The organism is Belnapia sp., assembly GCF_059504005.1.
This window is the reverse complement of the sequence record NZ_JCACHU010000001.1, coordinates 1-51,162: the sequence shown is the minus strand read 5'-3', so window position 1 is coordinate 51,162 and position 51,162 is coordinate 1. Positions and strand designations below refer to the sequence as shown.

Genomic DNA, 51,162 nt, shown 5'->3' with positions numbered 1-51,162 from the left:
GCTCATAACCTGAAGGTCACAGGTTCAAATCCTGTCCCCGCATCCCACAACACAACCCCCCTAAGGCCAAGCCAAGGGGGGTTCCGGCGTTTAGCTGGACAGTGCAGGCACCACCTCCGCGATATCGGCCGCCGGCTGCTCCTCGAGGACGCGCCAGACGCCGCCGATCAGCACCTCGCTCGGCCGGAAGCGGCTCTTATAGGACATCTTCTGGCTCTCCGGCACCCAATAGCCGAGGTAGACAAAGGGCAGGCCGAGCGCCTGGGCTCGCGCAACCAACCAAAGGATCGCCCAGCTGCCGAGCGAGCGGCGGTTCAGCGCCGGGTCGTAGAAAGAATAGACGGCCGACAGGCCATCGGAGAGCCAGTCGGTCAGGCAGGCGCCGACCAGGCGGTCCTTCGAATCGCGGAACTCCACCATTCCCGTCGTGATCGGCGTATCCTCGACCATGGCGCGGTAGTCGTAGAAGCCCATGGCCGCCATGTCGCCTTCGCCGTGACGCGCCTGCTGGTAGCGCTGGAAAAGGGCGAACTGCTCCGCCGTGGCGCGTGCCGGCATCTCGAAGCCGGCGATGTCGGCGTTGATCTTCTGCAGCTTCCGCTGTGCCCGGTTGGGCTCGAACTGTCCGGCAAGGATGCGGATCGGGATGCAGGCCGAGCAGCCGGGACAGACCGGCGAATACGCAATGTTGTGGCTGCGGCGAAAGCCAGCGCGGGAGAGCCGGTCATGCAAGGCTTCCGCGTCCGGCCCGGTCAGCTCGGTCACGATCTTCCGCTCCGTCCGGCCCGCCAAGTAAGGACAGGGCAGGGGGGCGGTCGTGTAAAAGAATTGCGGACGTCGGTTGGGGCGGTGCAGCATCGATGGTGCCAGTGTCGGCGCGTGCAGCGCGGGAATCAACTGCAAGCCTTCGGGAAATCCCGGACGATATGTCAGGGTAACAGTCGCAACCGCGAGGCTGGGTCCGGAGGCGAGCGGCTGAGCCGAATCATCTCGCCGTCACGCCAGGCTGGCAGCAAGTCGCTCCAATGCGCGGCGAGCGGATGCCCGGACTGGCCGGTGGCGATGATGGCCAGGGTCGAGTCGGGATCGGCGAGGTCGGCGACCAGCCGCAATCCGGCGCCATGGACATGCTGCCAAGCCTCCAACCCCCGGCCGCCGCGCAACCCGCCGCGCGAGACAGTCCATTCATCGCCACCCGTGGCCGTTGCCAGCCGAGCCAGGCTTCCCAGGCCTGGGATGGCGCGCAGCAGCGGATGCTCGAACAAGGCGTAGTGCACGGCACCCCAGCGCCAGCGGGCCGGATCCTCACCCTGGCCCGGTTGGAGCGCCGCGACCGACTCAACGAGCGCCTGGGCGGCAAGCGCCCGGCAGTCGCCATGACACCAGGCTGCGCCGCGATTGTCGGGAGAAAGGACGAAGCTCAGGAAGGCCGCATGCGTCCCCGCGGCGCCCTCCGGAACGCCGCCCGCCGCCAGGGCCAGCCGCCCGAGCTGCTTCAGCCAGGCATTGAAGATCAGTGGCTCCGGTCGGCCTGCGGCGACGTCACCATCCCAGCCCAGTAGCAGTGCCTGCGCCTGTCCTGCGGCGCCATCGGCCATAGGCAGGCTGGGCAGCAACGAGTCCGGCCCGATCAGCGAGAGGGCGAAGGGCGAGACCGTGTCCCGCTGCATGGCGGCGAAGCTGGCGACCTCATGCTGCGGCCGCGCCGCCAGCAGCGCACCGATCCGCCGGAAGCGCCAGTCGGCGATCCACTCCGAACCGAGAAACACCGGGTAGTCGGCCGGCGCCACCCGGTTATTGGCATTGGCCAGCATGCCGCTCGGCGGGTCGAGGACATGCGGCAAGGCATCGAAGGGCGTCCAGCCGCTCCAGTCATGCGTCCCGTCCCAACCGGGGGCGGGAAGGGTGCCGTCTCCCGCCTTGCGGACCGGCGTCCGCCCGGTGAGCAGCAAGCCGATGCCGCCCCCCGCATCTGCCGTCATCAGGTTCTGGGACGGGCTGGTGATGAGCGCTGCCGCCCCGCGCGCCTCGGCAACCGAGCCGGCGTGGTTCAGCCTGTACAGGCCCGTCGCCGCCGTATCGTCAGGCCCCAGGTTGGCGGCGGCGAGGGCCAGGACCGTCCCGTCCCCGCGCGGCGTCCCGTCGAGGTCGGAGATCACCGGCCCATGCCGCGTCTCCCGCACCCGCAGGATCTCGGGCTCGGCGCCGCGGATGCCGATCCACTCCTCGATGATCGTGAAGGGGCGCGGCCCCTCCGGCGTCTCATAGGCATCCTCGCCGGCGAGGCGCTCGACGAAGAGATCCTGGGTATCCGAGTGGGTAGTGGTGAAGCCCCAGGCGAGCCGTGCATTCCGTCCGATTACCAGGAAGGGCACGCCGGGCGAGGTGGCGCCGGCCAGCATCCGCCCATCCTGCAGGTCGATCCGCGCCAGGTACCAGAGGATCGGCGCCTGGAAGCCAAGATGCGGGTCGGAAGCCAGCAACGGCGCGCCGGAGGCGGAGCGGCGGCCGGCGACCGCCCAGGCATTGCTGGCCGAGCCGGGGAGGGTGCCCGGTTCGGGGAAACCTGGCAGGGCGGCGGCGAGCCGGCCGAGCCGGTCAGGGTCGAGCGCGGCCTGCGGTTCATCAGGCCGCCCGGCGCTGTCTTCGGCGGGGAAGAGTTCGCGCAGCCGCTCCGGCGGCAGGAGGGCGGCAAGGCGCGCCCGCTCCAGCTCGCCCCGCCAGTTGCCGGAGAGCCAGAGTCCCATGACCTTGCCCCAGAGCAGGCTATGCTCCGGCCGCCAGGGCTCCGGGGCGCCGAGGGCGAGGAATTCGGGTGCCGCGAAGCGGCCGCGGTCGGCGATCCAGGCATTCACCCCGGCGGCATAGGCCTCCAGCAGCGCCCGGGTCTCGGGCGACTGGACGGCGAGGTCGGCCTCGGCGCGACGGGCGAGGCCGAGGGTGCGGGTGAAGCGGTCGAGCCGCAGCGCGGGAGGGCCGAGCAGCTCGGCCAAGCGGCCGGCAGCGCCGCGGCGCATCAGCTCCATCTGGAACATCCGGTCGCGGGCATGCAGCCAGCCGAGGGCCATGGCCGCATCCCGCTCATCCGCCGCAGCGATGCGAGGGATGCCCTGGGCGTCGAGCATGACCTCCACCGGCCCACCGAGCCCGGCCAGGTGCAGCTCGCCCTCCTCACCGGGCAGGCTCCACCAAAGGACGCCGGCAAGGCTCGCGGCGCCGGTCAGCGCCAGGGCGAGCAGCAGGAGGCCCAGGCGGCGGAGCCAGCGGAGGCGGGACGGGGGGCGGCGCGGCATGACCCGGGTATCGCCCGAACCGCCATCGCTCGTCCATGCGGCGGGAATCGGAGCGTCGAGCCTTGGAAAGCGGGATGGCCTGCGCTAAACGCCCCAATCCGGCGTCGTCCTGGCTTCTCTCCGGCCTTGGGCGGGCGTGGTGGAATTGGCAGACACGCCGGATTTAGGTTCCGGTGGCGCAAGCCTTGGGGGTTCAAGTCCCTCCGCCCGCACCATCGGCGCCGCTTACAGGGTTTGGGAAGAAAGTGACGACGATGCAGGTGACCGAGGTCGCGAATGACGGGCTGAAGCGGGCCTATACGGTATCGGTCCCGGCGGCCGATATCGCGGCCGAGCGCACGCGGCGGCTCGACGAGCTGGGCCGCGAGCTGCGCCTGCCCGGCTTCCGCCCCGGCAAGATCCCGGCGAGCGTGGTGAAGGCCCGCTACGGCCAGGCGGTGATGAGCGAGGTGCTCGAGCAGTCGGTCAGCAAGGCGACGCAGCAGGTGGTGACCGACCGCGGCCTCCGCCCGGCGCTGCAGCCGAAGATTGAGCTGGTCAACTTCGCCGATGGCGCCGACCTCGAATTCAAGGTCGAGCTGGAGCTGCTGCCGGAGATCCCGATGCCCGACTTCGCCGGGATCGAGGTGGAGCGGCTGAAGGCCGAGCCCTCCGAGGAGCAGGTGAACACGACAATCGAGACGATCGCCGCCCGCAACCGCAAGCTCGAGGACATCACCGAGGACCGCGGCGCGCAGCGGGGCGAGATCGCGGTCTGCGACTTCATCGGTACGCTGGAAGGCGAGAGCGAGCCCTTCCCGGGCGGCACCGCGACCGACATGCAGATCGAGGTGGCCGGCGCCGGCTTCATCCCCGGCTTCACCGAGCAGCTCGAGGGCATCAAGGCCGGCGAGACCCGCACCATCAACGTCAGCTTCCCCGAGGAGTACGGGGCGAAGGAGCTGGCCGGCAAGGCGGCGGCCTTCAGCGTGACCTGCAAGGGGCTGAAGGCGCCGGTGAACTCCCCGGTCGATGACGAGCTCGCCAAGACCATGGGCTTCGAGGACCTGGCGAAGCTGCAGGAGGCCGTGCGCGGCTCGCTCCAGCAGGAATACGACAACCTATCCCGCCTCAAGGTGAAACGCTCCCTGCTCGACGGCCTCGCCGAGCGGGCCAGCTTCCCCGTGCCGGAGGGCATGGTGGAGGCCGAGTTCGCCCAGATCTGGCAGCGGGTCGAGGCCGACATGAAGGCCGGGCGGCTGGACGAGGACGACAAGGGCAAGGACGAGGAGGCGCTGAAGGCCGACTACCGGGCCATCGCCGAGCGCCGCATCCGCCTCGGCCTGCTGCTCTCGGAGATCGGCCGGACCAACAACATCTCGGTCACCGCCGACGAGCTGTCCCGGGCGATGCGGCAGGAAGCCTCCCGCTACCCGGGCCAGGAGCAGCAGGTGATGGAGTTCTTCCGCAAGAACCCGCAGGCGGCCGAGAACCTTCGCTCCCCGATCTTCGAGGAGAAGGTGGTCGACTTCATGCTGGAGCTGGCCAAGGTCAGCGAGCGGAACGTCGCCCCGGATGAGCTTTCCGCTGCCGCAGCCGCGTGAATCTGATATACCATGTTCGCGGAACCGGATCGTGACCGGGCCGGACCCCCGCCATTCGGCGGGGCCTTCCGGCGCGGCTCCGGTTGCACCACATTAAGGGTTGCGGGCTAGGCTGGGCTCGCCTGCCACCTGTCTGAAAGGCATCACCATGCGGGACCGTGATCCTGTCGAGGTCTACAACAATACCCTGGTCCCGATGGTCGTGGAGCAGTCGGCCCGCGGCGAGCGCGCCTGGGACATCTATTCGCGCCTGCTGAAGGAGCGGATCATCTTCCTGACCGGCCCGGTCTTCGACCAGGTCTCCTCCTCCATCTGCGCCCAGTTGCTCTTCCTTGAGAGCGAGAACCCGAACAAGGACATCGCCTTCTACATCAACAGCCCGGGCGGCGTCGTCTCCGCCGGCCTCGCGATGTACGACACGATGCAGTACATCCGCGCTCCCGTGAGCACGGTCTGCATCGGCCAGGCGGCCTCCATGGGCTCGCTGCTGCTGACGGCTGGTGCCAAGGACAAGCGCTTCGCCCTGCCGAACAGCCGCATCATGGTCCATCAGCCCTCCGGCGGCGCCCAGGGCCAGGCGACGGACATCGAGATTCAGGCGCGGGAGATCCTGAAGCTGCGCCAGCGGCTGAACGAGATTTATGTGAAGCACACTGGCCAGCCGCTCGAGGCGATCGAGCGGAAGCTGGAGCGCGACACCTACATGTCCGCCGAGGAGGCCCGGGATTTCGGTCTGGTCGACCAAGTGGTCGAGACCCGGCCGGCCGCGCCCGGCGCCTCCGAGGCGCCGAAGAGCTGAGGCAGGGGCGCATCTTCCCTGGTCGGCAGCCGGTCGCGAGGCCGGTTCGCCTGTCGCGTTTGGTCATGCCGCCGCCCAGTGTGACGCCACAAAGCTTTTCCCCCGGTGACAGGGGGGCTACAGTCCCATGGAAAGCCCCCTCTTCGGCCCGGGAGGGGGGGCGTGGCCTGCCGGTGGCCCGCGCACTGCGCGCGATCCACAGCCGGCCCTTTCAGGCGGAGTGCCCATGAGCAAGTCCGGCGACTCGAAGAATACACTCTACTGTTCGTTCTGCGGCAAGTCGCAGCACGAGGTCCGCAAGCTTATCGCCGGGCCCACCGTCTTCATCTGCGATGAATGCGTCGAACTCTGCATGGATATCATCCGTGAGGAGCACAAGACGCATCTGGTGAAGTCGCGGGACGGGGTTCCGACGCCGAAGGAGATCTGCAAGGTCCTCGATGATTACGTCATCGGCCAGGATCATGCGAAGAAGGTGCTCTCCGTCGCGGTGCACAACCACTACAAGCGGTTGGCGCATGGCGCGAAGAACAACGATGTCGAGATCGCCAAGTCGAACATCCTGCTGCTCGGCCCGACCGGCTCGGGCAAGACGCTGCTGGCCCAAACCCTGGCGCGGATCCTAGACGTCCCCTTCACCATGGCGGATGCGACGACCCTGACCGAGGCCGGCTATGTCGGCGAGGATGTCGAGAACATCATCCTCAAGCTGCTCCAGGCTGCCGACTACAACGTGGAGCGGGCGCAGCGCGGCATCGTCTATATCGACGAGGTCGACAAGATCAGCCGCAAGTCGGACAACCCCTCCATCACCCGGGACGTCTCGGGCGAGGGCGTCCAGCAGGCGCTGCTGAAGATCATGGAGGGCACGGTCGCCTCCGTGCCGCCCCAGGGCGGGCGGAAGCATCCGCAGCAGGAATTCCTCCAGGTCGACACCGCGAACATCCTCTTCATCTGCGGCGGCGCCTTCGCGGGGCTGGAGCGGATCATCGGGGCGCGGGGCAAGGGCTCGGGCATCGGCTTCGGTGCCGAGGTCCGCTCGCCGGATGACCGCCGCACCGGCGCCGTCCTCCGCGAGGTGGAGCCAGAGGACCTGCTGAAGTTCGGGTTGATTCCGGAGTTCATCGGCCGCCTCCCGGTCATCGCCACGCTCGAGGATCTCGACGAGAAGGCGCTGATCGAGATCCTGACCAAGCCGAAGAACGCCATCGTCAAGCAGTACCAGCGCCTCTTCGAGATGGAGGGGACCAAGCTCACCTTCACCGAGGATGCGCTGCGCTCGGTCGCCACGCGGGCGATCCAGCGGAAGACCGGTGCGCGCGGGCTGCGTTCCATCATGGAGCAGATCCTGCTCACCACCATGTTCGACCTGCCGGGCCTCGACGATGTCGACGAGGTGGTGGTGAACCGGGAGGTGGCGGAGAGCCGGGCGAGCCCGCTCTTCATCTACGGCGAGCGGGCGGCCGAGCAGAGCTCGGCCTAAGGCCCGGCGCCGGCTGGAGGCGGGGGAGAGCCCCCGCCATCCGGCCCTTCGGGCTTGCGGTGGGGTGTCCGGCTGACCATTTGCATGACATCCCCGTGGCGCCGCGGGTCACGCCGCCAACCGGCCGTTGCCGGGGGTGACCCGTGGGCCGACTGTCCTTCAGTGAGGTCCATAATGGCGGATAAGACCCCAGAGTTGTTGCGCGGCGAATTGCTGCCTGTCCTGCCCCTGCGGGACATCGTGGTGTTCCCGCATATGATCGTGCCGCTCTTCGTCGGCCGCGAGAAATCCGTCCGCGCGCTGGAAGCGGTGATGCGGGAGGACAAGCAAATCCTTCTCGTCGCGCAGAAGAATGCCGCGCAGGACGACCCGGAGGCCGAGGACCTCTACGATGTCGGCACCGTCTCCACGGTGCTGCAGCTCCTGAAGCTGCCAGACGGCACCGTGAAGGTGCTGGTCGAGGGCGGCAAGCGCGCCCAGATCACCGGCTTCAAGGAGACCAAGACCCATTTCGAGGCCTATGCGGCGCCGCTCGCCGAGGCCGCGGCCGAGCCGCCGGAGACCGAGGCGCTGGCCCGCACCGTGGTCGGGCAGTTCGAGCAGTATATCAAGCTCAACAAGAAGATCGCGCCCGAGGTCCTGGTCTCGATCAACCAGATCGACGATCCGGCGAAGCTTGCCGACACCGTCGCCAGCCATCTCTCGCTCAAGATTCCGGAGAAGCAGGAACTGCTCGAGACCGCCGGCACCGCCGCGCGGCTGGAGCGGGTCTTCGCCCATATGGAGAGCGAGATCGGCGTCCTTCAGGTTGAGAAGCGCATCCGCAACCGCGTCAAGCGGCAAATGGAGAAGACGCAGCGTGAGTACTACCTGAACGAGCAGCTCAAGGCGATCCAGAAGGAGCTGGGCGAGGGCGAGGACGGCAAGGACGAGGTCGCTGAGCTCGAGGCTCGCATCAAGGCCACCGCCTTCAGCAAGGAAGCGCGTGAGAAGGCGATGGCAGAGCTGAAGAAGCTCCGCACTATGTCGGCGATGAGCGCCGAAGCGACGGTGGTGCGCAACTACCTCGACTGGATGCTCTCGATTCCCTGGAAAAAGAAGTCCCGGGTGCGGCGAGACATCGTAGCCGCCGAGAAGGTGCTCGATGCCGACCACTACGGGCTCGAGAAGGTGAAGGAGCGGATCATCGAGTATCTGGCGGTGCAGTCGCGCTCGCCGAAAATCCGTGGCCCGATCCTCTGCCTCGTCGGCCCGCCCGGCGTCGGCAAGACCTCGCTCGGCAAGTCGATCGCCAAGGCCACCGGCCGCAACTTCGTGCGCATGTCGCTCGGCGGCGTGCGGGACGAGGCGGAGGTGCGCGGCCACCGGCGGACCTATATCGGCTCCATGCCGGGCAAGGTCATCCAGGGCATGAAGAAGGCGAAGACCTCCAACCCGCTCTTCCTGCTTGACGAGATCGACAAGCTCGGCGCCGACTGGCGCGGCGACCCGTCCTCGGCGCTGCTCGAGGTGCTGGACCCGGAGCAGAACTCGACCTTCGCCGACCACTATCTCGAGGTCGACTACGACCTGTCGGACGTGATGTTCGTGACGACCGCCAACAGCCTGCGCATGCCGCAGCCGCTGATGGACCGCATGGAGATCATCCGCATCCCCGGCTACACCGAGGATGAGAAGGTCGAGATCGCCCGCCGCCACCTGATCCCGAAGCAGTCCGAGGCGAACGGGCTGAAGCCGGGCGAGTGGTCCGTCTCCGAGGAGGCGCTGCGCGACCTGGTGCGCTACTACACGCGCGAGGCCGGCGTGCGCAGCCTGGAGCGCGAGGTGGGCGGGCTTGCCCGCAAGGCGGTGAAGGAGATCGTCTCGAAGAAGGCGAAGAAGATCGCCATCACCGCGAAGAACCTGGAGAAATTCGCGGGCGTGCGGAAGTTCCGCTACGGCGAGGCCGAGGCGGAGGACATGGTGGGCGTTGTCACCGGCCTCGCCTGGACCGAGGTGGGCGGCGAGATCCTGACGATCGAATCCGTCACCGTGCCCGGCAAGGGCAAGGTGCAGACCACCGGCAAGCTCGGCGACGTCATGCAGGAGAGCGTCTCGGCTGCCATGTCCTATGTCCGCTCCCGGGCGACGAGCTTCGGCCTCAAGCCGACGCTGTTCGAGCGGCGCGACATCCATGTACACGTGCCGGAGGGTGCGACGCCGAAGGATGGGCCGAGCGCGGGCATCGCCATGGCGACCAGCATCGTCTCCGTCCTCACCGGCATCCCGGTGCGGCGCGACGTGGCGATGACGGGCGAGATTACGCTGCGGGGGCGGGTGCTGCCGATCGGCGGGCTGAAGGAGAAGCTGCTGGCGGCGCTGCGGGCCGGCATCACGCATGTCTTCATCCCGAAGGACAACGAGAAGGACCTCGCGGACATCCCGGACAATGTGAAGAAGGGCCTGACCATCAAGGCCGTCTCGCATGTCGACGAGGTGATCTCGACCGCGCTCGTGCGGAAGCCCGAGGCGATCTCCTGGGAGGAGCCGGCCGAGCCGCCGCCGCGCGGCACCGAGGCCGATGGCAGCGTGCCCGCGCTGCCGCACTGAGGCATGGCGGCGCGGAGGGCGGGGCGACTCGCCCTCCGCGCGTTCTTCGCGCCACGATCGCGCGGAAAATGGCCGGTATCGGCCCTCCGCCTTGTACCCTTTGATTGACGCTTCAGAATCGACCCTCCTACAGTCCGGCCGAGTTTCAGCCTGGAATCGTCCGGGCCGTCAAAGGCGTGCCGCCTTGTAGGGGGGTTGGTGTATGAATAAGCAGGATCTCATCTCGATCGTAGCCGAGGTCGGTGATCTGCCAAAGGCCAAGGCCGGCGATGTCCTGGATGCGGTCTTCGAAGCCATCGCCCAGTCCCTGACCAAGCAGACGGATGTGCGCCTGGTCGGCTTCGGGACCTTCTCCGTCTCCAAGCGGAAGGCCGGCAAGGGCCGCAACCCGCGTACCGGCGAGGAGATCGAGATCCCGGCCAGCACGGCCGTGCGCTTCAAGGCCGGCAAGGGTTTGAAGGACGCGCTGAACTAAGCTTCGGCTCCCGCGTCATTCGTGCAGGCCACTCCGGCCCCCGAGGTTGGGGTGCGCATCCTGGGCGCTTAGCTCAGCGGTAGAGCGCCTGTCTTACACACAGGTGGTCGGCGGTTCGATCCCGTCAGCGCCCATTTTTCCAACCGGGCGTGAGTTTTATTACTCTGATCCATCGTGTAGAATTCCGCTGTAATAACGTCCAATCCCGGTTGGCGTCATCTCGGCGGAGGCTCGCTTGCGGCAGAGTGTTCTTCAATTCGGTTTCCTGGCCTGTGCGGCGATGGCGCTCGGCGGATGTGTGCAGCAGGGCACGGCCGGAGGCGCGGTCACCGGTGCAGCCGGTGGCGGGGCCAGCGTCGGCGCGGCGTCCAATCTCCAGCGTTGCGCCGAGCCCCTTGGCACCGTCGCCATCGATGACGGGCGCGAGCAGAGCTGGTGGGGTCCCTTCACCGCACGCACGCAGATCACCACGATCGAGCCGATGGTGCGGCTGGTCGTCCAGCAGTCCAACTGCTTCGTCATCACCGCCATGGGCAACAACCGACTCGAGAGCCGGATGCGCGGCATGATTGGCGACATGCGCAACAGCGGCGAGTTCCGCGCCGGCTCCAACATGCAGCGCGGCCAGCGCGTCGCGGCTGATCTCTTCATCGAGCCGGCGATCCTCTTCGCCAACCAGGATATGGGCGGACTCGGCGGCGGCGTCGGCGGATGGGGCGGCGTGGCGCTCGGCCTGGCGGGTGCGGCGATGTCCACCTCGGCGACCAACGTCACCCTCTCGGTCTTCGACATGCGGAGCGGCGTGCAGGTCGCAGCGTCGGAAGGCTCCTCCACAGCGACCAATTTCGGCGCGCTGGTCGGCGGGTTCGGGGCGACGGCGGGCGGCGTGCTCGGTGGCTACCAGCGCACGCCGGCGGGGCAGGCGACGGTCGCCGCCTTCGTCGATGCCTACAACAAGCTGGTTGTTGCGGTGCGCAACTACCGGGCGCAGGACGTGCGCGGCGGGCTGGGGACCGGCGGCGGTGCGCTGCGCTCACGCTAGCGCGGCAGGGCTCGCCGCCCTCGCGCTGCTGCTCCTCGGCTGCCAGCCCCGCATGGGCAGCCGCAGCGGCTTCGGCGCCAATGTCCAGGTCTGCGACGAGGCCGGCTGCCGCGTCCAGCCGCGCGAGGCGCAGACCCTGGTCGTCGGCGAGGATGAGCGGCTTCGGCGGCAGGCCGACCCCGATCTTTACCGTGGCGAGCCTGTCGCCGAGCTGCGCGCGGCCGCCGCCGGGGGTGATCCCGGCGCGGCCTATCGGCTCGGGCAGGCCTATGAGTTCGGCGCCGGCGGCCTGCCGCGCAGCGCCGGGCAGGCAGCGCGGCAATACGAGGTCGCGGCCAATGCCGGCATGCCCTTCGCCATGTTCCGCCTCGGGCGGCTGGCGGAGCAGGGGGCGGCGCCGGGTGGCCGGGCGCGGGCCATCCAGCTCTATACCGGGGCGGCGCAGGGCGGCGTGGCGCAGGCGGCGCACAATCTCGGCTTCCTCCACCTCGAAGGGAGGGGGGTGCCGCGTGACCTGGACGAGGCGGCGCGCTGGTTCACCCAGGCTGCCGAGAAGGGCGTCGCGGAGAGCCAGTACAATCTCGCCCTGATGTATTTCCGCGGCGAGGGCGTGTCCCGCCGGCCCTACGAGGCGCTGCAATGGATGCGGCGTTCGGCGCAGAACGGCTTCCTGCCGGCGCAGAAGGCGGTCGGCCGGCTCTACATGACCGGGCTCGAGGAGATGGGCCAGGACCTCGGTGAGGCGCGCAGCTGGCTTTCCCTCGCGGCCAGCCGCGGCGACGCCGATTCGAGGCGGTGGCTGCAACAGGTCGAGCAGGCGGAGCGCGCCGAGCGCGACTACCAGCGGAGCCTGTCGATGCAGGCGCAGCAGACCCAGGCCATGTGGGCCTCGGTGGCGCTGGCGGCCGCGCTCGCCCCGCCGCCGGTCACGGTGGTGATGTACTGAGAAGCGCTTGACACCTGGGGCGCAGGGCCATACACCCCGCCTCCTGTCGCGGGCGGGTGTAGCTCAGTTGGTTAGAGCGCCGGCCTGTCACGCCGGAGGTCGCGGGTTCGAGCCCCGTCACTCGCGCCACGCGACGGACTGCAACGACGGCGCCGCTCCTCAGGGGGCGGCGCCGTTGCCGCATTTGGGCCCTTTTCGTTCCGGGCCGACGTCGCCAAATCTGGTCCAGAAGACGGCGTTCCCCCTATAGCGGAGCAGGCGGGCCAGGGCTAATGTCCGGCCGCGCTGCGCTGCGGCAAGGCGGGACCGATGCTCGATCCTGACCTCGAAAGGCTGCCCCGGCGCGTCTGTGGGCGGAGCAAACATGACCCAGCCGCTGCTGGCCGATTATTTCCCGATCCTGGTCTTCCTGGCCATCGCCGGCGCCATCGCCGCCGCCATGGTGGGCGGCAGCCTCCTTGTGGCGCGGCAGAAGCCGAACCCGGAGAAGCTCTCGGCCTATGAGTGCGGCTTCGAGCCCTTCGACGACACGCGCCGGCGCTTCGATGTCCGCTTCTACCTCGTGGCCATCCTTTTCATCATCTTCGACCTGGAAGTGGCCTTCCTCTTCCCCTGGGCGATCGCGCTGGGCGACATCGGCTGGTTCGGCTTCCTTTCGATGTTGGCTTTCCTCGGCGTCCTGACGGTCGGCTTCGTCTACGAGTGGCGCAAGGGCGCCCTGGACTGGGAGTGATGGCTCGGCCGTCCCCACCGGAGACCCATATGAACGAGAACACGGACACCATCGCCTGGAACCGCGATCACCTGGCGCCCGGTGCGGCACAGGATGCGGTGGTCAAGGGCATCACCGGCGAGATCGAGGACAAGGGCTTCGTCGTCGCCAACCTCGACAAGGTGGTGAACTGGGCCCGCACCGGCAGCCTCTGGCCGATGACCTTCGGCCTGGCCTGCTGCGCGGTGCCGATGATCCACGCCTATATGGCGCGCTACGACCTTGACCGGCTCGGCGTCATCCCGCGCGGCTCGCCACGGCAGTCGGACGTGATGATCGTCGCCGGCACGCTGACCAACAAGATGGCCCCGGCGCTGCGCAAGGTCTACGACCAGATGAGCGAGCCGCGCTGGGTCATCAGCATGGGCAGCTGCGCCAATGGCGGCGGCTACTACCACTACAGCTACAGCGTGGTGCGTGGCTGCGACCGCATCGTGCCGGTCGATGTCTATGTGCCCGGCTGCCCGCCGACGGCCGAGGGGCTGATCTACGGCATCCTGCAGCTGCAGAAGAAGATCCGGCGCTCGGGGACGATCCTTCGTGGCTGAGAACGCAATCCCGACTGAGCTGGGCGAGGCCGTGCAGGCCGCGCTGCCCGGCAGCCGCATCGCCGTCGAGCGCGGCGCCGAGCTGGTCGTGGCCCTGCCGCGCGAGGGGCTGGTCGCGGCGATGCTGCGGCTGCGCGACGAGTTCCATTTCGAGCAGCTCATGGACCTCTGCGGGACGGACTGGCCGAACCGGCCGCTCCGCTTCGAGGTGGTCTACAACCTGCTCAGCCTCTCGCAGAACCGGCGCATCCGCGTGGTCGTCTCGACCGATGCGGCGACGCCGGTGCCGAGCATCGCCTCCGTCTGGCCCTGCGCCACTTGGTACGAGCGCGAGGCCTGGGACATGTACGGCGTCGTCTTCGAGGGCCAGACCGACCTGCGCCGGCTGCTGACGGATTATGGCTTCGAGGGCCATCCGCTGCGCAAGGACTTCCCGCTCACCGGCCATGTCGAGGTGCGCTGGGACGAGGAGCGCAAGCAGGTGGTCTACGAGCCGGTGAAGCTTCAGCAGGACTGGCGCGTCTTCGATTTCCTCTCGCCCTGGGAAGGCATGACGACGCTGCCCGGCGACGAGAAGGTCCATCTCAACCGCATCGAAGGGGACAAGGCATGAGCGGCAGTTCCGCCATGGCCTCGGAGGCGGGGCCGCTGACCTCCGCCGCCGATCCGGCCAGCATGCCGTCCGCGACCGGCACCTCGAACGAGGTGAAGACGGTCGAGGTCGACAGCCACACGATCAATTTCGGCCCGCAGCACCCGGCGGCGCATGGCGTGCTCCGCCTCATCCTCGAGATGAAGGGCGAGATGGTGGAGCGTGCCGACCCGCATATCGGCCTGCTGCATCGCGGCACCGAGAAGCTGATCGAGTCGAAGACCTATCTCCAGGCGATGCCCTATATGGACCGCCTGGATTATGTCAGCCCGATGTGCATGGAGCACAGCTGGGTGCTGGCGGTGGAGCGGCTGCTGCGCATCGAGAACGACGTGCCGGAGCGCGCCCGCGTCATCCGCACCATGTTCGCCGAGCTGACGCGCATCCTGAACCACCTGCTGAACGTGACGACCTATGCGCTCGATTGCGGCGCTATCACGCCGGCGCTCTGGGGCTTCGAGCAGCGCGAGCATCTGCTGGAATTCTACGAGGCGGCGGGCGGCAGCCACTACCACGTCAACTACTTCCGGCCCGGCGGCGTCTCGCGCGACCTGCCGGCGGGGCTGACGGATCGCATCGCAGGCTGGGCGGCGCAATTCCCGAAATTCCTCGACGATCTCGAGGGGCTGCTGACCAACAATCGCATCTTCAAGCAACGCACAGTGGATATCGGCATCATGAGCGCCGAGATGGCGATGGAGTGGGGCTTCTCCGGCCCGTGCCTCCGCGCCTCGGGCGTGCCCTGGGACCTGCGCAAGTCGCAGCCCTACGAGATCTACGGCGAGCTCGACTTCGACATCCCCGTGGGCCGGCAGGGCGACTGCTATGATCGCTATCTCGTCCGCATGATGGAGATGCGGCAGAGCCTTCGCATCGTGCATCAATGCCTCAGGCGGCTGAAGCCAGGGCCGATCAAGATCCTCGACAACAAGATCGTCCCGCCGAAGCGCGGCGAGATGAAGCGGTCGATGGAGTCGCTGATTCACCACTTCAAGCTCTACACCGAGGGCTTCCATGTGCCGGAGGGCACGACCTACACCGTGACCGAGGCGCCGAAGGGCGAGTTCGGCATGTACCTGGTCGCCGACGGGACCAACCGGCCCTACCGCTGCAAGGTCCGGGCGCCGGGCTTCGCCCATCTGCAGGCCATGGAGGTGCTCTCCAAGGGGCATATGCTGGCCGATGCAGTGGCGATCATCGGCTCGCTCGACATTGTCTTCGGGGAGATCGATCGCTGATGGACGCCGAGCTCTCGACCGCGACCGAAATCTCGCAGCCGGAAAGCTTCTCCTTCGACGAGGAGAGCCTGAAGGCGATCGATGCCATCCTGAAGCGCTACCCGCCGGGCAAGCAGGCGAGCGCCGTCATCCCGCTGCTCTATGTCGTGCAGCGGCAGGTGAAGCGGCAGACCGGCAGCGCCTGGGTGCCGAACAAGGGCATGGATGCGGTGGCGGAGCGGCTCGGCATGGCGCCGATCCGCGTCTACGAGGTCGCCACCTTCTACTTCATGTTCAACATGAAGCCGATCGGGAGGCACCACCTCCAGGTCTGCGCCACGACGCCCTGCTGGCTGCGTGGCTCGGACGAGGTGTCGCGCGCCTGCCGCGAGGCCGGCAAGCTCGGCGGCTGGGGCCAGACCAGCGAGGACGGGATGTTCACCCTGTCCGAGGTAGAGTGCCTCGGCGGCTGCGTGAACGCGCCCATCCTTCAGGTCGACGACGATTACTACGAAGACATGGATTACGAGAGCACGGTCAAGCTGATCGAGGCGCTGCGGCGCGGCGAGAAGCCGGCGCCCGGCTCCGTCATCGGGCGCCAGGCGAGCGCACCGGTCGGCGGGCCGCAGACGCTGCTGGACGTGCCAGGAGAGTAAGATGGCGCTGACCGACAAGGACCGCATCTTCACCAACCTCTACGGGCTGCAGGACTGGCGCCTGGAAGCTGCGCGCAAACGCGGCCAATGGGACGGCACCAAGGCGCTCATCGAGAAGGGGCGAGACTGGATCATCGAGGAGGTCAAGAATTCGGGGCTGCGCGGCCGCGGCGGCGCCGGCTTCCCGACCGGCCTCAAATGGTCCTTCATGCCGAAGCAGGCGAGCGAGCGGCCCCACTACCTCATCGTCAACGCCGATGAGTCGGAGCCTGGCACCTGCAAGGACCGCGACATCCTGCGGCACGATCCGCACACGCTGGTCGAGGGGTGCCTGATCGCCGGCGTCGCCATGGGCGCGCATGTCGGCTACATCTATGTGCGCGGCGAGTATTATAACGAGCATCTCGTCCTGCAGGCGGCGATCGACGAGGCCTATGCGGCGGGGCTGCTCGGCCCGAATGCCTGTGGCGCGGGCTGGGATTTCGACCTCTACGTCCATCGTGGCGCGGGCGCCTATATCTGCGGCGAGGAGACGGCGCTCATCGAGAGCCTCGAGGGCAAGAAGGGCATGCCGCGGCTGAAGCCGCCCTTCCCGGCGGCGGTCGGCCTCTATGGCTGCCCCTCGACGGTGAACAATGTCGAGACCATCGCGGTGGTGCCGACCATCCTGCGGCGCGGCGCGCCCTGGTTCGCCGGCTTCGGCCGGCCGAAGAACAGCGGCACCAAGATTTTCTGCATCCAGGGCCACGTGAACAAGCCCTGCAATGTGGAGGAGGAGATGTCGATCCCGCTGCGCGAGCTGATCGAGCGGCATGCGGGCGGCGTGCGCGGCGGCTGGGACAACCTGCTCGCCGTCATCCCGGGCGGCAGCTCCACGCCGATGATCCCGAAAGCCGTCTGTGACGACGTGCTGATGGATTTCGATGCGTTGCGCGAGCACAAGACCGGCCTCGGCACGGCGGGCGTGATCGTAATGGACAAGTCCACCGACCTCATCAAGGCGATTGCTCGGCTCTCGACCTTCTACAAGCATGAGAGCTGCGGCCAGTGCACCCCGTGCCGCGAGGGCATGGGCTGGGTGAAGCGCATGATGGACCGCATGGTCGAGGGTCGCGCCGAGGTGGCCGAGATCGACGTGCTGGAGCAGGTGACGCGGCAGATCGAGGGGCACACGATCTGTGCGCTTGCCGATGGCGGCGTCTGGCCGGTGCAGGGGCTGATCCGGCACTTCCGGCCGATGATGGAAGAGCGTATTGCCGCCTACAAGGCGGGCAAGGCCGCGCCCACGATGGCGCTGGCGGCGGAGTAGGACTATGGCAAAGGTCACCGTCGACGGGATCGAGGTGGAGGTGCCGAACGGCGTCTCCGTCCTCCAAGCCTGCGAGGCAGCGGGGAAGGAGATTCCCCGCTTCTGTTATCATGAGCGGCTGAGCGTCGCCGGTAATTGCCGGATGTGCCTGGTCGAGGTCGAGAAGGCGCCGAAGCCCATCGCCTCCTGCGCCTATCCGGTCGCGGACGGGATGAAGGTCTTCACCGACAGCCCGATGGTCCGCAACGGCCGCCGCGGCGTCATGGAATTCTTGCTGATCAACCACCCGCTGGACTGCCCGATCTGCGACCAGGGCGGCGAGTGCGACCTGCAGGACCTGGCCATCGCCTTCGGTGGCGATGCCAGCCGCTACCGCGAAGAGAAGCGGGCGGTGAAGGACAAGTATCTCGGCCCGCTGGTCAAGACGGTCATGAACCGCTGCATCCAGTGCACCCGTTGCGTGCGCTTCGCCACCGAGGTTGCCGGCGTGCCGGAACTCGGCGCGACGAACCGCGGCGAGAACATGGAAATCGGCACCTATGTCGAGAAGGCGCTGACCACCGAACTCTCCGGCAACCTGATCGACATCTGCCCGGTTGGCGCGCTGACCTCGCGCCCCTATGCCTATGTCAGCCGTCCCTGGGAGCTGCGGAAGACCGACAGCGTGGACGTGCTCGACGCGACCGGCACCAACATCCGCGTCGATGCCCGGGCGGGCGAGGTGCTGCGCATCCTGCCGCGCACGAATGACGACGTGAACGAGGAATGGATGGCCGATCGCGGCCGCTTCGCCTTCGACGGGCTGAAGCGCCGCCGGCTGGACCGGCCCTGGGTGCGCCAGGGCGGCAAGCTGAAGCCGGCGAGCTGGGCGGAGGCCTTCACCGCCATCGCCGCCGGGATCAAGGGGCGGAAGATCGGCGCCATTGCCGGCGAGCTGGCCGATGCCGAGGCAACGGTGGCGTTGCGCGACCTGATGGCGGCGCTCGGCAGCAACCACTTGGAATGCCGCACGGATGGCGCGGCGATCGATGGCTCGCGGCGCGACTTCTACACCTTCAATACCGGCATCGTCGGCATCGAGGAGGCGGATGCGCTGCTGATCATCGGCAGCAACCCGCGGGTCGAGGCGCCGGTGATCAATGCGCGCATCCGCAAGCGCGTGGCGACGGGCGGGATCCCGGTCGGCTTCATCGGGCCGCGCGGGCTGAACCTGACCTATGCGCATGACTGGCTGGGGGATGGGGGGGCAACCCTCAGCGCCCTGGTCGGCGGCCAGCATCGTTTCAACGAGGTGCTGCGCGCGGCGAAGCGGCCGATGCTGATCCTCGGCCGCGGCGCGCTGGCGCGGCCGGATGGCGCGGCGGTGCTGGCGGCCGCGTGGCAGGTCGCGGTGAAGGGCGAGATGCTTCAGGCCGACTGGCACGGCTTCAACCTGCTGCATCAGTTCGGCGGGCAGGTGGCGCCGCTCGACCTCGGCTTCACCACCGGCATCCCGGCGGATGTCGAAGCCGTCTGGCTGCTGGGCGCGGAGCCGGTTGGCGTGCCCGAGGGCGCCTTCGTCATCTACCAGGGCCATCACGGCGAGGCCGGCGCGGCGCGGGCGGATGTCATCCTCCCCGGCGCGGCCTATACCGAGAAGGACGCAACCTGGGTCAACACGGAGGGCCGGGTGCAGCGCGGACGGCTTGCCGTCTACCCGCCGGGCGAGGCGCGGGAGGACTGGAAGATCCTGCGTGCCGCCAGCGAGGTCCTCGGCCTGCGGCTGCCCTATGACTCGCTCGACGGCGTCCGGGCGCGGCTGGCCGAGGTCAATCCGGTGTTCGGCAAGCCCGGCTTCGCGGCGCATGGCTGCACCGACATGGCGGGGCCGGCGGGCGATGCCGGTGCCGTCGCGGAGGCCGCCTTCGACACGACGATCCACAATTACTGGCAGGCGGATCCGATCAGCCGCGCATCCGCCACCATGGCGGAATGCGCGCGCACCTACCTGCCCCAGGCAGCGGAGTAGGCGGGGATGGACGGCTTCCTCGCCTCACCGGTTGGCATCCTGGCCATCACTGTCGCGCAGACGCTGGCGCTGCTGGTGCCGGTGTTGATCGCCGTCGCCTACCTCACGCTCGCCGAGCGCAAGGTGCTGGCGGCGATGCAGTTGCGCCGCGGGCCGAATGTGGTGGGCCCCTTCGGCCTGCTGCAGCCCTTCGCCGATGCGCTGAAGATGCTGATGAAGGAGACGATCGTCCCCTCCGGGGCCAATCGCTTCCTCTTCATCCTGGCGCCGATCCTGCTCTTCATGCTGGCGATGATCGCCTGGGCGGTGATCCCGGTGCAGGATGGCTGGGCGATCGCCGACATCAATGTCGGCATCCTCTACCTCTTCGCCGTCAGCTCGCTCGGCGTCTACGGCATCATCATCGCCGGTTGGGCAAGCAACTCGAAATACGCCTTCCTCGGCGCGCTGCGTTCGGCGGCGCAGATGGTGAGCTACGAGGTCTCGATCGGCTTCGTCATCGTCACCGTGCTGCTCTGCGTCGGCTCGCTGAACTTGTCGGACATCGTGCGGGCGCAGGAGCGGGTGTGGTTCTTCATCCCGCTTTTCCCGATGTTCATCATCTTCTTCATCAGCGCGCTGGCCGAGACCAACCGCGCGCCCTTCGACCTGCCGGAGGGCGAGAGCGAGCTGGTGGCCGGCTTCTTCGTCGAATACAGCAGCATGACCTTCGCGCTGTTCTTTCTCGGCGAATACGCGAACATGATCCTGATGTCGGCGCTGACCACCATCCTGTTCCTGGGTGGCTGGCATCCGCCGATGCATGTGGTGCCCTTCACCTGGATTCCGGGCTTCGTCTGGTTTGCGCTGAAGATCGCGCTGCTGCTCTTCGTCTTCATCTGGGTCCGGGCGACCTTCCCGCGCTACCGCTACGACCAGCTCATGCGCCTCGGCTGGAAGGTGTTCCTGCCTTTCAGCTTGGTCTGGCTGGTGCTGACGGCGGCGGTGCTGAAGCTCGCCGGCTGGCTCCCGGCCTAAGGATATCCCGCCATGGCAAGCCTCGACCGCGCCGCCCGCAGCCTACTGCTCTCCGAGCTGGTTTCGGGCATGGCCCTGACCTTGAAGTACTTCTTCAAGCCCAAGGTCACCATCAACTACCCCTATGAGAAGGGCCCGCTCAGCCCCCGCTTCAAGGGCGAGCACGCGTTGCGCCGCTACCCGAACGGCGAGGAGCGTTGCATCGCCTGCAAGCTCTGCGAAGCGGTCTGTCCCGCCCAGGCCATCACCATCGAGGCCGAGCCGCGCGAGGATGGCAGCCGCCGCACGACGCGCTACGACATCGACATGACCAAGTGCATCTATTGCGGCATGTGCGAGGAAGCCTGCCCGGTGGACGCCATCGTCGAAGGACCGAATTTCGAGTTCAGCGTCGAGACACGCGAGGAGCTGATGTACGACAAGACCCGGCTGCTCGCGAATGGCGACCGCTGGGAGCCGGAGCTGGCCAAGCGGCTTGAACTCGACGCCCCCTATCGCTGAAGCGGAAGCCCCGATGATCGCCGCGCTCGCCTTTTACCTCTTCGCGGCCATCCTGATCGCCTCCGCGGTCATGGTGGTCACGGCACGCAACCCGGTCCACAGCGTGCTCTTTCTGATCCTCGCCTTCTTCAATGCGGCGGCGCTGTTCCTGATTGCAGGGGCCGAGTTCCTGGCGATGATCCTAGTCATCGTCTATGTGGGCGCGGTCGCGGTGCTCTTCCTCTTCGTGGTCATGATGCTGGACATCGACTTCGCCCGCTTGCGCGAAGGCTTCCAGCGCTACGCCCCGATCGGCGCCATCATCGGCGGCATCCTCTTCCTCGAGCTGATCTTCGTCGTCGGCAGCTGGGGCTTCTCCAACCAGGCGAGCGAGCTGCGGCTGGCGCCCAACCCGGGCGGCGGCGTGACCAATGCCGAGGCGATCGGGCGCATCCTTTATACGGACTATGTCTACCTCTTCCAGGCCTCCGGCCTGGTGCTGCTGGTGGCGATGATCGGCGCCATCGTGCTGACCCACAGGCAGCGCGAGGGCACGAAGCGGCAGAACATCGCCTCCCAGGTCTACCGCACCGGCTCCGTTGCGCTGGAAAAGGTGCCGAGCGGCACCGGCATCGCCGCCCTCGGCATCCGCCGCCCGCCGCAGCCGGAGCCCGAGGCGCCCAAGGTCACGCATGAGTCCGGGCACGGAGGGCATCAGTGACATGGTCATCGGCCTCGCCCACTACCTGACCGTCAGCGCCATCCTGCTGGTGCTCGGCGTCTTCGGCATCTTCATGAACCGGAAGAACGTCATCGTCATCCTGATGAGCGTGGAGCTGATCCTGCTCGCGGTGAACCTGAACTTCGTTGCTTTCTCCGCCAGGCTGGACGACCTGAACGGGCAGATCTTCGCCATGTTCGTCCTCACCGTGGCGGCGGCGGAGGCGGCTATCGGGCTTGCCATCGTGGTCATCTACTTCCGCAACCGCGGCAGCATCGAGGTCGAGGATATCTCGACGCTGAAGGGCTGAACCCATGTTCGTCGGCGCGATCTTCTTTCCCCTGCTGGGGGCCTGCCTCAGCGGCTTCCTCGGCCGCTGGCTCGGCGACAGGCTGGCCCAGTGGTCGACCGTCATCTGCATGGCGCTGGCCGCCGTCTGCGGCATCCTCGCCTTCGGGCAGGTGGCCTTCGACAGCCAGCCGACGACGGTGCCGCTGCTGACCTGGATGGATGTCGGCGGGCTCGAGGTCTCCTGGGCGCTCCGCTACGACACGCTGAGCGTCGTGATGGTGGCGATGGTCACCTTCATCTCGACGCTGATCCACCTCTACTCGGTCGGCTACATGTCGCATGACGCGACGCCGGCACGCTTCTTCGCCTATCTCAGCCTCTTCACCTTCATGATGCTGATGCTGGTGACGGCGGACAACCTGGCGCAGCTCTTCTTCGGCTGGGAGGGCGTCGGCCTCGCCTCCTACCTGCTGATCGGCTACTGGTACGACCGCGAGAGCGCCAACCGCGCGGCGATGAAGGCCTTCATCGTCAACCGCGTCGGCGACGTCTTCTTCATGCTGGGGCTGGCGCTGACCTTCTACACCTTCGGCAGCATCGAGTTCGACACGATCTTCTCCTCGGTCGCCGAGCACGCGAATGACCGCTTCGGCGGGCTGCCTTCGGTCGAGCTGATCGGCGTGCTGCTCTTCCTCGGCGCCTGCGGCAAGTCGGCGCAGCTTGGCCTGCACACCTGGCTGCCGGATGCGATGGAGGGGCCGACGCCCGTCTCCGCCCTCATCCATGCGGCGACGATGGTGACGGCCGGCGTCTTCCTCATGGCCCGCATGTCGCCGCTGATGGAGTTCGCGCCCGTGGCGCTCGCCATCGTCACCGTGGTCGGCGCCTCGACCGCGCTTTTCGCGGCGACGATCGGCTGCGTGCAGAACGACATCAAGCGCATCATCGCCTATTCGACCTGCTCGCAGCTCGGCTACATGTTCTTCGCCGCCGGCGTGGGCGCCTATCAGGTCTCGATCTTCCACCTCTTCACCCATGCCTTCTTCAAGGCCCTGCTCTTCCTCGGCGCCGGCAGCGTGATCCACGCCATGTCGGATGAGCAGGACATCCGGAAGATGGGCGGCATTTGGACCAAAACTCCGGTTACCTATGCGGTCATGTGGGTCGGCAGCCTGGCGCTGGCCGGCATTCCCTTCTTCGCCGGCTATTATTCGAAGGATGCCATTCTCGAGGCGGCCTATGCCTCCCATAGCGTGACGGGCGGCTATGCCTGGGTCTGCGGCATGCTGGCCGCCTTCCTCACCGCCTTCTATTCCTGGCGCCTGCTGATTCTCACCTTCCACGGCAAGCCGCGGGCGGACCGGCACACCATGGAGCATGTGCATGAGAGCCCGCTGGTGATGTTGATCCCGCTGCTGGTGCTCGCGGTCGGCGCCATCCTGGCCGGCGCCATCTTTGCGCCCTTCTTCGTCGGCGAGCATGAGCACGCCTTCTGGCACGGCGCGATCTTCAACGGCGAGCACAACCACATCATGCACGCCATGCACGAGGTCCCGGCCTGGGTGCCGCTGGCGCCGACCGTCATGGGCATCGGCGGCATCGCGCTCGCCTATCTGATGTACATGGCGATGCCCGGCCTGCCGACGCGGCTGGCGCAGATGTTCAGCGCCCGGCCGCAGCTGGTCCGCAGCCTGCCGCTGATCCCGCAGGAGGGCGCCGAGCAGCAGACCGAGCCGAACCCGGGCGGGCTCTATGGCTTCCTTTTGAAGAAGTGGTATTTCGACGAGCTCTACGACTTCCTTTTCGTCCGGCCGGCGCGAAGCCTCGCGCAGCGGCTCTGGAAGACCGGGGATGCCAGGATCATCGACGGGATGCCGAATGGCGCGGCAAGCCTCGCCGTCGCCGGGTCGCGCGGCGCGGTCCGCATCCAAACCGGGCGGGTGGCGAACTACGCCTTCGCCATGATCATCGGCCTCGTCCTCTTCGTCACCCTCTTCCTGATCGGGCGCTGAGAATGAACGCCGCCGGCTTCCCGCTGCTCTCGCTGCTGACCTTCCTGCCGCTGGCGGGTGCGGCCATCATCATGTCCGTGCGCGGCGACGATGAGGTCATCGCCCGCAACGCCCGCTGGACCGCGCTCTGGACCAGCCTGATCGTCTTCCTGCTCAGCCTCATCCTCTGGGCCCGCTTCGACCAGGCCTCGGCCGCCTTCCAATTCGAGGAGAAGCTGGAGTGGCTGCCGGAATTCGGCGTGGGCTACCATATGGGCGTCGACGGCATCTCGGTGCTCTTCGTCCTGCTGTCGACGGCGCTAACGCCGCTTTGCATCCTCGCCTCCTGGGAGTCGGTGACGTCCCGCGTGCGCGAGTACATGGTCGCCTTCCTCGTCCTCGAGACGATGATGGTCGGCATGTTCAGCGCCCTTGACTTCATCGTCTTCTACGTCTTCTTCGAGGCCGTGCTGATCCCGATGTTCCTTATCATCGGCGTCTGGGGCGGGGCGCGGCGCGTCTATGCGGCCTTCAAGTTCTTCCTCTATACGCTGCTCGGCAGCGTGCTGATGCTGCTGGCCATCCTCTATCTCTGGTACAATGCAGGCACGACCGACATCCCGGCCTTGTTCCAGTACCAAGTGCCGCGGGCGGCCCAGGCCTGGATCTTTTTCGCCTTCTTCGCCAGCTTCGCGGTGAAGGTGCCGATGTGGCCGGTGCATACCTGGCTGCCCGATGCGCATGTGGAGGCGCCGACCGCCGGCTCCGTCATCCTGGCCGGGGTGCTGCTGAAGATGGGGGCCTATGGCTTCCTCCGCTTCACCCTGCCGCTGCTGCCGGAGGCGAGCGCGATGTTCGCGCCGCTGATCTTCGCCCTTTCGGTCATCGCCGTGGTCTACACCTCTCTCGTGGCCCTAGCGCAGGAGGACATGAAGAAGCTGATCGCCTACAGCTCGGTCGCCCATATGGGCATCGTGACGATCGGCATCTTCACCTTCAACCAGCAGGGGTTGTCGGGCGCGCTCTTCACGATGCTGGCGCATGGCGTCGTCTCCGGCGCGCTCTTCCTCTGCGTCGGGGTGCTTTATGACCGCGTCCATAGCCGCGAGATCCTGCGCTATGGCGGCGTCGCCAAGGTCATGCCGGCCTATGCGCTGGTCTTCATGCTCTTTACCATGGCCTCCGTCGGCCTGCCGGGCCTCGCCAATTTCGTCGGCGAGTTCCTGGTGATCGTCGGCGCCTGGCGGGTAAATCCCTGGGTCGCCTTCGGCGCGGCGCTCGGCATGATCCTCGGCGCGGCCTACATGCTCTACCTCTACCGCCGGGTCTCCTTCGGGAAGATGACGCGGGAGGACCTCAAGGCGCTGCTCGACCTCAGCCCACGGGAATATGCCGTCTTTGCGCCGCTGATCGCGCTGACGCTCTGGATGGGCATCTATCCGCAGCCCTTCCTCTCCTTCTTCGAGGCCAGCGTCGCGGCGCTGGTCGCGCGGCACGAGGCTGCGCTGAACATCAGCCGCCTGGCGGGAATGTAAGCCGATGTCCTGGACCCTCGCCCTGCCGGAACTCGTGCTCGGCTGCAGCGGCCTCGTGCTGCTGCTGGCCGGCGTGATCCCGAAGCAGGAAACCTTCTTCCCCGTCACCATGGGCGCGATCGGCGCGCTGATCCTCGCCGCCGTGCTGGTGCTTGGCCAGGGGGAGGGGACGGCGCTGAACGGCCACTACGTCGCCGACAGCTTCAGCGGCTTCATGAAGATCCTCTCTCTCGGCGCGGCGGCCATCTCGCTGCTGGTCTCGCTCGATTTCAACGAGAAAGAGGGGCTGGGGCGGTTCGAGTTCCCCGTGCTCGTCGTCTTCGCCAGCCTCGGCGCGATGCTGATGATCTCGGCGAATGACCTGATGGCGCTCTATCTGGGGCTCGAGCTGCTCTCCCTGCCGCTCTACGTCATAGCGTCCTTCAACCGCGACAACGCTCGCTCCGCGGAGGCCGGCCTTAAGTATTTCGTCCTCGGCGCGCTCGCCTCGGGCCTGCTGCTCTACGGCAGCTCGCTGGTCTATGGCTTCGCGGGGACAACCAACTTCGACCGGCTGGCAGATGCCTTCTCGGCCTCGCAGGACACCTCGCCCGGCGTCGTGGTCGGCGTGGTCTTCGTCATTGCAGGCCTCGCCTTCAAGGTCTCGGCCGTGCCCTTCCACATGTGGACGCCCGACGTCTATGAGGGCGCGCCGACGCCGGTGACGGCTTATTTCGCCTCTGCCCCCAAGGTGGCCGCCATCGCGCTGCTGGCCCGCGTGCTGCTCGGGCCCTTTGGCGATCTCGCGGCGCAGTGGCAGCAGGTGATCCTGCTCGTCTCCATCGGCTCGATGATCCTCGGCAGCTTCGCCGCCATCGGCCAGACCAATCTGAAGCGGCTGATGGCCTATTCCTCCATCGGCCATGTTGGCTATGCGTTGATGGGCCTCGCCGTCGGCAGCGATATCGGGCTGCGCGGGTTGCTGGTCTACATGGCGATCTATGTCTTCATGAACATGGGCAGCTTCGCCGTGCTGGTCGCCATGCGGCGGCAGGGCAAGGCAGTTGAGCGGGTCGACGACCTCGCCGGCCTCGGCCGGACCGATCCGACCATGGCGCTCTGGATGGCCGTCTTCATGTTCTCGATGGCCGGTATCCCGCCGCTCGCCGGCTTCTTCGGCAAGCTTTACGTCTTCCTCGCCGCGGTGCAGGGCGGGTACTGGACGCTCGCGGTCATCGGCGTGCTGACCAGCGTCGTCTCGGCCTATTACTATCTCCGCATCGTGAAGGTGATGTATTTCGACCAGGCGGTGGGCGCGCTAGATCGCGCGCCGGCCAGCCTCACCATCGTGATGGCGGGCACGGGCCTCTTCACCCTGCTCTTCTGCCTCTGGCCGGCGCCGATGCTGGCCGCGGCGCAGGCGGCGGCCGCCGCGCTGCTGGGGTGACGCTGCCACCGGGCTGGCGGCTGGAGGTGCATGCGGCCCTGCCGAGCACTTCCGACCGCGTCGCGGCCGCGGCCGAAGCCGGGGAGCCGGCCGGCCTCGCCGTGCTGGCCCTCGAGCAGACGGCCGGGCGGGGCCGCTCGGGCCGCGCCTGGGCCTCGCCGCCCGGCAACCTCTACTGTTCGATGTTGCTGCGGCCGACAGGGCCCGCGCGGGAGTCGGCGCAATGGTCGCTGCTCGCCGGCGTCGCCCTGGCCGAGGCGACGGCGGAGATCGATCCGGAGCCCTCGGCCCTTCGCCTCAAATGGCCGAACGACCTGTTGCGTCGTGGGGCCAAATGCGCCGGCATCCTGGCCGAGACGGCCCTCGACCCGGAAGGCCGCCTGGCCTGGCTGAGCCTCGGCATCGGGGTGAACCTCGCCCATGCGCCGCCTCTGCCGGACCGGCCGACCACCTGCATCGGCGCCGCCGAGCCGCCTGAGGCCTTTGCCGCGCGGCTGATCGCCCGGCTTGACCTATGGGTCCGGCGCCATGGCAGGGACGGCTTCAGCCCCGTCCGCGCCGCCTGGCTGGCCCTGGGCCCAACCCCCGGCACCCCGGTCACCCTGCGGGAAGGGCCGATCAAGGGCGGGGCCTTTGCTGGCCTCGCCGAGGATGGCGCCCTGCTGCTGGAGCGCGGCGGTGCGGTGCTCGCCATTCGCAGTGGTGAGATCCAGCGGCTTGGCTGAAGGCCGGCCGGCTCCCATCTCTCCTGCAACTGCCCTGCGCGATCCCGCTTTGCCAAGCGGAATCGCCCACGGACTCGCAATGGCACGAAAGGCTAAGGGCGCGCGCCGCAGGCGGCATTGCCCTAGAAGGTGGTGATGAACGATTTCCAGGCTTCGGCCCTCCCCGACGCAACCGACGACTTTGCCTTCATTCCGCTGGGCGGCACCGGCGAGATCGGTATGAACCTCAACGTCTATCGCAGTGACGGAAGGCTGCTGGCGATTGATTGCGGCATCGGCTTCGGCGGGCCCGAGATGCCGGAGGTCGAGGTCATGGTGCCCGACCCCGCCTGGCTGGCGGAGCGGCGGGACCGGCTGGTCGGCATGGTCATTACCCATGCGCACGAGGATCATATCGGCGCCGTCGCCCATCTTTGGCCGATGCTGCGCTGCCCGCTCTATGCCGGCCCTTTCGCCGCGGCCGTGCTGCGGCGGAAGCTGAACGAGGCCGGGCTCGGCAGCGAGGCGCGGGTCATTACCCTGCCGCTCAGCGGCCGGGTCGAGCTGAAGCCCTTCGACCTTGAATTCCTCCGCGTAGCGCATTCCATTCCGGAAGCCCAAGCGGTCGCCATCCGCACCCGGCACGGCCTCGTCCTCCATACCGGCGACTGGAAGCTGGATCCCGAGCCGCTGCTCGGCCCGCCGACCGACGAGGCCGCCTTCGCCCGCATCGGCGAGGAGGGCGTGCTGGCCATGGTCTGCGACTCGACCAATGCCCTGGTCGAGGGCCACAGCGGCTCCGAAGCCGAGGTGCGGCGGACGATGGAGGCGCTGATCCGCGGCCTGCGCGGCCGGGTCGCCGTCACCTGCTTCGCCACCAACCTGGCACGGGTCGAGAGCATCGCGCTCGCCGCCCAGGCGGCCGGCCGGCAGGTCGCGCTCTTCGGCCGGTCGCTGCGCAATGCCGAGGCGGCGGCGCGGGAATGCGGCTACCTGAAGGCCGTCGAGCCCTTCGTCCCGGAAGACGAGGCGGGTTTCATCCCGGACGACAACCTCCTGATCATCTGCACCGGCAGCCAGGGCGAGCCGCGCTCGGCGCTCGCCAAGATCGGTGCCGACACCCATCCCGCGATTGCGCTGGGGGAGGGGGATACGGTCATCTTCTCCTCCCGCATGATACCGGGCAACGAGCGCGGCATCCTGCAGATGCAGGACCAGCTTTCCCGCCGCGGCTGCCGGGTGATGACGGCCGATGACCACATGGTCCATGTCTCCGGCCACCCGGCGCGGGACGAGCTGCGGCGCCTCTACGCGCTGGTGAAGCCGAAATACGCGGTGCCGGTGCACGGGGAATGGCGCCACCTGTCCGAGCATGCCGCGCTTGCGCGGGAACTCGGCGCCGAGCCCATCCTGGTCGAGGATGGCGATGTCCTCCGCCTCACCCCGGGCCGGCCGGATGTGGTGGAGGGCGTGCCGACCGGCCGCCTCGCCGTCGACAACGGACGCCTTCTGCCGCTCTCGGGCGGGGTGCTGGCGGCGCGGAAGCGCATGCTCTTCAACGGCGTCGTCGTCGCCTCGCTGGCCGTCGACGGCGGCGGGCGGGTGCTCGGCTCGCCGCAGGTCTCGGCCCCCGGCCTCTTCGAGAGCGGGGAGACGGAAGCGGTGCAGATTGCCGCCGAGCTGGCCCGGGCGGTGACGGACCTGCCGATGCAGCTCAAGCGCGAGGACGATGCCCTGCGCGAGGCCGCCCGCAGCGCGCTGCGCAAGGCCATCGGCCGGCGGGTGCGCAAGCGCCCGAATGTCGAAGTCCACCTGCTGCGGGTGTGAGGGGCCGAACCCATGGGCTGGGTCAGCGGGATCGTCGTCTATTTCCTCATCTGGTGGGTGGTGCTCTTCGCCGTCCTCCCCATCGGCACCCAGCCTGTGGCGGAGGGCGATGCCGAGAGCGGCTGGCGCGGCGCGCCGGCGAATCCGCAGCTCTGGAGGAAGGTGCTCATCACCACGGTGGTTTCGACGGTCTGCTGGCTCGGCGCCTATGCGCTGATCACCAGCGACTACATGAGTTTCCGCAGCGGCTGGTGGGCAATGCCCGAAAAATAGGCGACTTTCGGCCAATTAGGCCTGTGTCGCTTCTTATTGTCGCTGTTCTTGTCTGGGAGCCACTTTTTTCGGCGTTCGCAGCATCGATTGCAGTTGTGCCGCGTTGATCCCAGGCGCCAATATACTGACAGGAAGAGGGTTGGTCCTCTTTCTGCCGTGTGACTGGCGTTTCCTCCCTAAACTCAGGTCGTGCCCTTGGGCGCGGCCTTTTTTTTGTCTAGCCCAGGCCTTACGGGCCGGCAAGGTGCAACCACCGCTGAAGCGCGATAATCTTTCAAAATCGTTCGTACTGCACCGCAGCATCGTAAGAAAATTGCTGCAACCCACTGTAAACCTGGGCACTGGCGGGGCGGGTCCTACACCACTAGTCTCCGGCGCCCGATCAAGCCCTTGGAGCCCGTCTTGCGCCTCTCCCGCGCCTTCCTGCCGACCCTGAAGGAAACCCCGGCCGATGCGCAGATCGCCTCGCACCGGTTGATGCTGCGCGCGGGCATGGTCCGGCAGACCAGCGCCGGCATCTATGCCTGGCTGCCGCTCGGCTGGCGGGTGCTGCAGAAGGTGGAGCAGATCGTCCGCGAGGAGCAGGACCGCGCCGGCGCCCAGGAAATCCTGATGCCGACCATCCAGACCGCCGATCTCTGGCGCCAGTCCGGCCGCTACGACGCCTACGGGCCGGAGATGCTGCGCCTCAAGGACCGGCACGACCGGGACATGCTCTACGGCCCGACCAACGAGGAGATGGTGACGGAGATCTTCCGCACCTATGCGAGGAGCTACCGCGACCTGCCGCGCAACCTCTACCACATCCAGTGGAAGTTCCGGGACGAGGTGCGCCCCCGCTTCGGCGTCATGCGCGGCCGCGAATTCCTGATGAAGGACGCCTACAGCTTCGACCTCGACTATGCCGGCGCGCAGCGCAGCTACCAGCAGATGTTCGTGGCCTATCTGCGCACCTTCGCACGGATGGGGCTGAAGGCCATCCCGATGCAGGCGGATACCGGCCCGATCGGCGGCAACCTCAGCCACGAGTTCCTAATCCTCGCCGAGACCGGGGAGAGCCAGGTCTACCTCCACCGCGACCTGCTCGACTTCGACGTGCTTGGCCAGGCGCCGGACTACGAGGGCGACCTGTCGCCCATCGTCGATTTCTGGACCAGCCGCTACGCCGCGACCGACGAGAAGCATGACGAGGCGGCCTGGAACGCCATTCCTGCCGAGCGCCAGGTCTCGGCGCGGGGGATCGAGATCGGCCACATCTTCTATTTCGGCACCAAGTACAGCGCCTCGATGGGCCTGCAGGTGCAGGGGCAGGACGGCAAGCCGGTGGCGCCCGAGATGGGCAGCTACGGCATCGGCGTCTCCCGCCTGGTCGGCGCCATCATCGAGGCGAGCCATGACGAGGCGGGCATCATCTGGCCCGACGCCGTCGCCCCCTTCCGCCTCGCCGTGCTGAACCTGAAGCAGGGTGATGCCGCGACGGATGCGCTCTGCGACCAGCTCTACGCCGCCTTCCCCGGCGATGCCGTCTATGACGACCGGCCGGAGCGCGCCGGCGTGAAATTCGCCGATGCCGACCTCATGGGCTACCCCTGGCAGGCCATCATCGGCCCGCGCGGCGCAGCCGCCGGCAAGGTGGAGCTGAAGCGCCGCGCCACCGGCGAACGGCTCGAGCTCCCGCTCGGGGACGCCATCGCCCGCATCCGGGCCTAACGCGATCCGGCCGCGGAATACCGCAGCAAGCGAGGAGCCTAGCGTGAATCGGATGGACCACTGATGTTCAACGCCTTCGAGCGTGCCGTTGCCTTCCGCTATCTGCGCGCCCGGAAGGGCGAGCGCTTCGTCTCCGTCATCGCCATCTTCTCCCTGGTGGGCATCGCCCTCGGCGTCGCCACGCTGATCATCGTGATGAGCGTGATGAACGGCTTCCGCCAGGAGCTGCTCGGCCGCATCCTCGGTCTCAACGGCCATCTGGGCGTCTACTCCGCCGATGGCGGGCCGCTCCGCGACTACGACCCGCTGGCCGAGGCCATCCGCCGCGTCCAGGGGGTCACCGCCGCGACGCCCATCATCGAGGGCCAGGTGCTGCTGACCAGCGAGCAGGGCGGCGCCACGGGCGGCCTCGCGCGGGGGATCAGGGCGGAAGATCTGCGCGCCAAGGCGATCATCGCGGGCAACATCCGCCGCGGGTCGCTGGCGGAGTTCGACGGCGAGGACAGCATCGTCATCGGCACCGGCCTCGCCGGCAAGCTCCGCATCGGCGTCGGCGACCGGGTGACGCTGGTCTCGCCCCAGGGCCGCACCACCGTGCTCGGCACCCTGCCGCGGGTCCGTGCCTATCGCGTGGTCGCGCTCTTCAACATCGGCATGAACGAGTACGACACCAGCTATGTCTACCTGCCGATGCAGGCCGCCCAGCTCTTCTTCCAGACGGGCGACGCGGCGACGCAGGTCGAGGTCTTCGTCGACGACCCGACGCGCGTCCGCGCCGTCAACCTCGGCATCCGCCGGGCGCTCGGGGCCGAGCATCCCGTCCGCATCATCGACTGGCAGGACGCCAACAGCAGCTTCTTCAACGCCGTCCAGGTCGAGCGGAACGTGATGTTCCTGATCCTGACGCTCATCATCATCGTGGCCGCCTTCAACATCGTCAGCTCGCTCATCATGCTGGTGAAGGACAAGGGCCGCGACATCGCCATCCTCCGCACCATGGGGGCGACGAGCGGCGCCATCCTCCGCATCTTCCTGCTCTGCGGCGCCTCGGTCGGCGTCATGGGCACGCTGATCGGCTTCGGCCTCGGCCTCGTCTTCTGCCTCAACATCGAGCGCATCCGCGAGGCGCTGCAGGCCCTCACGGGGACCGAGCTGTTCAGCCCGGAGGTCTACTTCCTGTCCCAGCTCCCGGCGGTGGTCGACCCCAATGAGGTGGTGCAGGTGGTGCTGATGGGCCTTGGCCTCTCGCTGCTGGCCACGGTCTATCCGAGCTGGCGCGCCGCGCGGCTCGACCCGGTGGAGGCGCTGCGCAATGAGTGAGGCGCCGCTCCGGCTCGACGCCGTCGTCCGCCGCTTCCGCACCGAGGCGGGCGAGCTGCCGGTGCTGACCGGCGCCGCGCTGACGCTGGCCGCAGGCGAGATCGTCGCCCTCGTCGCCCCGTCCGGCACGGGCAAGTCGACCCTGCTGCACCTCGCCGGGCTGCTGGAACGGCCCGATGCCGGCGAGGTCTATGTCGCCGGCCGCGCCGCCGGCACCCTCTCCGACGATGCTCGCACCGCGATCCGCCGCACGGAGATCGGCTTCGTCTACCAGTTCCACCACCTGCTGCCGGAATTCACCGCGGCGGAGAACGTCGTCCTGCCGCAGATGGCGAACCGCACGCCGCGCGCCGCGGCCGAGGCCCGCGCGCGCCAGCTCCTCGGCAGCTTCGGCCTGGCGGGGCGGGAGCACCATCGTCCCGGTCGCCTCTCCGGCGGCGAGCAGCAGCGCGTCGCCATCGCCCGCGCGCTCGCCAATGCGCCGCGCATCCTGCTCGCCGACGAGCCGACCGGCAATCTCGACACCGGAACCTCGGACCTGGTCTTCGGGGAGCTGCTGGCCGCGGTGCGCGACCAGGGCGTCGCCGCGCTCATCGCCACCCACAACCCGGCGCTCGCGGCCCGCATGGACCGCGTGGTGACGCTGCGCGACGGCTGCATCGTGGCGGGCTAGGCGTTTCCTTGGCCCCGCTCCCAGGAGCCGGACAAGGTTCCTGGCCGGACGAACGAGCGCGATCAGGTGCTCTCACCGGATCGACGCTCGCTCCAGGCCTCACTCGGCGGCGACCATCTCCCGGGCCGGGCGCCGCGCCAGGGCCAGCGGCAGCAGCCGCGCGAGAAAGAGCACCGCACCGCCGAGGAAGGCCAGCGCCGCGGCGATGGCGAGCCCCGGCGCCTCGTGCTCGATCGACAGGTAGATCCCCGTCGGGAAGGCCACCGCGGAGCCTGCCGAGAGCGCGAATTGCAGCGGCGCCAGCACCGGGGACGCGGCCAGCTGCGGCCAGGCCCGGTAGCTCAACCCCATCAGCGCCAGCGTCGTCCAGCCGACCAGGTTGAGATGCGCATGCACCGGCGCCAGGTGGAAGTCATGGGCGATCCCCATGGCGATGCCGAAGCCGGTGCCGACGACCAGGCAGCAGCCGGCGGCGGCGAGGAACAGGGCAGGCAGGCGGGACATGGGCGTTTCCTCCTTTCGAGGGGTGGGGATGTGCCACCGCCGTGTCGCCGCTTCATCCCGCCCGCGCCGGCTGATTGTCGCGTCTGTCGCTCCGCCAGAGCGCGCCGCAGAGCATCCCTGCGATGACCGTCACCATGCCGGCGACCTGCATGGGCGTGACATGCTCGCCGAGCAGCAGCCAGGCCCAGAGCACGCCGAGCGCCGGGACGAGGGGCGGCAGGAGCGCCGCCCGCGCCGGCCCCATCGCCACCACCGCCCGGCTGTAAAGCACGATGGCGAGGCCGCCCGCGATCAGCCCCTGGTAGCCCGCCTGCCGCAGCGCCTCGGCCGGATGCGCCGCGACGCCATCGATCCCGAAGACCACGAGGTGCACCGGCACCCAGGCCAGCGAGACGGCGCCGATGATGGCCGCCGCCCGCAAGCCGCTCACCTCCCAGCGTCGCATCAGCACCCCGTAGAGCGCCCAGTTGAAGCCGCTCGCCAGCACCATCAGGTCGCCGATCCAGACCTGGCCGCTGCCTTCGCCGAGCCCCGCCCCGCCGATCAGAAGCAGGCCGACCGCGATCACCGGCAGCCCGATCCGCACGCCGGTCTCGGGCGGCGTCCGCAGCAGCCACCAGGCGAGCAGCGGGGCGAAGACCATGGTCCCGCCCGGGTTGAGGATCGAGGCATGCACCGCCGGCGCGAAGTGCAGGGCCATCGCCGTCAGCAGGAAGTAGGGCGCCCCGCCGAGCGCCGCGAGCACCACGGCCCGCCACCAGGCGAGCCCGCCGAGCCCGATCCGCAGCAGCAGCAGGAGGAAGAGCGGCCCGGCCGTACCGTAGCGGATGAAGACGAGGTCCGGCACCGACAGCCCCGCCGCCAGCGCATGGCCGGAGGCGGCGAAATTGGCGCTGAACATGAACATGGCGAGGACGCCGGCGGCGACCACGGCGCGGCTGGGCTGTTCCGGCATCGCGCGGATCATGCCGGGGCAGGGGCCTTCGTGCTAGTCTTGCCGTCATGAGCGACGACTCGACGGCCAGCTTCGTCCACCTCCATGTCCATTCGAGCTATTCGCTCTCGGAAGGCGCGATCAAGGCCGAGAAGCTGGCCTCACTCGCCAAGGATGCGGGAATGCCGGCGGTGGCGCTCACCGACACGGCCAACCTCTTCGGCGCGCTGGAATTCGCCCAGTCCTGCCAGGGCAAGGGCATCCAGCCGATCATGGGTTGCCAGCTCTGGCTCTCCCGTGCCGCCTCCGACCCGCGGCCCGAGGCGGAGCGCCTGCCGCCCGACCCGATCGTCGCCCTGGCCATGGATGCCCGCGGCTACGACAACCTCCAGCGCCTGACCTCCCGCTCCTTCCTCGGCAGCGATCCCTCCGGCAAGCCCTGCCTCTCCTATGCGACGCTCGAGGAGCATGCGGAGGGCATCTTCCTGCTGACCGGCGGCACGCTCGGCCCGGTGAGCCGGTTGCTGGCGGAAGGCCGGCGGGAGCCGGCGGAGGCGCTTCTGCGCCGCTTCGCCGCCACCTTCCCCGACCGGCTGGCGGTGGAGCTGCACCGCCATGGGCTCGACATGGAGAAGGCCATCGAGCCGGCGCTGCTGGCGCTGGCGGATGAGCTCGCCCTGCCCATCGTCGCGGCCAACGACGTCTATTTCGCCGTGCCCGCGATGCATGAGGCGCATGACGCCCTGCTCTGCATCGCCGAGGGCCGGGTCCTGGCCGAGAAGGACCGCCGCCGGGTCACGCCGGAGCACTGGTTCAAACCGGCGGCCGCCATGCGCGCCCTCTTCGCCGACCTGCCGGACGCCTGCGACAACACCCTCGCCATCGCCCGCCGCTGCGCGGTGATGGCGGAGACCAAGAAGCCCGAACTGCCGATCTGCCCCAAGGTCCAGCCCGGCATGACCGAGGCGGAGACGGTGCGCGACATGGCGCGCCGCGGCCTTGCCGCCCGGCTGGATACCGCCGGAATCGAGGCCGACAGGCGCGAGGTCTATGACACGCGCCTCGAATACGAGCTCGGCGTCATCGAGAGCATGGGCTTCGCCGGCTACTTTCTCATCGTCGCCGACTTCATCCAATGGGCGAAGGCGCAGGTGCCGCCCATCCCGGTCGGCCCCGGCCGTGGCTCCGGCGCCGGCTCGGTCGCCGCCTGGGCGCTGCAGATCACCGATCTCGATCCCTTGCGCTTCGGCCTGCTCTTCGAGCGCTTCCTCAACCCTGAGCGCGTCTCGATGCCGGATTTCGACATCGACTTCTGCCAGGACCGGCGCGACGAGGTCATCGCCTATGTCCGCCGCGAATATGGCGAGGACCGGGTCGCGCAGATCATCACCTTCGGCAAGCTGCAGGCGAAGGCCGCCGTGCGCGACGTGGGCCGCGTGCTCGGCATGCCCTATGGGCAGGTGGACCGCATCGCCTCCCTCATCCCCTTCAACCCGGCGAAGCCGGTGACCCTCGCCCAGGCGATCGAGGGCGAGCCGCGGCTGCAGCAGATGCGCGACGGCGACGAGCAGGTGGCGCGCCTGCTCGAGATCGCCAACCAGCTGGAGGGCCTCTACCGCAACGCCTCGACCCATGCGGCCGGCGTCGTCATCGGCCGCAAGCCGCTGATCGACATCGTCCCGCTCTACCGCGACCCGCGCAGCGACATGCTCATCACCCAGTACTCGATGAAGTATGTCGAGCAGGCGAGCCTGGTGAAGTTCGACTTCCTCGGCCTCAAGACGCTGACGGTCATCGAGCAGGCGCTGGAGATCCTGAAGGGGCAGGGGCATGACATCGACATCAACGCCATCCCGCTCGACGATGCCAAGACCTACGAGATGCTGCGGAAGGGCGACGCCGCCGGGGTGTTCCAGTTCGAAGGCCAGGGCATGCGGGACTGCCTGCGGCAGATGAAGGTCGACCGCTTCGAGGATCTGGTCGCCGCCGTCTCCCTCTACCGCCCCGGCCCCATGGCCAACATCCCCGCCTATTGCCAGCGCAAGCATGGCGAGCCCTGGGAGAGCCCGCACCCGAAGATCCACCATATCCTGGAGGAGACCTTCGGCATCATGGTCTACCAGGAGCAGGTGATGCAGATCAGCCAGGAGCTGGCGGGCTACTCGCTCGGCGGCGCCGACCTGCTGCGCCGCGCCATGGGCAAGAAGATCGCCAAGGAGATGGAGCAGCAACGCGCCATCTTCACCGAGGGCGCGGTCAGGAACGGCATCGAGCCGGCCAAGGCCACCGAGATCTTCGACATGATGGCGAAGTTCGCGGAATACGGCTTCAACAAGTCGCACGCCGCCGCCTACGCGCTGGTCAGCTACCAGACCGCCTGGCTGAAAGCGAACCACACCGTCGCCTTCCTCGCCGCTTCCATGACGCTCGACCTCGACAAGACGGAGAAGCTGGCGGGGCACATGCAGGAGTGCTCGCGCCTCGGCATCCCCGTGCTGCCGCCCGACATCAACCGCTCCGGCGCCTTCTTCCTCGTCGAGCACCAGGAGGATGGCAAGCCGGCGATCCGCTTCGCGCTCGCGGCGGTGAAGCGGGTCGGCGCGGCGGCGATGCAGGCGCTGGTGGCGGCGCGCGATGCCGGCCGGCCCTTCGCCTCGGTCGCCGAGTTCGCCCACCGGGTCGACCCGAAGCTGCTCAACAAGATGCAGATCGAGAATCTGGCCAAGGCCGGCGCCTTCGATGCGATGGAGCCCAACCGGGCGAGGCTCGTCGCCGGGGCCGAGGTGGTGCTGCGGGCCGCGCAGGAGGCCGCCGAGCGCCGCGAGGATCCGACGGCCGACATGTTCGGCAGCACCGGCGGCCCGGTGCCGCTGCGCCTCAAGCCCATCCCCGACTGGCCGCAGCTCGAGAAGCTGGCCTATGAGGCGGAGGCCGTCGGCTTCCACCTCTCGGCCCATCCGCTCGACACCTACAAGGAGGTGCTGAAGCGCCTCGGGGTGACGCCCTTCCACGCCATCGCCGATCGCGCCAAGGGCGGCTCCGCCAAGCTGACGCTCGCCGGTACCGTCGTCGCCACCAAGGAGCGGCCGACCCGCACCGGCAGCCGCATGTGCTGGCTGACGTTGTCCGACCAGACCGGCAGCTTCGAGGTGACGCTGTTCAGCGAGGTGCTGAACCGCGTCCGCGACCTGCTGACCGAGGGCAACGCGCTGCTGGTGAAGGCCGAGGCGCGCATCGACAACGACGCGCTGCGCCTGACCGCGAGCGAGGTGGAAAGCCTCGAGAAGGCAAGCCAGGGCGTCGGCCAGGGCATCCGCCTCTGGCTTGAGGGTCCCGCCGCCGTCGACCCGATCCGCGCGCTGCTGGAGCGGGAGGGCAAGGGCCGCGGCCGCGTCGTCGTCGTCGCTCGCACCGGCGAGGGGCAGGAGGTGGAGCTGGCCCTGCCCGGCAAGTTCAACGTCTCGCCCCGGCTGATGCAGGCGATGAAGGTGCTGCCGGGCGTGGCGGAGGTGGAGGCGGTCTAGCCCTTCGCCCCCGCCCGCTCCTTCGCCAGCAGGGCCCGCTTGCGTGGCACGCCCCAGCGATAGCCGGTGAGGTCGCCATCGGCGCCGACGACGCGGTGGCAGGGCACCGCCAGCGAGACATGGTTCTGCGCGCAGGCGCGCGCCACGGCTCGGATCGCCCGCGGGGCGCCGATGGCCACGGCCATCTGGCCGTAGGTCCGCGTCTCGCCGAAGGGGATGGCCTGCAGCGCCTCCCACACCCGGCGCTGGAAGGCGGTGCCGCGCAGGTCGAGCGGCAGGGCGAGGGCGGCCTTCGGCTCCTCGAGGAACTCGACCACTTGCCGCACCGTCTCCGCCAGAGCCTCCGGCGCCGGCTCGATGCGCGCCTTGGGGAAGCGCTGCCGCACATCGCCCTCGAGCGCGTCGAAACCCTCGGCGAAGCCGATGAAGCAGACGCCACTCTCCGTTGCGCCAACCATCAGCGGACCGAGGGCGCTGGTGGCGGTGGCGATGCGGATCGTCTCGCCCTCGCCGCCGCGGCGCGCGGCGCCCGGGGTCATCCCGAGCACCCGGCCCGGCGCCCCATAGACCCGGCTCTCGCTGCCATAGCCGGCGCCGGCGACGGCCTCCGCCACCCGGTCGCCCGCCGCCAGCGAGGCCTGCAGCCGCCGGGCCCGCACCGAGGCCGCGTAGGAGTGCGGCGTCACGCCGGTGATCTCCTTGAACAGCCGCAGGAAATGGTGCCGCGCATAGCCAGCCCGGTCGGCGAGCGTCGCCAGGGAGGGCGTCGCCTCGCTCGCCTCGATCAGGTCGCAGGCGGCGCGGATGGCAGCGGCATGGATGGCGGCGCGCTCGCCCTTCGGGTCGCAGCGCTTGCAGGCGCGGAAGCCCCCTGCCTCCGCCGCCGGTGCATCGGCATAGAAGCGCACATTCTGCCGGAGCGGCGGGCGGGAGGGGCAGCCGGGCCGGCAATACACCCCCTGGGTCGTGACGGCATAAAGGAAAGTGCCGCAATCGGGCGCCGGGTCGCGGGCCAGCAGGGCTTCCCAGCGCAGGGCATCCTGGTCGAGCATGGGTCTATCCTCGTCGTCGCTGCTGGCATCAGGATGGCGATGCGGGGCCGGGGCGGCCATCCGGGCATTGCCTCGGCATGAGAGGGAGCGGGCGATGACCGAGACGATCACGGGCTGGCATGCCCATGTCTACTACGATCCGGCGACGACCCGCGGCACCGCCGCCGCGCTCCGCGATGCCATCGCCACCCGCTTCCCGGCAGCGGTGCTTGGCCGCTGGCACGAGGTGCCGGTCGGCCCACATCCCTCGGCCATGTACCAGGTCGCCTTCGGGCCGGAGCTGCTGCCCGGCCTTCTGCCCTTCCTCGCGCTGAACCGCGCCGGCCTCGCCATCCTGGTCCATCCGGAGACCGGACGGCACCGCGCCGACCACGGCGAGCACGCGCTCTGGATGGGCGCGGTGCTGCCGCTCAGGCTGGAGGTGCTGCCCGAGTAGCGAGCAGCGCCTCCACCGACCGCGCGGCATCGAGCCGCAGCACAGGGCAGGGGAGATCGGCCAGCCAGCTCTCCTGCTGGATTCGGCTGCGCTGGCCGAGCCCGGCCGTGTCATAGGCTGCTGCCCAGGCCAGGAAGCCGGCATGCACCGCTGCCATGTCACCGCCGGGCTCGATCCGCGTGCCATACCGCGCTGCCTCGCGCGCCCGCAGCCGCGCCATGCGGGTGGTCGGGTCCAGGCTGAGGAAGACAACCAGGGAGAAGCGCTCGACCAAAGGCTCGCCCCAACCGGTGACGGCGCCGGACAGCACCTAGTCCCCGCTTTCTGCCAGCGCCGCGCAAAGGCGCTCGAGCCGCGCCGAGGGCGGCCGCGCTTCGGTGAAGGGTGGGTCTGTGGGCGTGGGCAGCCAGAAATAGTCGTCCGCATCGTGATGCGGGCAGCCGAGGCGCCGGGCGAGCGCCGCCCCGAGGGTCGTCGTCCCGCTGCCGGAGGCGCCCATGACATGGATTCGGCGCACGTCCCGCCATGCGGGATTTGGCCGCACTTCTCAAGACACGATCCGGCTTCGGAAGCATCAGCGGGTTTCGATGACAGGTTTGTCATCTTTGCGTGATGTATCTCGAATAGCAACAAAGAGCGTATACGAATCCAGCGGGAGGTCGTGTTCCCTGCCACCCTTGGGGGGGATATCCCATGTCCCGTAAACTGGTAGCGGAGTTCCTTGGAACCCTTTGGCTTGTGCTTGGGGGCTGCGGCAGTGCCGTCCTGGCCGCCGCCTTCCCGGATGTCGGCATCGGCCTGCTCGGCGTGTCGCTCGCCTTCGGGCTGACGGTGCTGACGATGGCATTTGCGATCGGGCATATTTCAGGCTGCCACCTGAACCCTGCGGTCACCTGCGGCCTCGTCGCCGCCGGCCGGTTTCAGGGCTCGGAGGCGCTGCCTTACATTGCCGCGCAGGTGGTCGGCGGCGTTGCCGGCGCCTTCCTGCTGTATGCCATTGCCTCCGGCCAGCCGGGCTTCGACCTTGCGGTGAAAGGCTTGGCGGCAAACGGCTTCGGCGATGCCTCGCCCGGTAAATTCGGCCTGGCCGCGGGCTTCCTCACCGAGGCGGTGATGACCTTCTTCTTCCTCATCGTCATCCTCGGCGCCACCTCCATGCGCGCCCCGCCGGGCTTCGCCCCCATCGCCATCGGCCTGTGCCTGACGCTGATCCACCTCGTCAGCATCCCCGTCACCAATACCAGCGTGAACCCGGCGCGCAGCACCGGCCCGGCCTTCGTGCTCGGCGGCCTCGCGCTGCAGCAGCTCTGGCTGTTCTGGGTGGCGCCCATCCTCGGCGCGATCGCGGGCGGGCTGCTGCATCGCTGGCTGAGCACGGAGGGGACGGCGGATGCGATCGACCGCGCTGTCGCCGCAGCCGAGGCGCTGACCGCCGAGCCGGAGGCCCTGGCGCCGATGCCGGCGCGCCAGCCGCGTTGACAGGGCTCAGGTCCGCGCGGTCACCAGCCAGATCGCCGCGGGCAGGGTGACGCCCGCCGGGCCCTCCGCGGCCCGGTAGAAATCGAGGAGGCGGTCCCGCACCGCCTCCCGCAACCCATCTCGTGCCCCTTCCGGCGCATCCTGCAGCGCCCGGCTGACCTGGCCGAGCGTCATGGCGAAACCCGCCGCCTCCGCTGCATCGGCCCCGAGCCGCATCGGCACATCCTCCGGCGCCAGCGCCACCTCGGCGAAGCCGGCGCTGCGCAGGATGCGCTCCACCCGCGCCGGATCCGCGAAGGCGAATTGCCCCGGCTCCTCCGGACCGGGCGGCGGCGGGGGCGGGATCAGGTCCCGCACAGCCGCCGCGGCACCGGTTGTCCAGCGGTTCTCCGCCGGGCTGCGGAAGGCCGCGAGCACGACCCGCCCCCCCGGCCGCAGGGCCGCCCGCAGATGGGCGAAGGCGGCCACGGGCTCCAGAAAGAACATCACTCCGAAGCGCGAGGCCAGCAGGTCGAAGCCGCCGGGCGGGAAGGGATGCGCCGCGGCATCGGCGAGCAGCACCTCGGCCTGGGCGAGTCCCGCCGCAGCGATCCGGCACCGCGCCACCTCGACCGACTCCGCCGCGATATCGATGCCAAGCACCTGGCCGGCCGGCCCCACCCGCTCCGCCAGGGCGATGGTCGAGGTGCCGCTGCCGCAGCCGATATCGAGCACCCGCTCGCCGGGGCGCGGCGCCGCCCTCTCCAGCAACAGCTCGAGGATCGGGGCGAAGCGGGCGTCGATCCGCTCATGCTCCCGCGCCCAGGCCCGGGTCGACGGCCCGTTCCAATACGCCGTCTGCGGCGCGTTCGGCCCCTCGCTCGGCATGGGCTGGCCCCTCCTACTTGTAGAGCGCCGCGATCTCCGCCGCATGGCGCTCCAGCACCGCGCGGCGCTTCACCTTCATGGTCGGCGTCAGCAGCCCGTTCTCCACGGAGAAGGCAGCCGGCGCCTGCGCCCAGCGGCGGATGCGCTCGATGCTGGCGAGGCGGGTATTCACCCGTGCCACCGCCTGGCCGAGCGCCGCCTCCTGGCCATCGGCCGCGACCAGCAGGGCGACGACGCCCGGCTGCCCCTCGCCGGCGACCACGGCCTGGGCGATCTCCGGCTCCGCCATCAGCAGCGATTCCAGCTTGGCCGGGCTCACCATGTCGCCGCCGAGCGTCTTGATAAAGTCCCGCTTGCGGTCGGTGATAGTGATCCGCCCGGCCTCGATCCGCGCCACGTCGCCGGTATGCAGCCAGGGCGCCTCATCCGGCTCCACGGGGCGGATCGCGGCCGCCGTCGCCTCCGGGTTGCGCCAGTAACCGTCCATGACGAGGGGGCCGCGCACCAGCAGCTCGCCGTCCGCGGCGAGCATCGCCGCCACCCCCGGCAGGGGATAGCCGACCGTGCGCCGCGCATTGTCCCAGGGTGGGTTGACCGCGATCACCGGCCCTGCCTCGGTCTGGCCGTAGCCCTGGATCAGCGGCAGGCCGAGGCCGATGAAGAAGCCCGACAGATCCGGGTCGAGCCGCGCGCCGCCGCAGACCATCGCCTGGAGATGGCCACCGAAGCGGGCCCGCACTTTCTCCCGAACCAGCCGCTCCAGGACAGCATCCTGCACTCGCTCCAGCAGGGAGAGGTGCCCGCCATCCGCCCGCTTCAACCCGAGCGCCAGCGCCTGGCGGAAGAGCCGCTGGCGGAAGGGCGCCTCCTTCTCGAGCTGGGCCAGCATCCGCGTCCGGAGCACCTCGAAGAGGCGCGGCACGGCGGTGATGATGCTCGGCTGGAACTCCTGGAACTCGGCCGAGAGCCGGTCCGCCCCGCGCGAATAGATCACCTCCACCCCGAGCGAGGGGAGGAGGAAGACGCCGACCGTATGCTCGTAGCTGTGCGAGAGCGGAAGGAAGGAGAGGTAGACTGTGCCGTCCAGCCGCAGGCGCTTGGCCAGCGCCGCGACCCCGTCGCGGTTCGCCAGCATCGCCCGGTGCGGCAGCATCACCCCTCGCGGCGTGCCCCCGGTGCCGGAGGTGTAGATGAGGCAGGCGAGGCGGCCGGGCGGGATCTGCTCCACCTCCGCCATCAGCAGCGGCAGGTCGCCCGGCTCGGCCAGCAGCTCCGGCCAGTGGGCAACCCGCGCCGCAGCGCCCTCCGCCGGCCGGGCCTCGAGGCCGATCAGCAGGTCCAGCCCCTCCGGCGCCGCCTTCGCCACCTGCGCGGCGAGCGCGGCGGAGGAGACGACGGCCATGCGCGCCCCGGAGTCGCGCAGGATATGCGCATGGTCCGCATCGGTATTGGTGGTGTAGGTCGGCACGGTGACGGCGCCGATCGCCATCAGCGCCACATCGGCGATGTTGAACTCCGGCCGACTCTCGCTCACCAGCACCACCCGGTCGCCCGGCATGACGCCCGCCCCCCGCAGCCAGGCCGCGGCGCTGGCCACGCCGAGGGCGAATTCGCCCCAGCTCAGCCGCTGCCAGCCGCCGTTCCGCCAGTATCGGACCATCGGCCGCTCCGGCCGCGTGCGGGCGATGTCGAGCAGCATCCAGGGCAGGCTGCCCCAGGGCGTCGCGCCGAGGCTGCCCGCGAAGACGCCCGCCTGGGTAGGACCGATATCCGGCATCCGTGGCTTTTCCTCCCTGCTTGACCGCTTGGCCCTGCCTGCTAGCGCCATATATGCAATGCCGTGACCCGAGCCGAGCCCCAATCGACCCCGCCCCACGCCGCCGCAGATGCAGCGGCTGGGGCCTTCCGCCTGTCGGCCCTCCGCGGGCCGGCCTTCTCACCCCTCGATGCCGGCGGCGAGGCGGGCCCGCCCCTGCCGGTCTGGGATCTTTCCGACCTTTATGCCTCCCCCGAGGATCCGGCACTCGCCGCCGATCTGGATCGGGCGGAGGAGGCGGGCAAGGCCTTCGCCGCCCGCCTTTCGGGCAAGCTCGGTGGCCTTTCCGGCGACGCGCTGGCCGAGGCCATCGGCGAGTATGAGCGGATCGAGGAGGTGCTCGGCCGCGCCATGAGCTTCGGCCAGCTCATCTTCGCCGGCGACGCGACCGACCCGGCCAATGGCCGCTTCTATCAGATGCTGCAGGAACGGGTGACGGCCATCAGCAGCCACCTGCTCTTCTTCTCCCTCGAGCTGAACCGCCTCGAGGATGCCGAGATCGAGCGCAAGCTCGCCGCCAGCCCGGCGCTCGCCCGCTGGCAGCCCTGGCTGCGCGACCTCCGCGTCTTCCGCCCGCACCAGCTCTCGGACGAGATCGAGAAGCTGCTGCACGAGAAGGAGGTCACCGGCCGCTCCGCCTGGAACCGCCTCTTCGACGAGACCATCGCCAACATGCAGGTGAAGGTGGGGGATGAAGAGCTGACCGTCTCCGCCGCCCTTAACCGCCTCTCCGACCGCGACCGCAGCGTGCGCGCCGCCGCGGCCGAGGGTGTCTCGGCGGCCTTCGGCAGCCAAGTGCGGCTCTTCTCGCTGATCACCAACACCCTCGCCAAGGACAAGGAGATCATCGACAATTGGCGGCGCTACCCGCGCCCCGGCTCCTCGCGCAACCGCGCCAACATGGTCGAGGACGAGGTCGTCGATGCGCTGGTGACGGCGGTGCGCGACAGCTTCCCGCGCCTCTCCCACCGCTACTACTCCATGAAGGCGAAGTGGCTCGGCCTGCCGAAGCTGCTGCACTGGGACCGCAACGCCCCGCTGCCGGAGGAGCAGGACCGCAGCATCGCCTGGCCCGATGCCGTTCGCACGGTGCTCGACAGCTACCGCGCCTTCAGCCCGGAGCTTGCCGAGATCGGCGGCCGCTTCTTCGACAAGCCCTGGATCGACGCCGCACTCCGCCCGGGCAAGGCGAGCGGCGCCTTTGCCCACCCGACCGTGCCGAGCGCGCATCCCTACCTTCTGCTCAACTACCACGGCAAGTCGCGCGACGTGATGACGCTGGCCCATGAGCTCGGCCACGGCGTCCATCAGGTGCTGGCCGGCGACCAGGGCTACCTGCTCTCCGGCACGCCGCTGACGCTCGCCGAGACCGCCTCCGTCTTCGGCGAGATGCTGACATTTCGCGGCCTGCTCGATGCCGAGACCGACCCGAAGCGCCGCCGCCTGATGCTCGCCGGCAAGGTGGAGGACATGCTGAACACGGTGGTGCGGCAGATCGCCTTCTACCGCTTCGAGACCCTGCTGCATGACGAGCGCCGCCGCGGCGAGCTCTCGGCCGAGCGCATCGCCGAGCTCTGGATGCAAGTGCAGCGCGAAAGCCTCGGCCCCGCCTTCGAGTTCACCGAGGATTACGGCGTCTACTGGGCCTATATCCCGCACTTCATCCACTCGCCCTTCTACGTCTATGCCTACGCCTTCGGCGATTGCCTGGTGAACGCGCTCTACGGCGTGTACCGGGACGGTGCCGTGGCGGATTTCGAGCGGAAATACCTCGACCTGCTCCGGGCGGGCGGCACGCTGCGGCACAAGGAGCTGCTGGCCCCTTTCGGCCTCGACGCCTCGGACCCGGCCTTCTGGCAGCGCGGCCTCGACGTCATCGCCGGCTTCATCGACGAGCTCGAGCGCGATGTCTGAGCGCAGCCCCGACAGCACGATCTTCGGCGAGCTGCGCCGGATGGCGCGCACCTCCGGCGCCGTCGGCGGCATCGCCGCCCGCGTCGCCGGCGAGCGCATCTTCGGCGTGAAGACCGACAAGTCGGCCCATGCCGAGGACCTGAAGGCCATCCTCGGCGGCCTCAAGGGCCCGCTGATGAAGGTCGCGCAGTTCCTCTCGACCGTGCCGGACGCCTTGCCGGAGGAGTATGCGCAGGAGCTGGCAACCCTGCAGTCCAACGCCCCGCCGATGGGCTGGGCCTTCGTCCGCCGCCGCATGGGCTCCGAGCTCGGTCCGGGCTGGGAGAACCGCTTCGCCAGCTTCGGCCGGGAGGCCGCGGCGGCGGCCAGTCTCGGCCAGGTCCATCGCGGCACGCTTCCCGACGGCCGCGCGGTCGCCTGCAAGCTGCAATACCCGGACATGCCGAGCGTGGTGGAGGCCGATCTCCGCCAGCTCAAGCTCGCCGTCAGCCTCTACCGCCGGATGGACAGCGCCCTCGACAATGGCGAGGTCTACCAGGAGATGTGCGATCGGCTGCGCGAAGAGCTCGACTACCTCCGCGAGGCGTCGCAGATGCGCCTCTACGGCATGATGATGCAGGGCACGCCCGACGTCTCCATCCCCCAGCCGGTCGAGGAGCTTTGCACCAAGCGCCTGCTGACGATGACCTGGCTCGACGGCCGCGCCATCATCAAGCGACTGGAGGAGGACCCGCCGCTCGAGGAACGCAATGCCTATGCCCAGGCGCTGTTCCGCGCCTGGTACAAGCCCTTCTACCAGTACGGCGTCATCCATGGCGATCCGCATTTGGGCAACTACCAGGTCCGGCCGGACCGGGAGGGCATTAACCTGCTCGACTTCGGCACCATCCGCGTCTTCCCGCCGAGCTTCGTCGGCGGCGTGATTCTGCTCTACGAGGCGGTGCGCGACCACGACGACGAGAAGGCGGCCGAGGCTTACCGCATCTGGGGTTTCCGCAACCTCTCCAAGGAGACGATGGAGGTGCTGAGCCTCTGGGCGAAGTTCCTCTACGAGCCGCTGGTGCAGGACCGCGTCCGCCCGATCCAGGAGGTCGACGACCTGTCCTATGGCCGCAAGATGGCGGCCAAGGTGCATGAGGGCTTGAAGCGCACCGGCGGCGTCCGCATCCCCCGCGAATTCCCGTTGATGGACCGGGCCGCGGTGGGCTTGGGCAGCGTCTTCCTCCGGCTTCGGGCGCAGATCAACTGGCACCAGATGTTCATGGAGCTGGCAAAGGACTTCTCCGAGGCGGAGCTTGCCCAGCGCCAGGCTGATGGGCTGAAGGAAGCCAGGGTTCCAGCCGCCATGGCCGGCGCCATCGCCAAATAGGCCGGGCGCCTCATTCACGGGCTTGGGCAGGGTTTTGCCCAATTCCGTGGCTGCGGCTCGGACATTCCATCTTGCCTCCCCGCCGTCACATGCGCATGTTCCGCGCCCGAAGGGGGAGACCCGCATGCGACTTGCAGTGCTCAAGGAACGCCGCCCGGCCGAAACCCGGGTCGCCGCCACGCCGGAGACGGTCAAGAAATTCACCGCCCTCGGCCTTACGGTCGCCGTTGAGGCCGGGGCCGGGCTCAGCGCCGGCATTCCCGATTCCGAGTACAGCGCCGCCGGCGCCGAGATCGCCTCGGATGCTGCCGCGGCCCTCCAGGGCGCTGCCATCGTGCTGAAGGTGCGAGCCCCGCTCGCCGAGGGCGAGGGCGCGGTCGACGAGCTGTCCCTCATCCCCCGTGGCGCCCTGATGCTCGGCCAGTTGCAGGCGACGCCGGAGATGGCGGCCGCCTATGCCAAGGCCGGCATCGATGCCGGGGCGATGGAGCTGCTGCCTCGCATCACCCGGGCGCAGAGCATGGACATCCTCTCCTCCCAGGCGAACCTTGCCGGATACCGGGCCGTCATCGAGGGCGCGGCCGCCTTCGACCGCGGCTTCCCCATGCTGATGACGGCGGCTGGCACCATCCCCGCCGCCAATGTCTTCGTCATGGGCGCCGGCGTCGCCGGGCTGCAGGCCATCGCCACCGCCCGCCGCCTCGGCGGCCGCGTCTCGGCGACCGATGTGCGGCCGGCGGCGAAGGAGGAGATCAAGTCCCTCGGCGCCAGCTTCGTCGGCTATGAGGACGAGGAGAGCAAGGCGGCCCAGACGGCCGGCGGCTATGCCAAGCAGCTCTCGGCCAATTTCTACGCCAAGCAGGCCGAGGTGGTGGCGACCCACATCACCCGGCAGGACATCGTCATCACCACCGCCCTGGTGCAGGGCCGCAAGGCGCCGACCCTGGTGACCGCGGAGATGGTCCGCAGCATGAAGCCGGGCAGCGTCATCGTCGACATCGCCGCCGATGCCGGCGGCAATGTCGCGCTGACCAAGCCCGGCGAGGCGGTCACCACCGAGAACGGCGTGACCATCCTCGGCCATCCGAACTGGCCCGGCCGCATCCCGGCCGCCGCCTCCGCCCTCTATGCGCGCAACCTGCTGACCTTCCTGACCACCTTCTGGGACAAGGAGGCCAAGGCGCCGAAGCTGCCGGAGGCCGACGAGATCGTGAAGGGCGTGCTGCTGACCCGTGGCGGCGCCGTGATCCACCCGAGCCTCGCCCCCGCCCAGGCCGCCTGAGGAGACCCCTGCGATGAACCCGACCGACCTGGCCAACCAGGCCAGCGCCACGGCGCAGCGCGCCCTGGAGCTGGCCCAGCAGGCACGTGCGCTGGCCGAGGCGCATGTCGCCCCTGCCGCCGCCGCGGCCGACCCTTTCCTCTTCCTGCTGACGATCTTCCTGCTCGCCTGCTTCGTCGGCTACTACGTGGTCTGGAACGTGACGCCGGCGCTGCACAGCCCGCTGATGGGCGTGACCAACGCCATCTCCTCGGTAATCGTCGTCGGCGCCATCCTGGCGACCGGCCTCGGCGAGAGCCTTGCCGCCCAGGTCTTCGGCTTCCTCGCCGCGGCGCTGGCCGCGGTGAACATCTTCGGCGGCTTCATCGTGACGCGCCGGATGCTGGCCATGTTCCAGTCGAAGAAGAAGGGCTGAGACCGTGGCCGCAACCCTCTCGACGCTCGCCTATCTCGTCGCCGCCGTCCTCTTCATCCTGGCGCTGCGCGGCCTTTCCCACCCGACCACCTCCCGCCAGGGCAACCTCTATGGCATGGTCGGCATGGGCATCGCCGTCCTGGCGACCTTGCTGCGCCCCGGCATGGGCGGCGGCGGGGTCGGGCTGATCATCCTCGCGCTCGCCATCGGTGGCGGGGCAGGGGCCTATATCGCCTCCCGCATCCAGATGACGGCGCTGCCGCAGCTGGTTGCAGCCTTCCACTCGCTGGTCGGCCTCTCGGCGGTCTTCGTCGCGGCCGCGGCCTTCTACGCGCCAGAGAGCTTCGGCATCGGCCATTCCGGGCAGATCCATGGCGGCAGCCTGGTGGAGATGTCGCTCGGCCTCGCCATCGGCGCCATCACCTTCTCCGGCTCGGTCATCGCCTTCGCCAAGCTGCAGGCGCTGATGTCGGGCGCGCCGATCACCTTCAAGTTCCAGCACTGGCTGAACCTTGGCCTCGGCATCCTGCTGCTGGGGCTGATCGTTGCCTTCGTTGCCTCGGGCAGCGCGGCGCTGTTCTGGCTGATTGCGATCCTGGCCTTCGCCCTCGGCTTCCTGCTGATCATCCCGATCGGCGGCGCCGACATGCCGGTCGTCGTCTCGATGCTGAACAGCTATTCCGGCTGGGCGGCGGCGGGCATCGGCTTCACCCTCGGCAACCTGCTGCTGATCGTGACCGGCGCGCTGGTCGGCGCCTCGGGCGCCATCCTCTCCTACATCATGTGCAAGGGCATGAACCGCAGCATCATCAACGTGCTGCTAGGCGGCTTCGGCACGGATGCGAGCACCGCTTCGGCCGGTGGCGGCGGTGGCGGCGAGCGGGCCCCGGTGAAGGCCGGCAGTCCGGAGGATGCCGCCTACATCATGAAGAACGCCCAGAAGATCATCGTCGTGCCCGGCTACGGCATGGCGGTGGCGCAGGCCCAGCAGGTGCTGCGCGAGATGGGCGACCTGCTGAAGAAGGAAGGCGCGCAGGTGGAATACGCCATCCACCCCGTCGCCGGCCGCATGCCCGGGCATATGAACGTGCTGCTGGCCGAGGCGAATGTCCCTTATGAGGACGTGAAGGAACTGGAGGAGATCAACCCGGAATTCGCCGAGGCCGACGTGGCCTTCGTCATCGGCGCCAACGACGTGACGAATCCGGCGGCAAAGACCGACAAGTCCAGCCCGATCTACGGCATGCCGATCCTCGATGTGGAGCGGGCGAAGACCGTGTTTTTCATCAAGCGCGGCATGGCGAGCGGCTATGCCGGCGTGGACAACGAGCTCTTCTTCCGTCCCAACACGATGATGCTCTTCGGCGATGCCAAGAAAGTCACGCAGGAGATCGTCCAGGCCCTCCAGCGCGACTAAGAAAACTGACAAAAATAGATGAAGAGGCCGGGGAGAATACCTTCTCCCCGGCCTTTTTTATTGGTTGTTGAGCAAGGCGGCCCGCAGTTCTGCGCCTCTCGTCAGCCACCCGAAGAACCTCTCCACGTTGAACTCGGTCGCCTGCTGCGCCCCTGGCCCGGCCGCCATGGTCGCGTCGGTGACCATCACCGGGAAGAACTCCCGGTGGTAGGCATCCCGGATGGTGCTCTCGACGCAGACATTGGTGGCGACGCCCGCGACCAGCACGGTCCTGATCCGCCGCGAAGCGAGGACCTGCTCCAGCCCCGTCTCGGCGAAGCCGCTGTAGCGCGACTTCGGCACGACGATATCGCCCGGCTGCGGGGCCAGCGGCTCGACGATTGCATGGTCCCAGGTGCCATGGGTGATGAGCTTGCCGGCATAGGCCTCGTTGGCGCGCATGAATTTCAGCGCGTTTGACTTGTGCCAGACTGGCGCCGAAGGCCCACCCGCCTCCCGCTGGTCGGGCGAGAAGCCGTTCTGCAGGTAGATGACGGGGATGCCGGCGGCGCGGCAGGTGGCGGTCACTCTCGCTGTCTCCTCGATCATGGGCGAGGCGCCGGAGACGTCGAACCCCACCAGGCCGATATAGCCTCCCGGCGAGAGATAGGCGTTCTGCATGTCGACGACGATCAGCGCCGTCTCCTCCAAAATCAGGGTGAGCGGCTCCGGCCGGGCAGGAAGCTGGGCGGTTCGGGACATGGGTGGCACCTCGACGCGCTAGTGTTCTGACTCCAACACTTGTTTCCCTCGACGGACCTTGTCGAGAATGTC

The 51,162-nt window shown here is 68.7% G+C and carries 45 protein-coding genes and 3 tRNA genes; 38 read left to right on the top strand and 10 right to left on the bottom strand.

Going from position 1 to position 51,162, the window contains the following annotated elements; all coding sequences use genetic code 11:
- Positions 1 to 90: 90 nt before the first annotated feature.
- A complete protein-coding gene (locus AC5JJ1_RS00240) occupies positions 91 to 858 on the bottom strand; it encodes an arginyltransferase (RefSeq protein ID WP_495783104.1) in 768 nt (255 codons plus the stop codon).
- A 71-nt stretch (positions 859 to 929) separates the two neighbouring features.
- Complete coding sequence (locus tag AC5JJ1_RS00235) at positions 930 to 3,293, bottom strand: penicillin acylase family protein (RefSeq protein ID WP_495783103.1); 2,364 nt, start codon at positions 3,291 to 3,293, stop codon at positions 930 to 932.
- Positions 3,294 to 3,423: 130 nt separating this feature from the next.
- Between AC5JJ1_RS00235 and AC5JJ1_RS00230 the strand changes: the two genes are divergently transcribed.
- The 30 genes from AC5JJ1_RS00230 to AC5JJ1_RS00085 all read left to right on the top strand — a co-directional run bounded on the left by AC5JJ1_RS00230 (position 3,424) and on the right by AC5JJ1_RS00085 (position 33,340).
- Positions 3,424 to 3,508: transfer RNA gene (locus AC5JJ1_RS00230), tRNA-Leu, on the top strand.
- A gap of 39 nt (positions 3,509 to 3,547) precedes the next feature.
- Entirely contained in the window at positions 3,548 to 4,876 is a 1,329-nt protein-coding gene (tig, locus tag AC5JJ1_RS00225) for a trigger factor (RefSeq protein WP_495783102.1), read from the top strand.
- 148 nt (positions 4,877 to 5,024) lie between these two features.
- Complete coding sequence (gene clpP / locus AC5JJ1_RS00220; protein ID WP_495783101.1) at positions 5,025 to 5,675, top strand: ATP-dependent Clp endopeptidase proteolytic subunit ClpP; 651 nt, start codon at positions 5,025 to 5,027, stop codon at positions 5,673 to 5,675.
- 226 nt (positions 5,676 to 5,901) lie between these two features.
- Entirely contained in the window at positions 5,902 to 7,158 is a 1,257-nt protein-coding gene (gene clpX, locus AC5JJ1_RS00215; RefSeq protein WP_043336206.1) for an ATP-dependent Clp protease ATP-binding subunit ClpX, read from the top strand.
- 174 nt (positions 7,159 to 7,332) lie between these two features.
- On the top strand, positions 7,333 to 9,747 hold the full coding sequence (gene lon, locus AC5JJ1_RS00210; RefSeq protein ID WP_495783100.1) for an endopeptidase La: 2,415 nt from the start codon (positions 7,333 to 7,335) through the stop codon (positions 9,745 to 9,747).
- 202 nt (positions 9,748 to 9,949) lie between these two features.
- Positions 9,950 to 10,222 (top strand): HU family DNA-binding protein, encoded by a 273-nt coding sequence (locus AC5JJ1_RS00205; RefSeq protein ID WP_495783099.1) that lies wholly within the window; start codon positions 9,950 to 9,952, stop codon positions 10,220 to 10,222.
- Between the two features lie 62 nt (positions 10,223 to 10,284).
- A tRNA-Val gene (locus AC5JJ1_RS00200) sits at positions 10,285 to 10,356 on the top strand.
- A gap of 101 nt (positions 10,357 to 10,457) precedes the next feature.
- Positions 10,458 to 11,264, top strand: coding sequence for a CsgG/HfaB family protein (locus tag AC5JJ1_RS00195; protein ID WP_495783098.1), 807 nt, complete (start codon positions 10,458 to 10,460; stop codon positions 11,262 to 11,264).
- On the top strand, positions 11,245 to 12,210 hold the full coding sequence (locus AC5JJ1_RS00190) for a tetratricopeptide repeat protein (protein ID WP_495783097.1): 966 nt from the start codon (positions 11,245 to 11,247) through the stop codon (positions 12,208 to 12,210). Before AC5JJ1_RS00195 ends, AC5JJ1_RS00190 begins: the two co-directional genes overlap by 20 nt.
- Before the next feature lie 52 nt (positions 12,211 to 12,262).
- Positions 12,263 to 12,339, top strand: a tRNA-Asp gene (locus AC5JJ1_RS00185).
- Between the two features lie 235 nt (positions 12,340 to 12,574).
- Positions 12,575 to 12,943 carry an NADH-quinone oxidoreductase subunit A gene (locus AC5JJ1_RS00180; RefSeq protein WP_495783096.1) on the top strand — a complete coding sequence of 123 codons (369 nt, stop codon included), beginning with the start codon at positions 12,575 to 12,577 and terminating at the stop codon, positions 12,941 to 12,943.
- 29 nt (positions 12,944 to 12,972) lie between these two features.
- Positions 12,973 to 13,530: a NuoB/complex I 20 kDa subunit family protein gene (locus tag AC5JJ1_RS00175; protein ID WP_495783095.1), complete on the top strand. Its 558-nt coding sequence runs from the start codon at positions 12,973 to 12,975 to the stop codon at positions 13,528 to 13,530.
- Positions 13,523 to 14,143, top strand: coding sequence for an NADH-quinone oxidoreductase subunit C (locus AC5JJ1_RS00170; RefSeq protein ID WP_495783094.1), 621 nt, complete (start codon positions 13,523 to 13,525; stop codon positions 14,141 to 14,143). The genes AC5JJ1_RS00175 and AC5JJ1_RS00170 overlap by 8 nt, the downstream gene beginning before the upstream one ends.
- Positions 14,144 to 14,205: 62 nt before the next feature.
- Positions 14,206 to 15,420: an NADH-quinone oxidoreductase subunit D gene (locus AC5JJ1_RS00165; protein ID WP_495783107.1), complete on the top strand. Its 1,215-nt coding sequence runs from the start codon at positions 14,206 to 14,208 to the stop codon at positions 15,418 to 15,420.
- A complete protein-coding gene (locus AC5JJ1_RS00160) occupies positions 15,420 to 16,055 on the top strand; it encodes a complex I 24 kDa subunit family protein (protein ID WP_495783093.1) in 636 nt (211 codons plus the stop codon). Before AC5JJ1_RS00165 ends, AC5JJ1_RS00160 begins: the two co-directional genes overlap by 1 nt.
- A 1-nt stretch (position 16,056) precedes the next feature.
- Entirely contained in the window at positions 16,057 to 17,364 is a 1,308-nt protein-coding gene (gene nuoF / locus AC5JJ1_RS00155; protein ID WP_495783092.1) for an NADH-quinone oxidoreductase subunit NuoF, read from the top strand.
- A 4-nt stretch (positions 17,365 to 17,368) separates the two neighbouring features.
- Positions 17,369 to 19,372 (top strand): NADH-quinone oxidoreductase subunit NuoG, encoded by a 2,004-nt coding sequence (gene nuoG, locus AC5JJ1_RS00150; protein ID WP_495783091.1) that lies wholly within the window; start codon positions 17,369 to 17,371, stop codon positions 19,370 to 19,372.
- Between the two features lie 6 nt (positions 19,373 to 19,378).
- Entirely contained in the window at positions 19,379 to 20,389 is a 1,011-nt protein-coding gene (gene nuoH / locus AC5JJ1_RS00145; protein ID WP_495783090.1) for an NADH-quinone oxidoreductase subunit NuoH, read from the top strand.
- Between the two features lie 12 nt (positions 20,390 to 20,401).
- Positions 20,402 to 20,890 carry an NADH-quinone oxidoreductase subunit NuoI gene (gene nuoI / locus AC5JJ1_RS00140; protein WP_495783089.1) on the top strand — a complete coding sequence of 163 codons (489 nt, stop codon included), beginning with the start codon at positions 20,402 to 20,404 and terminating at the stop codon, positions 20,888 to 20,890.
- 13 nt (positions 20,891 to 20,903) lie between these two features.
- Positions 20,904 to 21,590 carry an NADH-quinone oxidoreductase subunit J gene (locus AC5JJ1_RS00135; RefSeq protein WP_495783088.1) on the top strand — a complete coding sequence of 229 codons (687 nt, stop codon included), beginning with the start codon at positions 20,904 to 20,906 and terminating at the stop codon, positions 21,588 to 21,590.
- Entirely contained in the window at positions 21,562 to 21,900 is a 339-nt protein-coding gene (gene nuoK, locus AC5JJ1_RS00130; protein WP_495783087.1) for an NADH-quinone oxidoreductase subunit NuoK, read from the top strand. The genes AC5JJ1_RS00135 and nuoK overlap by 29 nt, the downstream gene beginning before the upstream one ends.
- A gap of 4 nt (positions 21,901 to 21,904) precedes the next feature.
- Complete coding sequence (gene nuoL, locus AC5JJ1_RS00125; protein ID WP_495783086.1) at positions 21,905 to 23,893, top strand: NADH-quinone oxidoreductase subunit L; 1,989 nt, start codon at positions 21,905 to 21,907, stop codon at positions 23,891 to 23,893.
- A 2-nt stretch (positions 23,894 to 23,895) separates the two neighbouring features.
- Positions 23,896 to 25,407 carry an NADH-quinone oxidoreductase subunit M gene (locus tag AC5JJ1_RS00120; protein ID WP_495783085.1) on the top strand — a complete coding sequence of 504 codons (1,512 nt, stop codon included), beginning with the start codon at positions 23,896 to 23,898 and terminating at the stop codon, positions 25,405 to 25,407.
- A 4-nt stretch (positions 25,408 to 25,411) separates the two neighbouring features.
- Positions 25,412 to 26,833, top strand: coding sequence for an NADH-quinone oxidoreductase subunit NuoN (gene nuoN, locus AC5JJ1_RS00115; RefSeq protein ID WP_495783084.1), 1,422 nt, complete (start codon positions 25,412 to 25,414; stop codon positions 26,831 to 26,833).
- Entirely contained in the window at positions 26,830 to 27,558 is a 729-nt protein-coding gene (locus AC5JJ1_RS00110) for a biotin--[acetyl-CoA-carboxylase] ligase (RefSeq protein WP_495783083.1), read from the top strand. Before nuoN ends, AC5JJ1_RS00110 begins: the two co-directional genes overlap by 4 nt.
- Before the next feature lie 135 nt (positions 27,559 to 27,693).
- Entirely contained in the window at positions 27,694 to 29,364 is a 1,671-nt protein-coding gene (locus tag AC5JJ1_RS00105; protein ID WP_495783082.1) for a ribonuclease J, read from the top strand.
- A gap of 12 nt (positions 29,365 to 29,376) precedes the next feature.
- The gene (locus AC5JJ1_RS00100) at positions 29,377 to 29,637 is read left to right on the top strand and encodes a DUF1467 family protein (protein WP_495783081.1); all 261 of its coding nucleotides are present in this window, start codon (positions 29,377 to 29,379) and stop codon (positions 29,635 to 29,637) included.
- 402 nt (positions 29,638 to 30,039) lie between these two features.
- A complete protein-coding gene (proS, locus tag AC5JJ1_RS00095; RefSeq protein ID WP_495783106.1) occupies positions 30,040 to 31,347 on the top strand; it encodes a proline--tRNA ligase in 1,308 nt (435 codons plus the stop codon).
- Positions 31,348 to 31,410: 63 nt separating this feature from the next.
- The gene (locus AC5JJ1_RS00090) at positions 31,411 to 32,667 is read left to right on the top strand and encodes a lipoprotein-releasing ABC transporter permease subunit (RefSeq protein ID WP_495783080.1); all 1,257 of its coding nucleotides are present in this window, start codon (positions 31,411 to 31,413) and stop codon (positions 32,665 to 32,667) included.
- On the top strand, positions 32,660 to 33,340 hold the full coding sequence (locus AC5JJ1_RS00085) for an ABC transporter ATP-binding protein (RefSeq protein WP_495783079.1): 681 nt from the start codon (positions 32,660 to 32,662) through the stop codon (positions 33,338 to 33,340). Before AC5JJ1_RS00090 ends, AC5JJ1_RS00085 begins: the two co-directional genes overlap by 8 nt.
- Positions 33,341 to 33,439: 99 nt before the next feature.
- Here the strand turns inward: AC5JJ1_RS00085 and AC5JJ1_RS00080 are convergent, their stop codons facing one another.
- Together AC5JJ1_RS00080 and AC5JJ1_RS00075 are read right to left on the bottom strand one after the other, a co-directional pair.
- Positions 33,440 to 33,844, bottom strand: coding sequence for a hypothetical protein (locus AC5JJ1_RS00080; protein WP_495783078.1), 405 nt, complete (start codon positions 33,842 to 33,844; stop codon positions 33,440 to 33,442).
- A 52-nt stretch (positions 33,845 to 33,896) separates the two neighbouring features.
- Positions 33,897 to 34,799 (bottom strand): DMT family transporter, encoded by a 903-nt coding sequence (locus AC5JJ1_RS00075; protein WP_495783077.1) that lies wholly within the window; start codon positions 34,797 to 34,799, stop codon positions 33,897 to 33,899.
- A 47-nt stretch (positions 34,800 to 34,846) separates the two neighbouring features.
- On the opposite strand from AC5JJ1_RS00075, the gene dnaE reads away from it, so the two are divergent.
- Entirely contained in the window at positions 34,847 to 38,302 is a 3,456-nt protein-coding gene (gene dnaE / locus AC5JJ1_RS00070) for a DNA polymerase III subunit alpha (RefSeq protein ID WP_495783076.1), read from the top strand.
- On the opposite strand, the gene ada is transcribed toward dnaE, so the two are convergent.
- Entirely contained in the window at positions 38,299 to 39,354 is a 1,056-nt protein-coding gene (gene ada / locus AC5JJ1_RS00065; protein ID WP_495783075.1) for a bifunctional DNA-binding transcriptional regulator/O6-methylguanine-DNA methyltransferase Ada, read from the bottom strand. The genes dnaE and ada overlap by 4 nt on opposite strands.
- A gap of 94 nt (positions 39,355 to 39,448) precedes the next feature.
- On the opposite strand from ada, the gene AC5JJ1_RS00060 reads away from it, so the two are divergent.
- Positions 39,449 to 39,790 carry a DOPA 4,5-dioxygenase family protein gene (locus AC5JJ1_RS00060; RefSeq protein WP_495783074.1) on the top strand — a complete coding sequence of 114 codons (342 nt, stop codon included), beginning with the start codon at positions 39,449 to 39,451 and terminating at the stop codon, positions 39,788 to 39,790.
- Here AC5JJ1_RS00060 and AC5JJ1_RS00055 read toward each other — a convergent pair.
- Both AC5JJ1_RS00055 and AC5JJ1_RS00050 read right to left on the bottom strand, forming a co-directional pair.
- The gene (locus tag AC5JJ1_RS00055) at positions 39,765 to 40,100 is read right to left on the bottom strand and encodes a P-loop NTPase family protein (protein WP_495783073.1); all 336 of its coding nucleotides are present in this window, start codon (positions 40,098 to 40,100) and stop codon (positions 39,765 to 39,767) included. The two genes, AC5JJ1_RS00060 and AC5JJ1_RS00055, sit on opposite strands and share 26 nt — an antisense overlap.
- Entirely contained in the window at positions 40,101 to 40,307 is a 207-nt protein-coding gene (locus AC5JJ1_RS00050) for a P-loop NTPase family protein (RefSeq protein ID WP_495783072.1), read from the bottom strand.
- Between the two features lie 176 nt (positions 40,308 to 40,483).
- Between AC5JJ1_RS00050 and aqpZ the strand changes: the two genes are divergently transcribed.
- Positions 40,484 to 41,269, top strand: coding sequence for an aquaporin Z (gene aqpZ / locus AC5JJ1_RS00045; protein ID WP_495783071.1), 786 nt, complete (start codon positions 40,484 to 40,486; stop codon positions 41,267 to 41,269).
- Between the two features lie 6 nt (positions 41,270 to 41,275).
- Here the strand turns inward: aqpZ and AC5JJ1_RS00040 are convergent, their stop codons facing one another.
- Positions 41,276 to 42,136, bottom strand: coding sequence for a class I SAM-dependent methyltransferase (locus AC5JJ1_RS00040; RefSeq protein WP_495783070.1), 861 nt, complete (start codon positions 42,134 to 42,136; stop codon positions 41,276 to 41,278).
- A gap of 13 nt (positions 42,137 to 42,149) precedes the next feature.
- Entirely contained in the window at positions 42,150 to 43,913 is a 1,764-nt protein-coding gene (locus AC5JJ1_RS00035) for an AMP-dependent synthetase/ligase (protein ID WP_495783069.1), read from the bottom strand.
- A 132-nt stretch (positions 43,914 to 44,045) separates the two neighbouring features.
- Between AC5JJ1_RS00035 and AC5JJ1_RS00030 the strand changes: the two genes are divergently transcribed.
- The 5 genes from AC5JJ1_RS00030 (at position 44,046) to AC5JJ1_RS00010 (ending at position 50,349) form a co-directional block, all read left to right on the top strand.
- Positions 44,046 to 45,866: a M3 family oligoendopeptidase gene (locus AC5JJ1_RS00030; RefSeq protein WP_495783105.1), complete on the top strand. Its 1,821-nt coding sequence runs from the start codon at positions 44,046 to 44,048 to the stop codon at positions 45,864 to 45,866.
- Positions 45,859 to 47,235 carry an ABC1 kinase family protein gene (locus AC5JJ1_RS00025; RefSeq protein ID WP_495783068.1) on the top strand — a complete coding sequence of 459 codons (1,377 nt, stop codon included), beginning with the start codon at positions 45,859 to 45,861 and terminating at the stop codon, positions 47,233 to 47,235. Before AC5JJ1_RS00030 ends, AC5JJ1_RS00025 begins: the two co-directional genes overlap by 8 nt.
- 124 nt (positions 47,236 to 47,359) lie before the next feature.
- The gene (locus AC5JJ1_RS00020; protein ID WP_495783067.1) at positions 47,360 to 48,517 is read left to right on the top strand and encodes a Re/Si-specific NAD(P)(+) transhydrogenase subunit alpha; all 1,158 of its coding nucleotides are present in this window, start codon (positions 47,360 to 47,362) and stop codon (positions 48,515 to 48,517) included.
- A 13-nt stretch (positions 48,518 to 48,530) separates the two neighbouring features.
- Entirely contained in the window at positions 48,531 to 48,932 is a 402-nt protein-coding gene (locus AC5JJ1_RS00015; protein WP_495783066.1) for an NAD(P) transhydrogenase subunit alpha part 2, read from the top strand.
- A gap of 4 nt (positions 48,933 to 48,936) precedes the next feature.
- On the top strand, positions 48,937 to 50,349 hold the full coding sequence (locus AC5JJ1_RS00010) for an NAD(P)(+) transhydrogenase (Re/Si-specific) subunit beta (RefSeq protein ID WP_495783065.1): 1,413 nt from the start codon (positions 48,937 to 48,939) through the stop codon (positions 50,347 to 50,349).
- Positions 50,350 to 50,406: 57 nt separating this feature from the next.
- On the opposite strand, the gene AC5JJ1_RS00005 is transcribed toward AC5JJ1_RS00010, so the two are convergent.
- Complete coding sequence (locus tag AC5JJ1_RS00005) at positions 50,407 to 51,090, bottom strand: isochorismatase family protein (protein ID WP_495783064.1); 684 nt, start codon at positions 51,088 to 51,090, stop codon at positions 50,407 to 50,409.
- Between the last annotated feature and the right edge of the window lie 72 nt (positions 51,091 to 51,162).

Bases quoted from the DNA above. Each gene is read 5' to 3' on its own strand.
- AC5JJ1_RS00240 (WP_495783104.1), bottom strand. From the start codon at position 858: ATGCTGCACCGCCCCAACCGACGTCCGCAATTCTTTTACACGACCGCC.
- AC5JJ1_RS00235 (WP_495783103.1), bottom strand. From the start codon at position 3,293: ATGCCGCGCCGCCCCCCGTCCCGCCTCCGCTGGCTCCGCCGCCTGGGC.
- tig (WP_495783102.1), top strand. From the start codon at position 3,548: ATGCAGGTGACCGAGGTCGCGAATGACGGGCTGAAGCGGGCCTATACG.
- clpP (WP_495783101.1), top strand. From the start codon at position 5,025: ATGCGGGACCGTGATCCTGTCGAGGTCTACAACAATACCCTGGTCCCG.
- clpX (WP_043336206.1), top strand. From the start codon at position 5,902: ATGAGCAAGTCCGGCGACTCGAAGAATACACTCTACTGTTCGTTCTGC.
- lon (WP_495783100.1), top strand. From the start codon at position 7,333: ATGGCGGATAAGACCCCAGAGTTGTTGCGCGGCGAATTGCTGCCTGTC.
- AC5JJ1_RS00205 (WP_495783099.1), top strand. From the start codon at position 9,950: ATGAATAAGCAGGATCTCATCTCGATCGTAGCCGAGGTCGGTGATCTG.
- AC5JJ1_RS00180 (WP_495783096.1), top strand. From the start codon at position 12,575: ATGACCCAGCCGCTGCTGGCCGATTATTTCCCGATCCTGGTCTTCCTG.
- AC5JJ1_RS00175 (WP_495783095.1), top strand. From the start codon at position 12,973: ATGAACGAGAACACGGACACCATCGCCTGGAACCGCGATCACCTGGCG.
- AC5JJ1_RS00165 (WP_495783107.1), top strand. From the start codon at position 14,206: ATGCCGTCCGCGACCGGCACCTCGAACGAGGTGAAGACGGTCGAGGTC.
- AC5JJ1_RS00160 (WP_495783093.1), top strand. From the start codon at position 15,420: ATGGACGCCGAGCTCTCGACCGCGACCGAAATCTCGCAGCCGGAAAGC.
- nuoF (WP_495783092.1), top strand. From the start codon at position 16,057: ATGGCGCTGACCGACAAGGACCGCATCTTCACCAACCTCTACGGGCTG.
- nuoG (WP_495783091.1), top strand. From the start codon at position 17,369: ATGGCAAAGGTCACCGTCGACGGGATCGAGGTGGAGGTGCCGAACGGC.
- nuoH (WP_495783090.1), top strand. From the start codon at position 19,379: ATGGACGGCTTCCTCGCCTCACCGGTTGGCATCCTGGCCATCACTGTC.
- nuoI (WP_495783089.1), top strand. From the start codon at position 20,402: ATGGCAAGCCTCGACCGCGCCGCCCGCAGCCTACTGCTCTCCGAGCTG.
- AC5JJ1_RS00135 (WP_495783088.1), top strand. From the start codon at position 20,904: ATGATCGCCGCGCTCGCCTTTTACCTCTTCGCGGCCATCCTGATCGCC.
- nuoK (WP_495783087.1), top strand. From the start codon at position 21,562: ATGAGTCCGGGCACGGAGGGCATCAGTGACATGGTCATCGGCCTCGCC.
- nuoL (WP_495783086.1), top strand. From the start codon at position 21,905: ATGTTCGTCGGCGCGATCTTCTTTCCCCTGCTGGGGGCCTGCCTCAGC.
- AC5JJ1_RS00120 (WP_495783085.1), top strand. From the start codon at position 23,896: ATGAACGCCGCCGGCTTCCCGCTGCTCTCGCTGCTGACCTTCCTGCCG.
- nuoN (WP_495783084.1), top strand. From the start codon at position 25,412: ATGTCCTGGACCCTCGCCCTGCCGGAACTCGTGCTCGGCTGCAGCGGC.
- AC5JJ1_RS00105 (WP_495783082.1), top strand. From the start codon at position 27,694: ATGAACGATTTCCAGGCTTCGGCCCTCCCCGACGCAACCGACGACTTT.
- AC5JJ1_RS00100 (WP_495783081.1), top strand. From the start codon at position 29,377: ATGGGCTGGGTCAGCGGGATCGTCGTCTATTTCCTCATCTGGTGGGTG.
- AC5JJ1_RS00090 (WP_495783080.1), top strand. From the start codon at position 31,411: ATGTTCAACGCCTTCGAGCGTGCCGTTGCCTTCCGCTATCTGCGCGCC.
- AC5JJ1_RS00085 (WP_495783079.1), top strand. From the start codon at position 32,660: ATGAGTGAGGCGCCGCTCCGGCTCGACGCCGTCGTCCGCCGCTTCCGC.
- AC5JJ1_RS00080 (WP_495783078.1), bottom strand. From the start codon at position 33,844: ATGTCCCGCCTGCCTGCCCTGTTCCTCGCCGCCGCCGGCTGCTGCCTG.
- AC5JJ1_RS00075 (WP_495783077.1), bottom strand. From the start codon at position 34,799: ATGCCGGAACAGCCCAGCCGCGCCGTGGTCGCCGCCGGCGTCCTCGCC.
- dnaE (WP_495783076.1), top strand. From the start codon at position 34,847: ATGAGCGACGACTCGACGGCCAGCTTCGTCCACCTCCATGTCCATTCG.
- ada (WP_495783075.1), bottom strand. From the start codon at position 39,354: ATGCTCGACCAGGATGCCCTGCGCTGGGAAGCCCTGCTGGCCCGCGAC.
- AC5JJ1_RS00060 (WP_495783074.1), top strand. From the start codon at position 39,449: ATGACCGAGACGATCACGGGCTGGCATGCCCATGTCTACTACGATCCG.
- aqpZ (WP_495783071.1), top strand. From the start codon at position 40,484: ATGTCCCGTAAACTGGTAGCGGAGTTCCTTGGAACCCTTTGGCTTGTG.
- AC5JJ1_RS00040 (WP_495783070.1), bottom strand. From the start codon at position 42,136: ATGCCGAGCGAGGGGCCGAACGCGCCGCAGACGGCGTATTGGAACGGG.
- AC5JJ1_RS00035 (WP_495783069.1), bottom strand. From the start codon at position 43,913: ATGCCGGATATCGGTCCTACCCAGGCGGGCGTCTTCGCGGGCAGCCTC.
- AC5JJ1_RS00025 (WP_495783068.1), top strand. From the start codon at position 45,859: ATGTCTGAGCGCAGCCCCGACAGCACGATCTTCGGCGAGCTGCGCCGG.
- AC5JJ1_RS00020 (WP_495783067.1), top strand. From the start codon at position 47,360: ATGCGACTTGCAGTGCTCAAGGAACGCCGCCCGGCCGAAACCCGGGTC.
- AC5JJ1_RS00015 (WP_495783066.1), top strand. From the start codon at position 48,531: ATGAACCCGACCGACCTGGCCAACCAGGCCAGCGCCACGGCGCAGCGC.
- AC5JJ1_RS00005 (WP_495783064.1), bottom strand. From the start codon at position 51,090: ATGTCCCGAACCGCCCAGCTTCCTGCCCGGCCGGAGCCGCTCACCCTG.